The sequence below is a fragment of the Fodinibius saliphilus genome (assembly GCF_005869845.1).
Classification (GTDB): Bacteria; Bacteroidota; Rhodothermia; order Balneolales; family Balneolaceae; genus Fodinibius; species Fodinibius saliphilus.
Genome location: NZ_VAWF01000002.1, coordinates 57,672 through 115,342, shown reverse-complemented (window position 1 = coordinate 115,342; position 57,671 = coordinate 57,672). Strand labels below are relative to the sequence as shown.

General features: G+C 40.7%; 54 protein-coding genes (2 of these 54 cut by a window edge). 35 read left to right on the top strand and 19 right to left on the bottom strand.

What is annotated here, in order from left to right; genetic code table 11:
• The 3 genes from FCN14_RS08505 to FCN14_RS08495 all read left to right on the top strand — a co-directional run.
• Positions 1 to 852, top strand: partial view of a type I restriction enzyme HsdR N-terminal domain-containing protein gene (locus FCN14_RS08505; protein ID WP_138430853.1) — the 3' portion only. 69 nt of this gene lie to the left of the window's left edge; only the last 852 of its 921 coding nucleotides appear in the window; the start codon falls outside the window, past its left edge; its stop codon occupies positions 850 to 852.
• 75 nt (positions 853 to 927) lie between these two features.
• A complete protein-coding gene (locus FCN14_RS08500; protein ID WP_138430852.1) occupies positions 928 to 2,262 on the top strand; it encodes an aminopeptidase P family protein in 1,335 nt (444 codons plus the stop codon).
• A 249-nt stretch (positions 2,263 to 2,511) separates the two neighbouring features.
• Positions 2,512 to 2,943: a hypothetical protein gene (locus FCN14_RS08495; RefSeq protein ID WP_138430851.1), complete on the top strand. Its 432-nt coding sequence runs from the start codon at positions 2,512 to 2,514 to the stop codon at positions 2,941 to 2,943.
• Between the two features lie 79 nt (positions 2,944 to 3,022).
• Here FCN14_RS08495 and FCN14_RS08490 read toward each other — a convergent pair whose 3' ends face one another.
• Complete coding sequence (locus FCN14_RS08490; RefSeq protein ID WP_138430850.1) at positions 3,023 to 4,696, bottom strand: UDP-N-acetylmuramoyl-tripeptide--D-alanyl-D-alanine ligase; 1,674 nt, start codon at positions 4,694 to 4,696, stop codon at positions 3,023 to 3,025.
• A 119-nt stretch (positions 4,697 to 4,815) separates the two neighbouring features.
• Here FCN14_RS08490 and FCN14_RS08485 point away from each other — a divergent pair, with 119 nt between their 5' ends.
• Complete coding sequence (locus FCN14_RS08485; RefSeq protein ID WP_246043138.1) at positions 4,816 to 5,823, top strand: sugar phosphate nucleotidyltransferase; 1,008 nt, start codon at positions 4,816 to 4,818, stop codon at positions 5,821 to 5,823.
• 87 nt (positions 5,824 to 5,910) lie between these two features.
• On the opposite strand, the gene FCN14_RS08480 is transcribed toward FCN14_RS08485, so the two are convergent.
• Positions 5,911 to 6,843: a cation diffusion facilitator family transporter gene (locus FCN14_RS08480; protein ID WP_171032858.1), complete on the bottom strand. Its 933-nt coding sequence runs from the start codon at positions 6,841 to 6,843 to the stop codon at positions 5,911 to 5,913.
• Between the two features lie 121 nt (positions 6,844 to 6,964).
• On the opposite strand from FCN14_RS08480, the gene FCN14_RS08475 reads away from it, so the two are divergent.
• From FCN14_RS08475 to FCN14_RS08460, 4 genes are all read left to right on the top strand, one after another.
• The gene (locus tag FCN14_RS08475; protein WP_138430848.1) at positions 6,965 to 8,383 is read left to right on the top strand and encodes a CCA tRNA nucleotidyltransferase; all 1,419 of its coding nucleotides are present in this window, start codon (positions 6,965 to 6,967) and stop codon (positions 8,381 to 8,383) included.
• Between the two features lie 65 nt (positions 8,384 to 8,448).
• Positions 8,449 to 9,324 carry a 4-(cytidine 5'-diphospho)-2-C-methyl-D-erythritol kinase gene (gene ispE / locus FCN14_RS08470; RefSeq protein WP_138430847.1) on the top strand — a complete coding sequence of 292 codons (876 nt, stop codon included), beginning with the start codon at positions 8,449 to 8,451 and terminating at the stop codon, positions 9,322 to 9,324.
• Positions 9,325 to 9,959: 635 nt separating this feature from the next.
• Positions 9,960 to 12,425 (top strand): glycogen/starch/alpha-glucan phosphorylase, encoded by a 2,466-nt coding sequence (locus FCN14_RS08465; protein ID WP_138430846.1) that lies wholly within the window; start codon positions 9,960 to 9,962, stop codon positions 12,423 to 12,425.
• Positions 12,426 to 12,542: 117 nt separating this feature from the next.
• The gene (locus FCN14_RS08460; protein ID WP_138430845.1) at positions 12,543 to 12,971 is read left to right on the top strand and encodes a MarR family winged helix-turn-helix transcriptional regulator; all 429 of its coding nucleotides are present in this window, start codon (positions 12,543 to 12,545) and stop codon (positions 12,969 to 12,971) included.
• Positions 12,972 to 13,031: 60 nt separating this feature from the next.
• On the opposite strand, the gene FCN14_RS08455 is transcribed toward FCN14_RS08460, so the two are convergent.
• The 3 genes from FCN14_RS08455 to FCN14_RS08445 all read right to left on the bottom strand — a co-directional run bounded on the left by FCN14_RS08455 (position 13,032) and on the right by FCN14_RS08445 (position 15,663).
• Positions 13,032 to 13,700 (bottom strand): alpha/beta hydrolase, encoded by a 669-nt coding sequence (locus tag FCN14_RS08455; RefSeq protein ID WP_138430844.1) that lies wholly within the window; start codon positions 13,698 to 13,700, stop codon positions 13,032 to 13,034.
• Positions 13,701 to 13,791: 91 nt separating this feature from the next.
• Positions 13,792 to 14,724 carry a VOC family protein gene (locus FCN14_RS08450; RefSeq protein WP_138430843.1) on the bottom strand — a complete coding sequence of 311 codons (933 nt, stop codon included), beginning with the start codon at positions 14,722 to 14,724 and terminating at the stop codon, positions 13,792 to 13,794.
• Positions 14,725 to 14,736: 12 nt separating this feature from the next.
• Entirely contained in the window at positions 14,737 to 15,663 is a 927-nt protein-coding gene (locus FCN14_RS08445; protein WP_138430842.1) for a VOC family protein, read from the bottom strand.
• Positions 15,664 to 15,830: 167 nt separating this feature from the next.
• Here FCN14_RS08445 and FCN14_RS08440 point away from each other — a divergent pair, with 167 nt between their 5' ends.
• Positions 15,831 to 16,604 (top strand): patatin-like phospholipase family protein, encoded by a 774-nt coding sequence (locus FCN14_RS08440; RefSeq protein ID WP_138430841.1) that lies wholly within the window; start codon positions 15,831 to 15,833, stop codon positions 16,602 to 16,604.
• Here the strand turns inward: FCN14_RS08440 and FCN14_RS08435 are convergent.
• A complete protein-coding gene (locus tag FCN14_RS08435) occupies positions 16,601 to 17,323 on the bottom strand; it encodes an SDR family NAD(P)-dependent oxidoreductase (RefSeq protein ID WP_138430840.1) in 723 nt (240 codons plus the stop codon). The genes FCN14_RS08440 and FCN14_RS08435 overlap by 4 nt on opposite strands.
• Positions 17,324 to 17,483: 160 nt before the next feature.
• On the opposite strand from FCN14_RS08435, the gene FCN14_RS08430 reads away from it, so the two are divergent.
• The 9 genes from FCN14_RS08430 to FCN14_RS08390 all read left to right on the top strand — a co-directional run bounded on the left by FCN14_RS08430 (position 17,484) and on the right by FCN14_RS08390 (position 27,996).
• Complete coding sequence (locus FCN14_RS08430) at positions 17,484 to 18,716, top strand: M48 family metallopeptidase (protein WP_138430839.1); 1,233 nt, start codon at positions 17,484 to 17,486, stop codon at positions 18,714 to 18,716.
• Positions 18,717 to 19,025: 309 nt separating this feature from the next.
• Positions 19,026 to 19,640 (top strand): RNA polymerase sigma factor SigZ, encoded by a 615-nt coding sequence (gene sigZ, locus FCN14_RS08425; protein WP_281280655.1) that lies wholly within the window; start codon positions 19,026 to 19,028, stop codon positions 19,638 to 19,640.
• Positions 19,641 to 20,088: 448 nt separating this feature from the next.
• Positions 20,089 to 20,484, top strand: coding sequence for an ArsI/CadI family heavy metal resistance metalloenzyme (locus tag FCN14_RS08420; protein WP_138430837.1), 396 nt, complete (start codon positions 20,089 to 20,091; stop codon positions 20,482 to 20,484).
• Positions 20,485 to 20,628: 144 nt separating this feature from the next.
• Positions 20,629 to 21,747, top strand: coding sequence for a trans-sulfuration enzyme family protein (locus FCN14_RS08415; RefSeq protein WP_138430836.1), 1,119 nt, complete (start codon positions 20,629 to 20,631; stop codon positions 21,745 to 21,747).
• A 40-nt stretch (positions 21,748 to 21,787) separates the two neighbouring features.
• On the top strand, positions 21,788 to 22,120 hold the full coding sequence (locus FCN14_RS08410) for a hypothetical protein (RefSeq protein ID WP_138430835.1): 333 nt from the start codon (positions 21,788 to 21,790) through the stop codon (positions 22,118 to 22,120).
• 194 nt (positions 22,121 to 22,314) lie between these two features.
• Positions 22,315 to 24,048, top strand: a complete 1,734-nt coding sequence (sucB, locus tag FCN14_RS08405; RefSeq protein ID WP_138430834.1) for a 2-oxoglutarate dehydrogenase, E2 component, dihydrolipoamide succinyltransferase — start codon at positions 22,315 to 22,317, stop codon at positions 24,046 to 24,048.
• Between the two features lie 73 nt (positions 24,049 to 24,121).
• Entirely contained in the window at positions 24,122 to 24,970 is an 849-nt protein-coding gene (gene panC / locus FCN14_RS08400) for a pantoate--beta-alanine ligase (protein WP_138430833.1), read from the top strand.
• An 8-nt stretch (positions 24,971 to 24,978) separates the two neighbouring features.
• A complete protein-coding gene (gene panD / locus FCN14_RS08395; RefSeq protein ID WP_138430832.1) occupies positions 24,979 to 25,416 on the top strand; it encodes an aspartate 1-decarboxylase in 438 nt (145 codons plus the stop codon).
• Between the two features lie 333 nt (positions 25,417 to 25,749).
• Positions 25,750 to 27,996, top strand: coding sequence for an APC family permease (locus tag FCN14_RS08390; protein WP_138430831.1), 2,247 nt, complete (start codon positions 25,750 to 25,752; stop codon positions 27,994 to 27,996).
• Between the two features lie 62 nt (positions 27,997 to 28,058).
• Here the strand turns inward: FCN14_RS08390 and FCN14_RS08385 are convergent, their stop codons facing one another.
• The 5 genes from FCN14_RS08385 to FCN14_RS08365 form a co-directional block, all read right to left on the bottom strand.
• Positions 28,059 to 29,432 (bottom strand): dipeptidase, encoded by a 1,374-nt coding sequence (locus FCN14_RS08385; protein ID WP_138430830.1) that lies wholly within the window; start codon positions 29,430 to 29,432, stop codon positions 28,059 to 28,061.
• Between the two features lie 93 nt (positions 29,433 to 29,525).
• Positions 29,526 to 30,308 carry a hypothetical protein gene (locus tag FCN14_RS08380; RefSeq protein WP_138430829.1) on the bottom strand — a complete coding sequence of 261 codons (783 nt, stop codon included), beginning with the start codon at positions 30,306 to 30,308 and terminating at the stop codon, positions 29,526 to 29,528.
• 2 nt (positions 30,309 to 30,310) lie between these two features.
• The gene (locus FCN14_RS08375; protein ID WP_138430828.1) at positions 30,311 to 32,089 is read right to left on the bottom strand and encodes a BatD family protein; all 1,779 of its coding nucleotides are present in this window, start codon (positions 32,087 to 32,089) and stop codon (positions 30,311 to 30,313) included.
• A complete protein-coding gene (locus FCN14_RS08370; RefSeq protein WP_138430827.1) occupies positions 32,073 to 32,795 on the bottom strand; it encodes a tetratricopeptide repeat protein in 723 nt (240 codons plus the stop codon). The genes FCN14_RS08375 and FCN14_RS08370 overlap by 17 nt, the downstream gene beginning before the upstream one ends.
• 63 nt (positions 32,796 to 32,858) lie before the next feature.
• Complete coding sequence (locus tag FCN14_RS08365) at positions 32,859 to 33,626, bottom strand: YebC/PmpR family DNA-binding transcriptional regulator (protein WP_138430826.1); 768 nt, start codon at positions 33,624 to 33,626, stop codon at positions 32,859 to 32,861.
• A gap of 216 nt (positions 33,627 to 33,842) precedes the next feature.
• On the opposite strand from FCN14_RS08365, the gene bshA reads away from it, so the two are divergent.
• Together bshA and FCN14_RS08355 are read left to right on the top strand one after the other, a co-directional pair.
• Positions 33,843 to 34,988 carry an N-acetyl-alpha-D-glucosaminyl L-malate synthase BshA gene (gene bshA / locus FCN14_RS08360; protein WP_138430825.1) on the top strand — a complete coding sequence of 382 codons (1,146 nt, stop codon included), beginning with the start codon at positions 33,843 to 33,845 and terminating at the stop codon, positions 34,986 to 34,988.
• A 36-nt stretch (positions 34,989 to 35,024) separates the two neighbouring features.
• On the top strand, positions 35,025 to 35,921 hold the full coding sequence (locus FCN14_RS08355; RefSeq protein ID WP_138430824.1) for a DMT family transporter: 897 nt from the start codon (positions 35,025 to 35,027) through the stop codon (positions 35,919 to 35,921).
• A gap of 84 nt (positions 35,922 to 36,005) precedes the next feature.
• Here the strand turns inward: FCN14_RS08355 and sucC are convergent, their stop codons facing one another.
• Complete coding sequence (gene sucC / locus FCN14_RS08350; protein ID WP_138430823.1) at positions 36,006 to 37,211, bottom strand: ADP-forming succinate--CoA ligase subunit beta; 1,206 nt, start codon at positions 37,209 to 37,211, stop codon at positions 36,006 to 36,008.
• Positions 37,212 to 37,567: 356 nt separating this feature from the next.
• On the opposite strand from sucC, the gene FCN14_RS15725 reads away from it, so the two are divergent.
• The gene (locus FCN14_RS15725; RefSeq protein ID WP_171032857.1) at positions 37,568 to 37,714 is read left to right on the top strand and encodes a hypothetical protein; all 147 of its coding nucleotides are present in this window, start codon (positions 37,568 to 37,570) and stop codon (positions 37,712 to 37,714) included.
• A 69-nt stretch (positions 37,715 to 37,783) separates the two neighbouring features.
• Here FCN14_RS15725 and FCN14_RS08345 read toward each other — a convergent pair whose 3' ends face one another.
• From FCN14_RS08345 to FCN14_RS08320, 6 genes are all read right to left on the bottom strand, one after another.
• On the bottom strand, positions 37,784 to 38,374 hold the full coding sequence (locus tag FCN14_RS08345) for a hypothetical protein (RefSeq protein WP_138430822.1): 591 nt from the start codon (positions 38,372 to 38,374) through the stop codon (positions 37,784 to 37,786).
• On the bottom strand, positions 38,364 to 38,876 hold the full coding sequence (locus FCN14_RS08340; protein ID WP_138430821.1) for an RNA polymerase sigma factor: 513 nt from the start codon (positions 38,874 to 38,876) through the stop codon (positions 38,364 to 38,366). The genes FCN14_RS08345 and FCN14_RS08340 overlap by 11 nt, the downstream gene beginning before the upstream one ends.
• A 109-nt stretch (positions 38,877 to 38,985) precedes the next feature.
• Entirely contained in the window at positions 38,986 to 39,999 is a 1,014-nt protein-coding gene (locus FCN14_RS08335; protein ID WP_138430820.1) for a TolB family protein, read from the bottom strand.
• A gap of 93 nt (positions 40,000 to 40,092) precedes the next feature.
• Positions 40,093 to 40,806 carry an HAD family hydrolase gene (locus tag FCN14_RS08330; protein WP_138430819.1) on the bottom strand — a complete coding sequence of 238 codons (714 nt, stop codon included), beginning with the start codon at positions 40,804 to 40,806 and terminating at the stop codon, positions 40,093 to 40,095.
• 10 nt (positions 40,807 to 40,816) lie between these two features.
• Complete coding sequence (locus FCN14_RS08325) at positions 40,817 to 41,365, bottom strand: D-glycero-alpha-D-manno-heptose-1,7-bisphosphate 7-phosphatase (protein WP_171032856.1); 549 nt, start codon at positions 41,363 to 41,365, stop codon at positions 40,817 to 40,819.
• A 197-nt stretch (positions 41,366 to 41,562) separates the two neighbouring features.
• Positions 41,563 to 43,578, bottom strand: a complete 2,016-nt coding sequence (locus FCN14_RS08320; protein ID WP_138430817.1) for a hybrid sensor histidine kinase/response regulator — start codon at positions 43,576 to 43,578, stop codon at positions 41,563 to 41,565.
• Positions 43,579 to 43,913: 335 nt separating this feature from the next.
• Between FCN14_RS08320 and FCN14_RS08315 the strand changes: the two genes are divergently transcribed.
• Complete coding sequence (locus FCN14_RS08315) at positions 43,914 to 44,336, top strand: hypothetical protein (RefSeq protein WP_138430816.1); 423 nt, start codon at positions 43,914 to 43,916, stop codon at positions 44,334 to 44,336.
• A 30-nt stretch (positions 44,337 to 44,366) separates the two neighbouring features.
• Here the strand turns inward: FCN14_RS08315 and FCN14_RS08310 are convergent, their stop codons facing one another.
• The gene (locus FCN14_RS08310) at positions 44,367 to 44,822 is read right to left on the bottom strand and encodes a hypothetical protein (protein WP_138430815.1); all 456 of its coding nucleotides are present in this window, start codon (positions 44,820 to 44,822) and stop codon (positions 44,367 to 44,369) included.
• A 489-nt stretch (positions 44,823 to 45,311) separates the two neighbouring features.
• On the opposite strand from FCN14_RS08310, the gene FCN14_RS08305 reads away from it, so the two are divergent.
• From FCN14_RS08305 to FCN14_RS08245, 13 genes are all read left to right on the top strand, one after another.
• The gene (locus FCN14_RS08305; protein WP_138430814.1) at positions 45,312 to 45,761 is read left to right on the top strand and encodes a response regulator; all 450 of its coding nucleotides are present in this window, start codon (positions 45,312 to 45,314) and stop codon (positions 45,759 to 45,761) included.
• Positions 45,762 to 45,772: 11 nt separating this feature from the next.
• Positions 45,773 to 46,279, top strand: a complete 507-nt coding sequence (locus tag FCN14_RS08300; protein ID WP_138430813.1) for a chemotaxis protein CheX — start codon at positions 45,773 to 45,775, stop codon at positions 46,277 to 46,279.
• Between the two features lie 12 nt (positions 46,280 to 46,291).
• Positions 46,292 to 48,739 (top strand): chemotaxis protein CheA, encoded by a 2,448-nt coding sequence (locus tag FCN14_RS08295; protein WP_138430812.1) that lies wholly within the window; start codon positions 46,292 to 46,294, stop codon positions 48,737 to 48,739.
• A gap of 97 nt (positions 48,740 to 48,836) precedes the next feature.
• Entirely contained in the window at positions 48,837 to 49,625 is a 789-nt protein-coding gene (locus tag FCN14_RS08290; protein ID WP_138430811.1) for a CheR family methyltransferase, read from the top strand.
• Between the two features lie 14 nt (positions 49,626 to 49,639).
• Positions 49,640 to 50,113 carry a chemotaxis protein CheD gene (locus FCN14_RS08285; RefSeq protein WP_138430810.1) on the top strand — a complete coding sequence of 158 codons (474 nt, stop codon included), beginning with the start codon at positions 49,640 to 49,642 and terminating at the stop codon, positions 50,111 to 50,113.
• A gap of 144 nt (positions 50,114 to 50,257) precedes the next feature.
• Positions 50,258 to 50,731, top strand: coding sequence for a chemotaxis protein CheX (locus FCN14_RS08280; protein WP_171032855.1), 474 nt, complete (start codon positions 50,258 to 50,260; stop codon positions 50,729 to 50,731).
• Positions 50,724 to 51,776 carry a protein-glutamate methylesterase/protein-glutamine glutaminase gene (locus tag FCN14_RS08275; RefSeq protein WP_138430808.1) on the top strand — a complete coding sequence of 351 codons (1,053 nt, stop codon included), beginning with the start codon at positions 50,724 to 50,726 and terminating at the stop codon, positions 51,774 to 51,776. Before FCN14_RS08280 ends, FCN14_RS08275 begins: the two co-directional genes overlap by 8 nt.
• Positions 51,777 to 51,811: 35 nt before the next feature.
• A complete protein-coding gene (locus FCN14_RS08270) occupies positions 51,812 to 52,198 on the top strand; it encodes a response regulator (protein ID WP_138430807.1) in 387 nt (128 codons plus the stop codon).
• Between the two features lie 67 nt (positions 52,199 to 52,265).
• Complete coding sequence (locus FCN14_RS08265; RefSeq protein WP_138430806.1) at positions 52,266 to 52,640, top strand: response regulator; 375 nt, start codon at positions 52,266 to 52,268, stop codon at positions 52,638 to 52,640.
• Positions 52,641 to 52,816: 176 nt separating this feature from the next.
• Positions 52,817 to 53,350, top strand: a complete 534-nt coding sequence (locus tag FCN14_RS08260; protein WP_138430805.1) for a chemotaxis protein CheW — start codon at positions 52,817 to 52,819, stop codon at positions 53,348 to 53,350.
• 84 nt (positions 53,351 to 53,434) lie between these two features.
• Positions 53,435 to 55,138 (top strand): methyl-accepting chemotaxis protein, encoded by a 1,704-nt coding sequence (locus FCN14_RS08255; RefSeq protein WP_138430804.1) that lies wholly within the window; start codon positions 53,435 to 53,437, stop codon positions 55,136 to 55,138.
• Between the two features lie 280 nt (positions 55,139 to 55,418).
• Entirely contained in the window at positions 55,419 to 57,452 is a 2,034-nt protein-coding gene (locus FCN14_RS08250; protein ID WP_138430803.1) for a methyl-accepting chemotaxis protein, read from the top strand.
• Between the two features lie 122 nt (positions 57,453 to 57,574).
• Positions 57,575 to 57,671 carry the beginning of an energy transducer TonB gene (locus FCN14_RS08245; protein ID WP_138430802.1) on the top strand. Its footprint extends 323 nt past the window's final position, so 97 of the gene's 420 nt are visible here — the first part of the coding sequence; its start codon is at positions 57,575 to 57,577; the stop codon falls past the right edge of the window.

The following is a 57,671-nucleotide window of genomic DNA, read 5'->3' as shown; positions in this document are numbered from 1 at the left end:
CCTATCCATAAAAAAGTATTGAAAAACCTGCCTGAAGAACGAGTACGCCTGCGTGTAATTGAGGCTCTTATGAAGTTTGGTTGGTCAAAAAATCGCATCTCTACAGAAGAAGCTATTGGAAAAATCGGTGATAAAGCAATGCGAACTGATATTATATGTTATGATCAGCAATTTGAACCAAAGTTATTGGTAGAATGTAAAGCTGAGTATATCCCGATTTCTGAAAAAACAGCAGCGCAAGTGGGCCGCTATAACCGGAAGGTGAAGGCTCCGTATTTGCTACTTACAAATGGGGTGAATGACTTCTGGTATGCTATTGATAGGAAATCGGAAAATGTTGAGTCTCTTACTCAGACACCGCCATTTATAACGGATAAAGAAAAAGAGTGGGCAGTCAATTTTGATCACTGGAAAAGTCGTGGGTTTGCAGGGAGTAATACCTCGCCGAAACTCAAAGAGTGGATAACAACGAGGTATCCAGGATTTTGGCTTTCGGGAGATCAGAACATTCAATATTTGAGTTTTGGAGAAGGGCCTTCAGATATAGATTTAAGTCATTATTATCAAATTCACGCGATTACTGAAGAGCGACGTATAGCTTTCACAACTCTTAATACGGCATATGGAGGCAATAGGATGATCATTATTCTAAATGTAGAAGATGATAATAAGGCGGTCCTGGAGATTAATATTGATCTTCTGAATGAAGAGCGAGAAGGAAACAGTGCATTATATTCGAAAGCCGGTATTAGCACCTTTAATATTGGTGATTACTGGAATCTTTGGCAGCAAGATGAGTTGGCAGAAATTGTTGCACAAGCAGACCATATTTTTGCTGAACACCTACCCTAAATATAAGCTGTTGTAGTTTCTTAGATACTATTTTTCTCGTAAGTTCCAGATTCCATTTTCATTAAACAATTTCTTATGCATCATTTACACCGCGAAAAACTATTTTCTCTACTCGACGATGAAGAATCTTCTATTGTTTATATGAAGGGGGCTGATCTTATGTACCGGTATGATACCGATTACGAGTTCCCTTTTCGTCAAGAATCCAATTTTTGGTATCTGACGGGAGTAAATGAGCCTGACTTTCACCTTGTCTTGGATCTTCAAAAGCAGGAATATCACCTTTTTGCTCCAAAGCGAGATGCGCAATATGCGGTTTGGCATGGGCGTGTAAAATCCAAAGAGCAGCTGCAAGAGGAGTATCAGCCTGATTACTTGCATTTTGAGAATAAGTTGCCACAGGTGCTTAAAGAAATTAATCCCGATAAGATATACTGCGTCGACGAAGAACAGGCAGAGTTTATTGAGGAGTTTGAGCGTGAATTACCTATCGATCTGGATGCTTTGGATGATGCCATAACCCACTGCAGGGTATTTAAAACTGATTGGGAACTCGACCAGATGCGAGAGGCAGCACGCGTAAATAATATTTCACACCGGGCAGTACTTGACGCCCTGGAGCCCGGTAAATATGAGCACGAGCTCAAAGCTGTTTTTGACTACCATCAGATTAAGAATGGGTTGATGCAGGATGCTTACAACGGTATTTTTGCTGCGGGAGAAAACAGCGCTATTTTGCATTATGTGGAGAATGACCGGGAAGTAAAAGATGGAGATCTTTTCTTGATAGATGCTGGTTACGAGTGTAATGGCTATGCATCGGACTATACGCGAACTTATCCGGCCAACGGCAAATTTAGCAGCACGCAGGCAGAAATTTATGAAGCGGTACTGGAAGCCCAGAAGCAGGTTATTGAAGCTTCAAAACCGGATGTGAAGATGGAAGACCTGCATATTTTAGCAGCACGAGTAATGATGCAGGGACTGAAGGATGCGGATATTGTTAGTGGTTCTATTGATGACCTGATGGAAGAGGATATTTTTGCTCTTTTCTTTCCCCACGGACTGGGACATTTTCTGGGCCTAGATACACATGACGTGGGAGGGTATCCGAAAGGAGTTGATCGTATTGAGCGGCCGGGTATTAAATACCTTCGGATGCGCCGAACATTGCAGTCTGGCATGGTGTTGACTATTGAGCCCGGTCTCTACTTTGTGCCGGCTCTGCTTAAGCCTGCCCTGGAAGATGATAAGGCATCTAAATTTCTGAATGCATCTAAGCTTAATGATATGATGGACTTTGGTGGTGTGCGCATTGAAGATAATCTTATTATTACTGAGGATGGCTTTGAAAATATGACTGATGTACCCAAAGAGCGAGATGAAATTGAAAAAATAATGGCTGAGTAATGGTTCTTTTTTTAAGACTTGCAGTCTTCAGTAAATGGGGCTGCAACTTAAAAAATTAAATTATTATTAGAGTAGTATTCGGTAAAACATTTACCTCGTTTTATCCGTCTAGTTTATATCGAATGGAGAGATCAGCTTGGTTTTTCCATCTAAACCATTATTCAATAACTATATTTCATGATGAATAAAGATAAAAACATATCTATAAGTAAACTATTAATACATTCTGCTTTTCTTATTTGTGTATTAATGATAGCTCCAACAGCATATGCTCAGCAAACCGATGATATAGATATTTCTGGTGTTATGAAGGTAAGCGGAGTCTCTCCTATGGTTGGGACCAACTTCAATTTTGGAGGTGGTAATACCATCCGAACACTTGGTTTCTTCTCGGCTAACTCTTCCGGAATAAACGATAGCTTTGTGTTGGATTTAAGTTATCTCAGAAATTTTAACTTGTCGGATGTAGAAAGTTTAGACACCTATTGGGGCATAAATCTGCATCTCCAATTTGATGATACGGTTATTGGTCCCGGGGCACTTTTTGGGACATCGTACAGCATGAGCAAGCATTTCGCTATTTTTGGTGAAGCAGGGCTGAATGTTTTTATTGTTGATGACAGTAGCTTTAGAAGTTTTGGGATGATTAACTCAGGGTTGGGAATAGAAGTGAGTTGGTAATATTATTATTTGCAAATAATATGGGTTCCATTGCTTCGAGCAAAGGAACCCTTTTCTATTTTACTTTTGCTAAACCAACCTATTCATTAAAACTATCTGGAAGGTCGTTTTCATAAAGCACGACATCTCCATTTTGGGCAAAACGTTGCATTTTATTGTTTGCTTCGTATAGGCTGCCTACAGTTACTACCTTTTGCATATCGAAGTCAGTGCTTGCAATGCCCTTTTTAATTGGCTGAGTTTGTTGCGCTCCCACAAGGATGACCAGATCTAAATCTGCTTTACCAATTTGGATTCCGAATTGATAGTTTTTTTCATCTTGAAGATCACCCAGTTCTATCATGCCCGGTGTGATAATAATACGTCTGCCGGTGTTAAATTCAGAGAGGGTTTCAACAGCGTTGCGAGCTCCTACGGGATTGGAATTGAAAGCGTCATCAATGATAGTAAGATCTGCCTGTTTTTTGAGTTCCAAACGATGCTCAACCGGCTCCATCCTGGTTGCTGCGATTGCCATGGTTGTTAGGCGAAGGCCCAAAAGGTGAGATACCCCAACAGCCAGCAGCATATTTTGGACATTGTGTGCCCCCAGTAATTTCATTTTGAAAGTTTCGCTATCTTCATCAACAGTGACAGTAAACTGCATTCCATCCGAACCGTATTGAATATTGTCGCCTCGAACATCTCCTTGTGTTAATCCAGCTTTGATGACTTTTAAATCATCTCGGAGCTCAGCCATAACACTCACGCGTTTATCATCTGCGTTAAGTACGGTCTTTCCGTTGGGTTTGGTTCTGCTTACTATAGTAGATTTCGTGCGCGCAATAGCATCTTGAGACCCAAACGTTTCTAGGTGTGCGACCCCTACATTCGTAACAACCGAAATATCCGGTTCGGCGATATCGCAGAGTTCATCGATATTACCTTCATAGCGTGCTCCCATTTCAAGTATCAATACTTGGTGATGGGCTTCTAAATCATTATTGATAACCTTGCATATGCCCATGGGGGTATTATAGCTGCCCGGGGTAGAGCAGACAGCAAAGCGTTCGCTTAGCAGGTCACGAATCATAAACTTAGTACTCGTTTTGCCATAGCTGCCTGTAATGGCAATAACGGTAAGGTCGGGCATCTGCTTAAGCTTTTTACGGGCCAGCTTTATAAAATGCCGGTGTATATATGCTTCTATTGGTTTTGTTAATGTGCCGGCAATAAAAATAAAAAAGGGAATTAATGCGTTGGCCAAGATCCAACCAAATCCCAAAAGATACATGTCGGCAGCATAAAGCCCTTGGTTTTTGAGTCCATATCCGGTAAAGGGGATAAAACCACTATATGAAATATAGGTGACTGCTATTGGCAGCAGTGATGAAAGAAGTACAAAAGGGATGGTTAAGCGAACCATCCGTGCGGTAAAAACAAGCGGTTTCTTGGGTTCTTTATTTCCATAGTATTTGAAGGGGGTAAACCAGAAAATGCCAAACAAACTTAATATAACAATTGCCGTACTTCCTGTTACCGTGTTCGACATAAAAAACAGCAAAACAACGATAACAATGTTGTACAGTATATGTTCCGGTGTTACTACACGCCTATTCCAGTTTTCAAAAAGCCAGTGCCAATACTCATTAAATTTATAGCCGTGCTGTTGAAAGATATGTAAGAAATAGCGTCCCCTTAGAAAGGTATGCCGGGTTAATACAATAACGAAGGCCAATATAAGGAGATCAAGAAAATGTAAATACCAATTCAAATTGAAGCCGTTTGTTAAAGAATTAATAAGTGATGAACGGTCGCTAAAGTATGGAACTTCCGTTATATTAACGCGCTAAACAAATTAGATAATCTTTCATCTAAAATTCGTTGAAATATATGAAATTAATAATCCCAATGGCAGGTCGAGGAACAAGAGTCCGGCCCCATTCACATACTGTTCCAAAACCACTCTTACCTGTGGCTGGAAAAATGATTGTAGAACGTATTGTGGAGACGTTTGCGCGAACATTAGATCGTGATATTAATGAAATTGTGTTTATTCTGGGTCCTGACTTTGGACAAGAGATTAAGGATGCATTGAAGGCGATGAGCGACCGCCAAGGGGCGAAGGCAACCTTTCGTGTCCAGGAGACTGCCCAGGGCACAGCCCATGCTGTCTATTGCGCCGAGGAAGATCTGAGCGGGGAGTGTATCATCGTTTTTGCTGATACTATTTTCGATATGGAAGGTTCTGTATCTATTGAGGATGCTGACAGCGTTATTTGGCTTAAAGAGGTAGAAGATCCCTCCCGTTTTGGTGTTGCAGTAGAACAAGATGGTAAGATTACTGATTTTGTAGAGAAACCCGACGAGCCTATTTCTAATTTGGCTATTATTGGGGTGTATTATTTCAAAGAAGGCAAGCAGCTTAAAAAAGAAATTGAGTACTTGCTTGAACATGATGTGCGTGGTCATGGTGGGGAGTTCCAGCTTACCGATGCACTGGATCGCCTGCTTAAGGATGATAAAATTTTCCGTAAAGCGACGGTCGATCAATGGTTAGATTGCGGGACCTTGCCGGCATGGCGCGAGACTTCGGGAATTCTCGTGGAGAAGGAATACGAGGAGATCGATGAAGATCGTTTCCCTGATACCAAGATTATTCCTCCGGTGTATATTGGGGATGATGTGGATCTCAATAATTGTATCATCGGGCCCAAGGCCAGTATTGCTGAAGGATCTACACTTAAAAAGTGTACTGTTAAAAATAGTCTTATCCAGGAACATGCTTCCCTCGAAGATTGTACCATCGAAGACTCAACCATAGGTCGGTATACTGAGTTAAAAGATGTGGATCAGGAAGTACATCTGGGTGACCATACAAAGATTGGAATAGAGGTTTAACTACTGAGTAGTAAGATCTGGGATATGAGTATTTGCTGGCATTTTATTGGAATACTCATATCTCAATACTATTCTTAGAGGTCTCTCTTAAATAAAGTCTTCGAGTGGTCGCTGTTGATCTGCATCTCGTAGCGTATCGTGCACCTCTTCATGATGTCCTTCCGGTTCTAAGTGTATTGTTACGATCACATCGCTATTTATGGCATTGATCAGCTTTTTTTCAAGTATCGTAGCATCATCGTGAGCTTGTTTAAGGCTCACTTTTTCCTTGAATATGGCATGAAGCTCAATCCATGTGGTATTTCCGGTAGTACGGTGTCGCAGGTTATGCACATCAATCATGGAACCGGGCAGATCATTTGCCAACTCGTTTCTAATAGCAGTATCAGTAGCAGGATTACGGGAATCCATCAGGCCGTCTATCGAATATTTAAGTAATTTCCCGCCCTCATACATGATGTATAGCGCCAACAGAATAGCTACCAGCGAATCTAGTATAGTGAAGTTTGTGAATTTGATAATGAGAAGTGTAGCTACTGCCCCGGCGCTGGTCCAAACATCAGTAAGGGTATGTTTGCCATTACTGATCACCATCATATTATCTTCCCGCCGGCCTACTTTTACCAAGTAGGTTCCGAGCACAAGATTGATAATCCCAGCACCTCCAATAAGGTATATTCCACTCATTAATTCTTTGAGTTCATATCCATGGAGATAATTTTCTACTGATTGGTAGATAATGGTGATACCTGCTAAAGTAATGACTGTTCCTTCCACTCCCACAGATAGAAACTCAACACGTTCGTGTCCATATAAGTGCTTTTCATCGGCTGGCTTATTGCTCAATAGCAGCCCATAAAAGACGAAAGAGACGGCAAGAACATGTATGATAGATTCAGCAGCATCAGAAAGGGCAGTGGTAGAACCGGTGATCCAGAAGCCACTGATCTTTAACCCCAGCGACACAACAGATACCACTAAACTAATTAGTAATGCTTTTTTGGCCGGTGAACTTTTCACGATAATATGTTGATGATTGGTTGCTTAAAAGATTAAGCAAAGAATACCTGAAAGCAAGCGTTTTTGTTCTTATTTTTACGCTCGTTTTCAGATTGGTAATTTTTGAACAAAGAAAGGGCACGTGGAAGATATCCCTAAGCAACACAAAGAAGTATTTGAAGTTATATCCGAGGCCGGAGAAGCTGTAGGGCAGGATGTATATGTGGTAGGTGGTTATGTGCGTGATTTTTATCTGAACAGAACCAAAGATGCTGATGAGCAGGATATCGATTTTGTGACGATAGGTTCGGGTATTAAGCTGGCAAAAGAAATTTCTAAACAGCTGGGCGTTGATAACCTTTCTGTTTTTAAGCAGTTCGGGACGGCGCATATTAAATATGAGAATATGGATCTGGAGTTTGTTGGTGCGCGCAAGGAAAGTTATAGCCGCGACTCCCGAAAACCAATTGTGGAAGATGGCACGCTAAAAGATGATCAACTGCGTCGCGATTTTACAATTAATGCTCTGTCATGGTCGCTCAACAAAGATAATTACGGGCAGCTTATTGATCCTTTTGAAGGAATACAGGATTTAAAAAAGCAGCTTGTTCGAACGCCGGTAGATCCACTCAAAACGTTTGACGATGATCCGTTGCGCATGATGCGGGCGATTCGTTTTGCTACCGAGCTACAATTCGATATTGAACCTCAGACGTATGAGGGTATCGAAGAGATGGCTGAACGAATTGAGATTATTTCGAAGGAGCGAATCATTGAAGAGCTCAACAAGGTTGTGATGGCTCCCAAACCTTCTATCGGTTTTGCGCATCTTTTTAAGACAGGCTTGTTGCATCATTTTTTCCCTGAGCTGGTTAAGCTGCATGGCGTAAAAGAGGTGCGGGGTGTGCGTCACAAAGATAATTTCTGGCACACTCTTAAAGTGCTTGATAATGTTGCCAAAAAGGGAGGTGACCTATGGTTGCGTTGGGCAGCTATAATGCACGATATTGCTAAGCCGGCTACTCAAAAGTTTGAACCCGGAACCGGATGGACCTTCCACGGACACGATGCGTTGGGTGCCAATTGGGTAAAGGGAATCTTCCGAAGATTGGGGCTGCCTTTGGATGAGCGTATGCGTTACGTTCGAAAATTAGTACGTTTGCACCTGAGACCTATAGCGTTGGTTTCTGATGAAGTAACAGATAGTGCCGTTCGACGCCTGATCTATGAGGCCGGGGATGACATTGAGGATTTAATGCTTCTTTGTCGTGCAGATATAACCAGTAAAAATGATTACAAGGTAAAACGCTATAACCAGAACTTTGACCGTGTTGAAGAAAAAATTAAACGGGTTGAAGCTAAAGATCGTATGCGTAACTGGACCAACCCTATAAGCGGTGATGAAATTATGGACGCATTGGATATCTCTCCAGGGCCAGTTATCGGGGATATTAAAGATGCGATTAAAGAGGCAATTTTAGACGGGGAGATCCCAAATGAACATGATGCGGCCTATGACTTCATGCTAGAGATTAAGGATGAGTTTGTGAATGATGAATAGCTTTTCTGATTGTGGGTGCTAAGAACTATTAGATAAATTATTATTTAGAATAAAGAGTTAACAATATGTCCAACGATACTTGGATTGCAGATTCATACGCCAAAATTAATTTGGGTCTGCATGTGCTGGATCGCTTGCCAACAGGATATCATGCAATTGAAACAGGTTTCTGTTTCTTGGAATGGCGCGATCGTTTTGAAGTTCGCCAGGCACGAGAGATGAAGCTGGAGCTCAGTGATGAAGAGATACCAACCGATGGAAGTAATCTTATAAATAAAGCTATAGCAGCATTAGATCGGTATGTGGGGCTTAAAAATAATTATCTGATCCGGGTTGATAAACGTATCCCGACGGGGGCAGGTCTCGGTGGTGGAAGCAGTAATGCTGCTTTAACTCTGCGGATGCTTAACAAAATTGAGGAAATGGGGCTCAGCGATGATGAGCTTATTGACTTAAGCCGAAATATTGGGGCAGATGTACCCTTTTTTATTAAAGGTAAGACAGGTATCGGAAAAGGTATTGGGCATGAAATTGAAGAACTGGATATTCAGCCTGATCACTGGATTGTGGCATGTTATCCCAATAAACAGAGCAGTACAGCTGAGGCCTACAAATATTGCGTGCCGAACCCGGATCCCGATTTTGACCTAAAAAAGACGCTTACCAAAGAACCCATCGATGAATGGCAGTATACGCTGTTTAATGACTTGGAGCAGGCTGTTTTTCCCCGGATCCATGTATCTGGAAACCTCAAGGACCAAATGTATGAGTTTGGTGCTTTATATGCTTCCATGACGGGCAGTGGTTCTGCAGTCTATGGGATCTTTGAACAAGATTTTGTTGCAACCAATGCCTATCAAGGTTTCTTGGAACTTGATCTGCCTAGTAGTCTTACTCGTCCCGGGTTTGAGCCCGACTATGGGATCTATAGGAAAGGGTAAAAGCATTTATTTGAGCTTTAATTTATATACTCTTTTTTGAAAGGATGAAAGAGTTTAAGTTATCATACTTTTTCCTTGACCCTACCTTTTTAGTCACATTATCGGTTTTATATTTCCCCTACCGATTAGTATTTCGCAATACACCATTTGTGTACTTTTCATACTAGGTTGGAATTCGAATAATATCATCAATAGTGTGTTATAAAAAACTATTACTCCTATTTTTATCGGATTTAACTCAAGTAGCGATTCCAGCACCGGGCCCGATAATGTTTTCGGTGATGGCGATAATGGAGGGGGCAATTGATCTATCGGAACTGTAGAAGGAACAACTTCAACCAGCGCCGATGACCAAGATTCTGATGGTTATACAATTACAATTGCCGGTCGAGGTAGCAGTATTGCTATTAATGAGACTTTTACGTGTTGACGATTTTGTGGTATTAAGCAGGTCTCCTGATGGAATTCTTTATTGTATCTTATGCAAGATCAAAGGGAGTTGGGCATGCGTTATAATCACCTTGAGATATCATTTGACGGAATGAAAGCAAAAAAATGGGGTCTTGGTTTTTAATTCTTCTATTTTCGCATTTAATTATCCAATTAACACAAAAGAATAATTGGGTTTACAGATAATGCCTTCAGACACCTCGCATAATCCCCGCACGGGTATGGATGTGGATGCATTTCGCGAAGATATTCATCAGCATCTGCATTATACACTGGCAAAAGATAAGTTTTCATCCACAGAGTGGGATCATTACAGGAGTGTAGTAATGGCTGTAATGGATCGCCTGCATGACCGCTGGATCAATACCCAGCAAAGCTATTATGCTCAAAAGTCGAAACGGGTGTACTACTTATCGATGGAGTATCTTATTGGACGATTAATGGATAATATGCTTATCAATTTGGGAGTGCAAGATGTGGTGGCAGATGCTATTGAAGAGCTTGGCCTTGATTATCATAAGGTGCGTGAGGCTGAAGCGGATGCGGGTCTCGGCAATGGAGGTCTTGGCCGATTAGCTGCTTGTTTCTTGGATTCAATGGCTACTCTGGGAGTACCTGCATTAGGATATGGTATTCGGTACGACTATGGGATTTTTGATCAGGATATTGAAGACGGTTGGCAGGTTGAGAAACCTGATTTATGGCTACAGTATGGATACCCGTGGAGTGTAGTACGTCCCAAGAAAAAATATTCAGTACGCTTTTACGGAAAAACTACAGTCAACGAAGATAGGAACGGGCGCCTGCACTTTGATTGGGTGGATACACACAATGTGACGGCTCTGGCCTATGATACTCCTATCCCCGGTTATGAAAATGATGTGGTTAATCACCTTCGCCTTTGGAAAGCAACTTCTGATGAGGGTTTTGATCTAAAAAGTTTTAACCAAGGAGATTATATTGATGCGGTACGGAATAACCTGCTGGAGGAGAACATTTCACGGGTGTTATATCCGAATGATAAGGTGTTTAAGGGGCAGGAATTGCGTTTGAAGCAGGAATACTTTTTAGTATCAGCCTCGCTACAGGATGCGATGAATCGTTTTAAGAAGCAGTTTGATGATTTGAACAAGATCCCCAACCAGATGGCGATTCAGTGTAACGATACGCACCCGAATTTGGCAATTCCGGAGTTAATGCGGATGCTGATGGATGAGGAAGGCTTAGAGTGGATGCCGGCTTGGGATATAACAACTAAGACAATCAACTATACCAATCATACCTTAATGCCGGAGGCCCTGGAGAAGTGGCCGCTTTCGCTGATGTCACATCTATTGCCACGACATACACAGATTATTCGAGAAATTGATCGCCGTTTCTTAAATACTATTTCGGTAAAAGGTGAGCGCAATATCACCAGTAAAAAGAATGATATGCGTATCATCAGTAATGAGATGGAATCACGTGTGCGAATGGGGCACCTGGGTATTGTTGGAGCCAAAAAGGTAAACGGGGTATCGAAGCTACACAGTAAGCTGATGAAGCAGACCATATTCAGTGAATTTAGTGACCATTTCCCGGAAAAGTTTACCAACGTAACAAATGGTATTACGCCCCGGCGGTGGCTACGCCAGTGTAATCGAACGTTGTCAGAGCTTATTTCTGATCATATAGGCAGTGATTGGGTGACAAATTTAGAGCAGCTGCAGCAGCTTGAGCAGTTTGCCAAAGATGAATATTTCCAAGAGCAGTTTAAAGAAATTAAGCTTCATAATAAGAAGCAGCTAGCAGTATACATTAAAAAGACGATGGGTGTGCAGGTAGATCCTCATTCAATATTTGATATTCAAATCAAGAGAATTCATGAGTACAAGCGTCAGTTAATGGCTATTATGCATGCTATGACCTTGTATAATCGTTTGAAAGAAAATCCCAAAGCTGATATAGAACCTCGTACGCTCCTATTTGCAGGTAAGGCAGCTCCGGGGTATACGATGGCAAAATTGCAAATTAAGTTGATTAATAGTGTCGCAGAGGTCATTAATAATGATCCGGAGGTGGCCCCCAAGCTAAAAGTTTTATTTCTTCCGGATTACAGCGTATCGCTGGCCGAAAAGATGATTCCGGCTGCTAACTTGTCTGAGCAGATCTCAACTGCAGGAATGGAAGCTTCGGGCACGGGTAATATGAAATTTGCACTAAATGGTGCACTGACAATAGGAACCTTGGACGGGGCTAATATTGAAATTCGGGAGCAGGTAGGGGATGAGAATATATTTATTTTTGGTCATACGGTAGATGAGATCGAAGAGGTACGGAATAAAGGCTATCATCCGAAAGAGATTTGTGAGAATGATAAAGAACTGAAGAAAGTAATAGACCAGATACATTCAGGATATTTCAATCCTGATGCCCCGGATCTTTTTCATCCTATTACTAATGCTTTACTTAACCAGGGAGATTACTTTATGGTACTGGCTGATTTTCGACGATATATTGACAAGCAGAAAGAGGTCGAAGAGAATTATCGCAATACCTTTGATTGGAATAGGAAGGCCATTCTCAATGTCGCTAATATGGGGCATTTCTCTTCTGATCGTTCAATACGAGACTATTGTGAACGAATTTGGGATATTGATATCGACAGATAGCAGTGAGAATTTTGGAGATATAATTATTTTTAATAGAAATCTGCTTGTATTGAGATTTGTTTTTTAAATTCGCTTTGATCACTATATTGGTTTGCATGCACAGCCAAAATAAATACTATGGCAGAAAATAACGATGATGTTCTTGAAGGGAATCTTTTTTTCTTAGCAGCAGCTTTTTCCCGAAAACTCTCTCGGCAGGCTGATGAGGTTTTTGCGTCGGTAGGTTTATCCTCATCGCACGCCCTGCTCTTGTTACTGGTTCAAAATGATCCGGGTATCCAGCCCAGTGTGTTGGCAGAACGCCTCTATCTAAAGCCCTCTACTATTACACGATTAGTGCAGAAACTAGAGCGGCGTGAACTTGTCGAACGAGAGTCAGAGGGACGAACAACATCCGTTGTCTCTACTGCAAAAGGGGCACGGGTTGCCAAGCAGATCAGAAGTAAATGGCAAGAGCTCAATAGTCTTGGAAGTGAGCAATTGGGCGATCGCTATGTGACGGTGCTTTCAGAGATGATTGCCAAAGCGCTGGATGCAATGGATTAGACTTTTCGATACTCTTTGTAAAAGAAGTATGCGTTACAAAAGCCTGCATGTTTTCCTGCGTTAGATAGTCTCTAATATTTTGTTGACTTCACTGATTTCATCCTCATTAACCGTATGGCCCATTCCTTTGTAGATCTTCTTTGTTACATCCGCGTTTAGCTGTTGTAAAATACGAGCAGTACACTCTACTCTTTCTTGGGGAATATGTGGATCTCTGTTGCTGCACCCCAAGAATACAGGTGTTTTGTCTAAGTCTCCCTCATAAGCACTCTCGTCAATCATGTCTCCAATGAGTCCGCCACTAAATCCAACAACCGCACCATAGCGTTGGGGATGTCGAGCTGCAAATTCAGTAGTAAGGCAAGCCCCTTGGGAAAAACCAAGTAGAGCGATATGATCTGTGGCTATTCCGCTCTTATTGAGTTCTGAAATTTGGTTATAGATAGCTTGTAAGCCACTGGAGATTCCAGGCTGATTATTTTCTCTAGGAGCCAGAAAAGACCGCGGGTACCAAGTGTGTCGCCTTGCTTGTATGGCTCGATAGTGAATATCATCCCGTTCAAATTCATCAGCAAAGAGCATCATGCTTTGAGCTGATGCTCCACGGCCGTGGGTCAGTATCATGGCCAGGGAAGCCTTTTCGGTTGATACTCCACCCGTTACCACCTGCATGTTTTGTTGGTGAGGACCATCAAATGGTTTATCGGGATCTATGCGGAAAAGGGACATAATTAAAAATAGTTAGTTCGTAAATTCTGGAAGCCGACCTGCTTAAAATTATTCTTGTAAAGGGGGCAGGACGGTTGAAGGTGTTCCCGTTTTAGGTATTAAGTGTTGGCAGTGCTGTTTCTATCTCATCTCGCCGAGAACGATACCATGGGGGGAGCTCCAGTTCTTTGGCTTGGTCTTCGGCAGAATCAGAATTAACAAAGTAGCCCGGACCATTTGTAGCTATTTCAAAGAGCAGTCCGCTAGGCAGACGAAAATAGACCGATTTGAAGTAGTGGCGATCAATGATTTCTGTTGGTTGGAGTCCATACCGTAATACTTCATGCCGTAATTTTTTTAAGTCTTTTTTATCATTGGCTTGAAATGCCACGTGGTGCACGATACCTGCTCCGTTTTGCCCCTGCTTTACAGGTTTTTGTTTGATAACGATGGTATTACCAATGGTACTATCGGACCTATAAAGCGTTGTATTAGCATTTGTGCTATGCTTTTCAAATCCTAGAATGGAAGTTAAAATATTTTCAGCATGTTCAGAATCGTACAGTTCCAAAGTGGTACTCCAAAATCCCTGAATTTGATGTTCCGCAGGTACCAGGGATTGTTTCCAGCTTTGAGGCTCAGAAAACAGATTATCAAAAACCAGGTGAAGCTGTAAGTCATCAGGATCTTTAAAAGAAAGATGTTGTTTATTATAGCGTGTTATAGGTCCACTATAAGGAATTTTCTGTTCCTTAAGACGCTCTTGCCAATAGGATAAAGAGTGTTGGGGTACAGCCAGTGACACAGCGGTAGCTTCACCGGTGCCGGAAACACCTTCACGGGCATTTGGCCATGGGAAGAAGGTGAGGCTCGAGCCCGGGCTTCCCTCGGCATTGGCATAGAATAAGTGATACTTTGTGGGGTCATCTTGGTTTACTGTTTTTTTAACCATCCGCATCCCCAGCTTTTTTACATAGAAGTCATAGTTATCTTGGGGATTACTTGCCGTTACAGAAATATGATGAATTCCTCGGTGTTCAGTCATAATAAAAAAACCTTAAGCAGTTAAAGAGGGTAGGTTTTGCTCAATATCATATCGCTCATGTTCCAGCCAATCGGGTAGCTGGAGTGATTGCCCCAGCTTGGCAATATCTTCATCGCGGTTAAAGCCAGGTGGATCTGTGGCAATTTCAAAAAGGATACCACCGGGCTCATGGAAATAGACCGACTTAAAGTAATCGCGGTCTTTTACTTCCGTAAGATAGTATCCTTTGTTCAATAACTTTTGGCGATACATCTCTTGTTCTTCTTCGTCCTTGGAACGAAAGGCGATATGATGAACGGTTCCTTTGCCCGGCTTGCCGTTGAGAGGAAACTGATCAATAATTTCAATTGTTGATCCAAATTCAGCTTTTGATTCATACAGATATCGGTTTTCAAACTGGTTGGTAAGTTCAAAACCAAGATCTTCTTCCAGCAACCTGCCGGTCCCGGCATAGTTCTCTTCGGCAAGGGTAGCGCCATGGATGCCCCGAATAGCATGGCGTGCCGGTAAAGGACCATCGCCCCAACCTTTGGCTTTGTCTGCTACTGGATCGAATACTAGTTCCAAGTGGAGGCCGTGCGGATCTTGTAGCCCGATGACCTCCTTTCCAAATCGTTCAAATGGATCTTCAAAATCGATTTTCTGTTCGTTGAGATGATGTAGCCAAAATGATTTTGAAGCGGTAGGTACAGAAAATGATACCGCTACGACCTGCCCTACATCCGGTTCTCCTTCTTTAAGGTGCTCCCAGGGAAAAAACGATAGGATGGTACCGGGTTCGCCCAGTTCATTGCCATAGTACAGGTGATAAACTGAGGGGTCATCAAAGTTTACCGTTTTTTTTACCATGCGCAGTCCGAGCACCTGAGTATAAAATTCATAGTTTTCTTTGGGATCGCCGGCAACGGCAGTAATGTGATGGATGCCTTGGTGAGACATAGAGAAAGGTCAATTTATCTTTAGTTTTAAAACGAAAATTAGAGTATTTCAGCTTAGTTGTACTCCTGAAATTATATACCTTAAAGTAAGTGTAATATTGAAAGTTATCATCTTGAATTAGCAACAGTATTACGACTAAAAATATTTCAAAATAAGAGAATAACTTTATGGTTGAGAAGGATGTATCGATTGGGCTGGCTCTGGGAGGAGGGGCGGCCTTGGGAGCTGCACATGTTGGAGTGCTACGAGCGTTGGAAGAGTATGAGATACCTATTGATTACTTGGCAGGTACAAGTATAGGGGCTATGGTTGGTGCTTTTTATGCGTTTGGTATGTCGGTAGATGAGATTGAAAGCATTGCGCTGGATTTGGATTGGCCCGATATTTCAGCTATTGCACTATCAAAAAGAGGGTTGTTGACCAACCATGAGTTGGGAATGCTGCTTGATAACAATTTGGGAGATGTTACTTTTGAAGAGGCTACTATTCCCCTTGCTGTTGTTGCTACAGATATAGCAACAGGAGAAAAGGTAATTATTGATAAAGGAGACGTTTCAGATGCTGTAAAGGCAAGTACCTGTATTCCGGTACTGTTCGAACCGGTTCAGTATCAAGGGCGGCTGTTGGTTGATGGGGGTTTAAAAGAGAGTGTGCCGGTATCTGCTATACAAGATTTTGAAGCCGATAAGATTATCGGGGTAGATTTAGGTGCTAGCCGTGAATATGAAGAACCAGATAATATTTTAGCAATACTGAATAACACGCTTGAGATTGCTCTTACGCACCTGGCACATGTAAACCCCTTGGATATTGACCTTCTGATTCAGCCTCAGTTGGGAAAGTTTAGCCGGACTAATACCGAGCGTATAGCAGATATGATTGAAATTGGGTATCAATCTGCAAAAAAAGCTATGAGTAAAGTAAACGATAATGTGCGTTAGCTCTTACCGTAAACTGGGATAATCCCTCCGCGTGTAACTTCATTTTCTGGCGACACCAGGTAAAGAATCTGTTCGGCTAGCTGGTGTGGCTTAGGCCATTTTTCATAATTTGCATTAGTCATGCTATTGCGATTTTGTGGAGTATCAATAATCGAAGGTGCAATGGCATTTACCAAAATGTCATCTTCTATTACTTCGGCGGCCAGCGATTCGGTAAGTGCAGCAACACCGGCTTTAGAGACGGTATAGGCGGTCATCCCTTTTCCTTGTCGTGGTTCGAGGGCAGGACGGGCAGCAATGTTGACAATGCGTCCTCCTTCGAAATCTGATCCTCTCATCCATTGCACTGCGGCGCGGCATGAGTTATAGCAGGTGGCTGTGTTTAGTTGAAGTTGCTTATTAAAATCAGCTATCGGGGTATTTTCAATATTCCCCATTCCAAAGCCTCCTGCAATATGAATAGACGCCCAAAGGGGGCCTTGTTGATCTATGGCATTTTCATAAAAAGCCTGAGTTTGTTCTTCGCTGGTAAGATCGACTCCTGCCTTTGTAAAGACATTGGTATGATTACCTAACTCAAAAGTTTTTTCTTCTGTCTCGTTGTAGTAGGGGACGCTACACTTTGCTCCTGCATCAATGAGTAGTTCTACCACAGCAGAACCCAATGCGCCTGCTCCGCCTGTAATAATTGTGTGTAGTTTATTTAAATTAGTATTCATAGCAAGGCAGATGGTTTAGGGTTAAAAGGACCATTAGTTATAGACGAACATAACTAGAAGAAAATCAGTTATTCGTTAATCTTACATAGCCTAATAATAATTTGTACTTTTGTTAATTGTAAATACACAGAATTTTTGATCAGACCATATTATATCTAAGATGAACATTTTTGCAATCATCATATTAGTAACGTTACTGCTAGATTTTATACTTAAACTTGCAGCGGACTTTTATAACCTGAAATCACTGGAAAAAAGTTTGCCTGAAGAGTTCAGTGACGTATATGATGAGGAGACGTATGAGAAGTCACAGAAGTATACGAAGGTGAAAACAAAATTTGGGATATTGATCTCAGCTTTTAACCTGCTTTTATTACTGGGGTTCTGGTTCGCGGGCGGTTTTAATTGGTTAGACCAAATTGTTCGCAGTTGGGAATTAGGCACTATATGGACGGGGTTAGCTTATGTCGGGATTTTGCTGTTGGCTAAAAGCATTTTGTCACTCCCCTTTAGTTTGTATTCAACGTTTGTGATTGAAGAGCGTTTCGGTTTTAACAAAACAACACCTAAAACGTTTGTGTTGGATCTTTTAAAAGGACTGGGCTTAGGTGTTCTTCTTGGCGGTCCGCTGCTTGCCGGTATTTTAGCATTCTTTACTTTCATAGAACATTTTGCCTGGCTTTATGCATGGGGTGCTGTTACGGTTTTTACCCTGTTTATTCAGTTTGTAGCTCCAACTTGGATTATGCCGCTGTTTAATGATTTTGAACCTCTTGAAGAGGGCGAGCTACGTAAGAAGATTCGGGAGTATGCAGACAAAGTGAATTTTGCACTCGAGGGTGTATATGTCATGGATGGCTCAAAGCGCAGCAGTAAATCCAATGCATTTTTTACGGGCTTTGGCAAAAACAAGCGTATTGCACTCTATGATACTCTCATTGAGAATCATACTGATGAGGAGTTAGTTGCGGTCTTGGCTCATGAGATTGGACACTACAAGAAAAAGCATATTATTAAGAATATGATAATTAGCATTGCCCAAACAGGAATTATGTTCTTCCTGCTTTCTGTCTTTCTTAACTCACAGGGATTGTATGATGCATTTTATATGGAGCAGATATCGGTGTATACGGGGCTTATTTTCTTTGGGATGTTGTATGCCCCTATCGATATGATTGTGTCGATATTTATGCAGGTTCTTTCTCGTAAATATGAATTTGAAGCTGATGCTTTTGCGGCAAATACTTTTCAAAAAGAGCCGATGGTAGCAGCCCTGAAGAAGCTGTCGAAAGATAATCTTTCTAATCTGACGCCCCATTCTTTTTATGTTTTCCTAAACTATTCGCATCCTCCTGTGCTGGAGCGTATTAAAACGATCAAGGATACAAACTGAAAAGCCATCTCTGCTTTTTAAGATTTTAGCACTCGATTTTAACAATTAGTCCTTCGTTAGAGAAGGGGGGAGTTTTAATGCACATATAATCAATCTCCCTAAATCTCGATTACGGACGGCAGTCGGTCACGGCTTCAAGAGGTAGTTTAGGTTAAGTAACTTGTGCAAACAGTTCTGAATTTGCTACTTTGTGAAATGCAGTTTGTTAATTAATGACCTATTTTTTTTGTAGTAATTCCAAGTCTTATTTTATTTAAAATATCATTTCGTAGTTCTGTTATATGAACGGACGAATCCATAATAAATGTTGTGATGCCTCAAGATAATATTGATACTAAAATGCTTTGGCAGAAGTTTAGTGATCAGCTTCGAGGCTTTATTCGCTCTCGTGTATCGGACAAACAAGAGGCCGAAGATGTACTGCAGGATATTTTTATCCGTATCCACAAAGGGATTGATGGACTAAGGCATAAAGGTAGGGTGCAATCTTGGGTGTTTGGGATTGCTCGCCGGGCTTTGGTCGATTACTACAGGAAAAGTGGAAGAGATAGAGAGCACTCTTCACATGAGGATATAGCTGGAGAGTATGTGGAAGATCCTGTAATGGATCTCAATGATTTTGAAGGTCCTCATGATGTACATGAAGAAGTGATGTCTTGGCTCATTCCGATGATTGATGAGTTGCCACAAAAATATGCGGTTCCTTTGAGAATGGCTGATATAAAAGGTGTAAGGCAGAAAGAGATAGCGGATGAATTAGGGCTCTCTTTGTCAGGAGCTAAATCCAGAGTGCAACGAGCACGTCAAAAGCTGGGAGAGGTATTGGCAGCTTGTTGCCAGGTAGAGTTCGGAGAAGAGGGACGTGCAGTTGCTTATCATAAAATTAAAGATGAGAATGGAGAAAGCAACTGTGAAGATTGTTAAAATGGATTAAAAGGAGATTATGCCCCTTTCTTCGGCTGTGGCCGAATTCATTTTCGCTGCTTTAAGGGGGGGGTAACAGGATCAACATATAGTTTATAGCATCAGTGATTTTGTCAGCCGATTTCCCTTAGATGGTTATTGTTACTGCATTTATTTTTTGTAACCAATCTTATGGAGTGTCCCTTTTGTATCTATAGAAGAGGGTAAAAAGGTTTTAAAACTTTGAATACGTATCGTTCTCTGTTCGCCATATACAGTTCATAAGGTTCTAAGGGTTGGAAATATTACAGCTGCAAGTTGCTAAATAGTATTGCGCATTCTCTGTAAGTTCATCAAGATGATGAGATAAAAATCTAAATTAATTTTGCGTCTTTTTGAGTTGGGGCACGACTACATAGGTGAACGGTTGACAAAAACCACTAATTAAGACCTAAAAAGGTGACCTATTATGAAACGTATGCACGTAATGTTAAAAGTAAATGACCTCGAGGAATCTGTTGAGTTTTACAGCACACTCTTTGGAGTAGCTCCTACCAAGCAAAAAGATGATTATGCCAAATGGATGCTGGATGATCCGCGAGTTAACTTCTCAATTGCACAGCGTGAGGGCGATAAAGGCATTGAACACTTGGGTATTCAAGCAGAGAACGAAAAGGAGTTGGGGGAGTTACGGACAAAAATAGATCGTACTCATGGACTAGCACGTAACGAAGGTGATACTACCTGTTGCTATGCCAATTCTGACAAAAGCTGGATCACTGATCCGCAAGGGGTTGAGTGGGAAGCATTCTACACCTTTGGCGAAAGTGAAGACTACAGCACGCAAGAAACAGCTTGTTGCTAACATGCAAAGCCCGGTTCCGGTGTAGCTGGAATTGGGCTTTTCTAATTTGCCAGAACTTTACGACTTTGTTTCTTGATTGACAATATTTAACGTTATAGCAGTACGACTTTCAACCTATCCCAAATAAAAAGGATTAAGATTATTATGCGGACAGAAACAAAAGCAATTCATGCAGCAATGGATGTAGAAGATAGTTCGGTGGATATTGTACCGCCTGTCCATCGTTCTACTGTTTATGAACTTGATAAAAAGGGGCGGTCTGAGGGCGATTGGCATTATACTCGGCTCGAAAATCCCAATAGGGTGCAGTGGGAGCATGTATTAAAAATAATGGAAGATGGCGAAGCGGCAGCGGCATTTTCATCAGGTGTAGCTGCAGCATCGGCAGTATTTCAATCCCTTGAACCGGGCAATCATATTATTATTCCCGAAGATGTATATGCCGGCAATCGGAAGCTGGTCAAAGAATTGATGCAGCCGTGGGGACTAAAAGCAGACTTTATTGATATGACGGATCTGCAAAATATAGAAGATCATATTACTGATGATACATCACTCATTTGGGTAGAAACGCCCTCAAATCCGTTGATGAATATTATGGATATCAGTGCTATAGCCAGCCTGGGGGATGCAAATGGAGTATTAGTTTGTGTTGATAATACCTGGCCCACGCCTATCAATCAGAAACCGATCGATCTGGGTGCCGACCTTGTATTACATTCCACGACAAAATATTTTGGCGGTCATAGTGATATTCTGGGAGGTGCTATTGTGAGTGCGAAGGAAGACGGTATTTTTGAAAAAATAAGAATGGTTCAACGGATAGGTGGTGCAGTACCGTCCCCGGACGATTGCTGGATGCTGGCCCGCAGTACGCGAACGCTTCCTTACCGTATGCGCGGACATAATGAAAATGCAGAATTATTAGTTCGATTCCTGCAAAATCATCCGAAGGTTGAAAAGGTGTTTTATCCGGGACTTGCGACCCACGCAGGACATGAAGTCGCTGAGAAGCAGATGTCAGGATATGGTGGCATGATTTCATTTCTGATTGATGGTGATGCTGAAGATGCTATTGGTATTGTCGGGCAATCAAAGCTTATCGGTCGTGCTACAAGTTTGGGAGGTGTGGAAAGTACCTGGGAGCATCGGCACAGCAGTGAAGGTGAAGGTTCTATTACGCCGCAAAATCTAATTCGTATTAGTGTTGGGTTGGAACACGCTGATGATCTGCTGGAAGATTTGGAACGGGCATTGGGATAGGTGTAAGTGTTATTAAAAATAAATAGCTGGTAATTCCATAATGTCAAAGTCAGTGTTCTACATAAAATTTATTCACTCTTTGCTCTTCTTCCTGATTGCCATCAGCACTATTTATGTGTTAATGACTGCAATACTGGATCGCATTAATATGCTGACATGGATTGCATCTGGTGTTGCAGTTATTGAGATTCTGATACTTATCTTTAATAACTGGCGCTGCCCCTTAACGGTACTGGCAGAGAATCAGGGAGCGGAGGTTGGTTCTGTTGCTGATATGTTTTTGCCGGATCGGTTGGCAGATCATATTTTTCAAATTTTCAGCATTCTGTTTGGCATCGCATCTATCCTGTTAGCTTGGCGAATTTTGTTCTAAGCCCTTCTCTTTTATATCAAGAAGTAAAATATATTAACTAACTGGTTATTTAAATTGTCATTTAGGTCTGCTAATCATTTTGATCTAATCCCATTTATTGTGATCTTTGAGGGCTGTTTTATGCAGCTAAAAAGCGCTTTACCTTGATAAGGATATAAGATCCTACAAATTTTAATGATTTAATCTGAGTAACGATGGCCAGAGTTGAAGTAGAAATGCCCCAAATGGGTGAATCGGTAATGGAAGGAACTGTCATCGAATGGTCGAAAGATATCGGTGATAATGTAGAGGAAGATGAGACCCTTCTGGAAATTTCAACCGACAAGGTTGATTCTGAAGTGCCTTCGCCCCAAGCTGGTACGCTTGTAGAAAAGTTAGCCGAAGAAGGTGACACTATTGAAGTAGGACAAACAATTGCAATTATTGAAACTGATGCTGAGGCTGCCGATACATCAGGGGCAGGTGATTCGGAGCAAACCAATGATGAGCCTATCGAAGAAACCACTGGTGACGATAGTTCTGAAGAAGATGGCGAACGTATCGAGGTAGAGATGCCACAGATGGGCGAGTCGGTCATGGAAGGTACCATTATTGAATGGGCCAAGGAAATTGGCGATGAGGTAGAAGAGGATGAAACCCTTCTTGAAATTTCTACTGATAAAGTGGACTCTGAAGTGCCCTCACCCCAAGCCGGAACACTTGTAGAGAAATTGGCTGATGAAGGTGATACTATTGAAGTGGGACAGGCGATTGCTGTTATTGCAACAGGTAAGGCCGCGTCTGGTTCTTCGGCTTCTGTATCAACAGAAGATACGAGCAAGGAAGACAAGCAAGAAACGCCTGAAACGACCTCTCAACCTGAACCTGTTTCTACTTCTTCAGATGGTGTCCCATCGGGAGGAACTGAACCGCAACGTATTGGCAGTGACGGTCGATTCTACTCACCGCTAGTTCGTTCTATTGCTAAAGAGGAAGGTATCACTCAGGAAGAGCTTGAAAGTATTGATGGGTCTGGACAAGGCGGCCGCGTATCCAAAGAAGATGTGATGAGCTATCTGGAAGATCGCAAAGCCGGTAAAGCACAACCTGCTGCATCTCAGAAAGCAACAACTGGTCTTAGTAAGCCAAGTACAAAGAAAACGCCTTCTCAAGGCGAACAGCGTTCAATCTCTGCCGGGGAGCTCGATATTCAGCGTCCAGCAGAAAATGTGGAACGTATCAAGATGGATCGTATGCGTAAGATGATTGCTGAGCATATGGTTCGATCTAAGCAGACTTCGGCACACGTAACAACCTTCTCTGAAGTTGATGTAACAAACTTAGTTCGCTGGAGAGAAGCCAATAAGCATAAGTTCCAGGATCGAGCCGGTGTAAAGTTGACCTATACACCGCTCTTTATTGAGAAGATAATCCAGGCAATTCGGGAATTCCCGCTCATCAACAGTTCTGTTGATGATGAGAATGATGAGATTATATTGAAGCGAGATATCAACTTTGGACTGGCAGTAGCGCTGGGCGAAGGTGGCAAGGGTGGACTTATTGTTCCTGTGATTAAGCATGCCCAAGAAAAGAATCTGGTAGGTTTGGCTAGATCTGTAAATGACTTGGCTCTTAAGGCTCGTAATAAGAATCTAAGTCCAGATGACTTGGTTGGTGGTACTATTACACTAACAAATTACGGTAGTGTAGGTAACCTTATGGGTACACCTATTATTAACCAACCACAGGTTGCTATTATGGGAACAGGAGCCATCGAAAAACGCCCTGTTGTCCGCGAAACGGAAGAAGGTGATGTTATCGCAATTCGCCATATGATGTATCTCTCTATGAGTTATGATCACCGTATTGTTGATGGCGCCCACGGTGGTGCATTCCTGAATCGCGTCAAAGAACTGCTCGAAAACTTTGATCCTAACAGGGCAGTATAGTACAGCCGAGATATAATTATGAATGATTATGAATAAGGGTTTAGTTCGCTAAACCCTTATTTTTTGGGCTATTATGAAAGCAATAAAAAGTATTGATGACATACGAAAGAGGGTGAAATCCCTAAGAGAAGATGGTAAAACTATAGGTTTTGTCCCCACTATGGGAGCCCTGCATGAGGGGCATCTTTCGCTGTTTCGTCTTGCACAACAACATGCCGATGAGGTTGTTGCTTCTATCTATGTGAATCCTGAACAGTTTGCCCCTGGCGAGGATTTTGAAGAGTATCCCCGCGAATTGGATGATGATCTCGCCAAGTGTAAAGAGGAGGGAGTTGCAGCTGTCTTTGCTCCCTCTGATAATATTATGTATTCAGGCCGGCAATATTTGAGCATAGAAGTTGATGAGCTTAATAAATATATGGATGGGGGATCACGTCCCGGTTTTTTTGAAGGAATTTTACTTATCGTAAATAAGTTATTCAACATTATAGAGCCAGATATAGCCGTTTTTGGGCAAAAAGATATACAGCAATTCCGTATTTTACAGCAGATGGTTAAAGAGTTTAATCATGATGTGCAACTGGTAATGGGCCCTATAAAAAGGGCGAATGATGGGCTGGCACTAAGTAGTAGAAATGCGTATCTGGATGCGGAGCAGCGTAAGTTGGCTCCCGGCCTGTACCGTTCTCTGCAGTATGTAAGTAAACAGATTGAGGAAGGGGCAAAAAACATCCAGCTGCTGCTAGACCACCAGAAAAGTGAATTAGAAGAAAAAGGGTTTAAAATTGATTATCTTAACCTGTTTTCATTCGGTACAATGGCACCCGTCGAAGAGATAGAATACGATAATAAATATTTATTAGCCGGAGCCGTTTACCTGGGCGAGACACGTTTAATAGATAACTGCATTATTGAAAAATAGATACGACCATGAAGCTAACGATGTTCAAGTCAAAACTACACCAGATGAAGGTAACAGAGGCAAACCTTCATTATGAGGGAAGTATAACCATTGATACAGAGCTGTTAGATAAGGCCAATCTGCTTCCCTACGAGAAAGTTCAGGTCGTTAATATTACCAATGGAGAGCGTCTCGAAACCTATACTATTCCTGGTGAAGCGGGATCTCGCGTTTGCTGTTTAAATGGGGCAGCTGCACGTAAAACTGAGATCGGCGATCGCGTAATTATTATCTCTTATGCAGAGATGGCTCCTGAAGAAGCTGAAGATTTTAAGCCGACCGTTGTTATTGTGGATGAAAATAATGATCCTAAAACGGTGGTTGATGAGACAGGATATGCCACTAAGTATGATCTAGAAACTGGGATAGTGGACAATACAGTGATCAAGGAGACAGATAGCGATTAAATACTGTTGGCTATTTGTTAAAAGCATTTCAAAAAAAGTTTGCAATAAAACATCAAGAAAATTATTTGACAGTTAATATGCCTACAATTTATTAGCTGGGTAATACTACTATATTAATACGATGAAGTGGGATGGCTTTATAGCTGGGGAGAAGTTGATTTAAAATGTATTTAACTAATTTATCTCATCTCTAATTTTTTTATCAAAATGAACTGATCAGCTATTAGATTATAAAATCTAAGTTGTTTCTAAATAAATAAACTGTTTAGTTTGGCTGTATTTTCTAGACTAACTATGTTTTTATAATAGAACGATCGGTTTTTAGCCTTTCAAATGAAATTTAGTTTTAAAAACAGATCTCCTGAGGAAGAACAGGTTATTCCTTCATCCCCAGAAGGCTTAAGTGCCTTTGGCGGAGTTTTTACTCCTTCTATTCTCACGATTCTAGGTGTTATCATGTATTTGCGCTTTGGATGGGTCGTAGGTAATGTAGGACTGCTTGGTACCCTGTTGATTGTTACCCTATCAGTAGCTATTACCTTTTTAACAGCTCTTTCAATTGCTGCTATTGCAACAGACCAGCGTGTTCGTATTGGAGGAGCTTACTATATGATTAGCCGGTCTCTGGGGATTGAATCGGGTGGTGCTATTGGTATTCCTCTATATATTGCCCAAGCTCTTTCAGTAGCCCTTTATACGGTCGGCTTTGCAGAAAGTGTAGTAGGAGTTTTTCCGGGTGCTGATTTTAAGGTAGTTGGAATTGTAACAACTATTATTGTAGCCATACTTGCTCTTATTTCAGCCAAAGCAGCAATAAGAGCTCAGTATTTTATTATGTTTGGGATCGCTTTATCATTGCTTTCTCTGATTTTCGGTAGTCCCATTGAACAATCCAGCATAGAAATGTGGGGGGCTGCAAGTGAACACTCTGCTGGATTTTGGACCGTTTTTGCCGTTTTTTTTCCCGCTGTAACGGGTATAATGGCAGGTGTAAATATGTCGGGCGATTTAAAAGATCCGGGTACTGCCATTCCAAAAGGAACGTTTTGGGCTATTGGGGTGGGGTATGTGATTTATATGGGGTTGCCAATTTTGTTGGCAACCCGGGCTGATGCTATTACTCTTATCGAAGATCCCTTGATTATGCGAAAATTATCATACTGGGGGGATGCAATTTTGATTGGTGTTTGGGGAGCTACTTTATCAAGTGCGATGGGTAGTATTTTGGGAGCACCTCGTGTATTGCAGGCTTTGGCACGTGATGGGGTATTGCCGCGCTGGCTTCGTTGGCTTGGCAAAGGAGAGGGCGAAGAAGATACGCCTCGTATTGGGACAATGGTAACGCTGGGAGTAGCCCTTATTGCTGTTTGGATGGGGGACTTGAATATCATTGCGCCCATTCTAACAATGTTCTTCTTAACAACCTATGGTGTGCTAAATGTAACTGCCGGTATCGAAAATATGCTTGGTAGCCCATCATTCAGACCAAAATTTAAAGTCCATTGGATACTTTCATTATTAGGGGCCATAGGCTGTATTGCAGTAATGTTTTTGATTAATACATTGGCCACAATCATTGCAGCTGTTTTTGTATTGGTTATTTTTATTTGGTTGGAGCGTCGCGAACTTGAGTCGGCGTGGGGCGATGTGCGCCGGGGTATTTGGATGGCTTTGACCCGTGCGGGCTTAATGCGGTTGGGTTCTTCAGTAGAAGAGAAAACATGGCGGCCGCACCCGCTGGTTTTGTCAGGGGCTCCTACAAAGCGTTGGCATCTTATCGATTTAGCCTCTTCCCTAACCCACAATCGGGGAATTTTAACGATTGCAACCGTGATGACCAGTGATAATGTAACAACGGATCGGAAACAGGTACTGGAGCAAAATATTCGTGATTTTCTTGCTAAGAGAAGTATTCAGGGATTGGTAAGAGTTACGACTGGTGAGGATCCTTTTCAGGGAGCCAAGGATATGGTTCAGGCTTATGGTTTGGGAGCGCTGGTACCTAATACAATTATTTTGGGCGATAGTGAAAACGAGGGAATGCGAGATAAATACTGCAATATGATCAATAGCTTTCACGCCCAAAAGAGAAATATTGTTATTGTCCATGATAACGAAGAGATTGGATTTGGAGAGCGGAAACGTATTGATGTTTGGTGGGGAGGATTGCGCGGCAATGGAGGGTTGATGATGATATTGGCTTACCTGTTGCAAAGCAGCCGAAAGTGGTGGGATGCCAAAGTTAATATCAAGATGGTTGTCGAAGGAGAGAAGGGGGCCGAAGATGCCCAGCGCAACTTGACACGTATTATGAATAAAATCCGCATTGACGCAAATGCAGAAGTACTTTTATCTAATGGTAAGTCATTTGATGATATACTTCATGAGTCATCTGAAGGGGCAGACTTAATTCTGATGGGATTGGCAGAACCCAATGAAATGGAAAATGATTTTAAACAATACTATGAAAATCTGCATGACCGTCTTAGTGGTCTCCCAACTACTGTTATGGTATTGGCGGCTGAAGAAATTTCATTTGGAGAGGTACTTCTACAGCAAGATGAGTTTCAAGAGGATTAATAAAAAAGTGCCGAAGAGCATTTGCTCTGCGACACTTTTAAAAGCTTTTTTCGAAAAGTATTTTATGAAGTATGTTTCGGCAGTAATTCGAAGAATTTAGCGGAGGTGTGAATGCCTCGGTAGAAATCTTTGAGGGCAAATTTTTCATTAGGAGAGTGAATAGCATCACTGTTGAGCCCAAAGCCCATCAAAATAGACTGTGCCCCCAACACTTTCTGGAAATCTGCTACAATTGGGATAGATCCACCTTCACGGGTAAAAAGTGGTTCCTTATCATAAACAGCCTCAAAAGCATCAGCCGCAGCTTGTAGCCCATAAAATGATAAATCGGTAATGGCAGGATGCCCCCCATGATGTTCTGCGACTTCGACGGTAACGGTGTCGGGAGCAAGTGATTTCACTTGCTCTTTAAAGAGTTTAGCAATTTTTTTTGGATCTTGATCCGGAACTAATCTCATACTTACTTTGGCACCGGCTTTAGCAGGTAGTACCGTTTTAGCACCTTCACCTTGGTAGCCACTCCATAGGCCGTTAACGTCTAGGGTGGGGCGGGCTGAAGTGCGTTCTAATGTATTATATCCTTTTTCACCTTTTAAGGCTTTAAGACCTAGTTTCTCTTTGTAATCTTCTTTGTCAAAAGGAAGTTTTTGGTAGGTGTCACGCTCCTCTTCAGTTAGTTCAATAACATCATCATAGAAGCCGTCAATTTGAATTACCCCGTCATCATCTTTCAGCTGTGCGATAATTTCGGCTAAAACATTGGCAGGATTATCAACTGCACCACCATAAACCCCTGAATGAAGGTCACGGTTAGGGCCTTGAACAAGAATTTCCATGTAGGCAAGCCCGCGAAGGCCATACGTTATTGAAGGAGTATCTTCAGCAAACATGGCTGTATCAGAAATGAGAACCATATCACACTCCAGCAAATCTTTGTGCTCCTCAATAAATGGCACCAAATGTGGAGAACCGATCTCTTCTTCACCTTCGAAAATGAATTTAATGTTTACAGGGAAATCAGTATCGGTTTGCTGATATGCCTCTAATGCTTTAACATGCGTAAAGGATTGCCCCTTGTCATCACTTGCTCCACGGGCATAGATATCACCATCTCTTACGGTTGGTTCAAAAGGTGGAGTTTCCCACAAATCCATTGGGTCTGGCGGTTGTACATCATAGTGGCCATAGACCAATACCGTTGGTTTTGATTCATCGGTAGTCAGCTCTCCATATACAATGGGATTGCCCTCTGTTTCAAAGATCTCTGTACGATCAAGCTCCAATGAGCTTAATTTATTGTGAATATAGTTTGCTGCATCCTCGACGTCATTTTTGTATTCAGTATCAGTACTGATACTCGGTATGCGAAGAAAATCGAATAATTCTGATTTAAACTGTTCTTTATTGTAATCAATGTAATCAGCTACGTTAGACATAGATGTATATCAATTTTTAAATGTTAGCATATTAATGTTATGCCTACTGAAAACTCTTCCTCCTTGTAATCGATGAACTATTTTTATTCTAGGTTAGAGTATACGTATCTCACTGTTGGGAATCCATCCATAGAGGCCGTTACTCATGCGTACATATGACCAATATTCATTTTTTCGGCTGCGATAGTGATCAACAGTGAAAGTATATCCTTCAAAGGCTTGGCTTACCAAAGGTGCTTCTTTTTTGGGTCGTTCAACAACCGGTACTTCTTCGGTTACCATAACTGCTTTGCTATAGCGATTACTTACATAATCAGTATAGAAGCCACAGGCAATAAGCAGTAGTGAAATAATGATTGTTGACAGGCCGGAAATACGCAGGTAATGAGGGTACCAATTAATGAACCATCGGCTTACAAAGGTTAGCATCCCCAGGTTTAATAAAATGATTCCGATGAGTAGAATGTTTGATGCGCCAATATTATGGCGTAGCCAATCGGTTGCAACATCCCAAGGGAATTTTGGAAGTACTGCAGATTGTCGGCTGAATTGTGATTCTACATATTTGAGGGCTTTGCTGGCTTGGTTTTCCGTTTCCTCAAATCGTAAAGCTTTAAGTAAATAAAATTTAGACATGCCCAATGAATCGATGCGCTGATATGCTATACCCATGTTTAAGAAAAGTGCGCCCGAATGATTTTTTTGATCTTCCAGGCTTTTATAAAGTGAGAGGGCTTCAGAGTAGTTCCCACTTTTTAATTCAGTATTAGCTTGGTCAAAAGTTGCTTGTGGACTTTGTTGCCCATAGGCTGCTAGCAAGGTACAGCATAATAAAAAAGTAAGCAGTATATATATTCGATGATTTCCAGTGAGCACAATTATAATACTTTTTTCAATTTTTCCAGGGTACTTTCGGCGAGCCCTACGTGTGATTTTAGATAGTCATGCGTAGTGTCGGGAGCATAGCTGATAGATGCGCATTTTTCGAGCAACATTCGTACATTTTTAACCAGATTTTCTTCGATATCTTCATCTCGTAATGCTTGAACATAGTCGGCATTTGAAAGTCCGGCTTCAGGCAGTGTAAGTCGATCACTAATAAAACCAGTTAGCGCTTTTTGAAGCATGTTATAGGCTTGTTTTATATTACCCTCTTCCGATAGCTCAATTGTTTTATCAAGGCGCTCCATTGCTTTGTGGGTGGCTTTTTGGGAGCGGGCAAAAGCCTGATCATTATTCATTTTGTCCAAGTATGATTTTTGTTGATATGCAATGCCCAATATGATAATTGGCAAAAAGATACCAACCCAAAACCACCAGTAAGATATCAATGAGGAAGATGCCGGGGTTACCCATGAGGTGAGGCCTGTAATAGGACGTACGGGGAAGGATTGAACGTTTGTTGCTGAGGTTATTTGGTTAGGGTTCTCTTTTACATTAATGCTGAGAGCCGGCAGTGTTTCAGTTACATAATCATTGTTAGAAGGATTAAAATAGGATACTGTTTTTGCGGGAATGGTGTAATTGCCCGGAGAACGTGCCACAAAGATGTCTGTAAACGTTTTACTACCGCTGATACGGCTGTTTTTACGATTCAGAGAAGAGTTCTGTTGAGGATCATATACTTCCAATCCGTCGGGAAGCTCATATTCCGGTTTTGTAATCAGTGGTACATTACCGGTTCCTTCTATTTGTGTTGTTAATTCAATTGATTCCCCAACAGTAGCCTCTTTAGTTTTAATAGTGCGCGATATATTAAAAGAGCCTACAGCACCAAGGTAATCGCTATTGCTAACTGTAGGCAGTGATTCTACTTCAATAGCCAAGGGGTCACTGGTAAGTTCTATTTGTCGCTGGTTATTCCCAAACCCACTAAAGAAACTGCTAAAAGGATCATTGCGCGATTTCGTGGACCGGACAGAGACAATAATTTTATAGGGACTGATTTCAAGTTCCCCTGCTTTTGTAGGAAATAGGGAAAACTGCAATAATCGAGCTTTACGGTACCGGATGCCATCGATAATTGTTGAAGTCGCTTTGGGGCGACGAGTGTTTTGAAGTTGTTCTTTCCAGAACCCTTCCGCTTTCCAACCAGGAACTTGTTGGTATGAGTTCACTTCCAAACCATCCTTAAAGAAAAGTACTACATCCGCTATTATCTGTTGTCCGGTAACAGGTTTTAGATCAGATACCTCCAGCTTTAAAAAGATTTCGGCTTTTTCAGATTCCGAAGAATCACCTGAAGTATTTCGATCTACAATTTTCACATTGATAGGATCCGTTTTATACTCTTCGCTATCAATAGTAATAGTAGCAGAAGGGATTTGATGTTCCCCTTTTTGTTGCGCAATTAAATAATAGTTATAAGTATATGTGGTACTGCTTTTGCCGTTGACAAAACTGTAGCTGCGAGAAGTAGATGGGTTGTTGCTGAGTAGACGAAATCCTTCAAACTCTGGTAGTTTCGGTCGGGATACATTATTAAAGCTGCCGCTTATCTCAACAGAGTAGCTAACACGCTCTCCGGTGTAAATTGTTGTTTCCGAAACGCTTGCATCAACAGAAACATCAGATTGAGCGAAGGCCCGAATAGCAGAAAGGCCCAGCAGTGGAAGCAGAAATACAATTACAGCGATTTGCTTACCAATCTTTTTCATTCTTACTCTTACTGGACTCTGTTTTCTTTTTCTTGAATTTCTTTAGCAGGTCTTTCTCTTTTTGTTCCAAAGCCTTAAGGATCTTTTCGGCCTCGGCTTTACTGACTTTCTGGGGCCGTTGCTGTTTCTTTTTTTGCTGATCTTGGTTTTGCTTCTGCTTATTCTGTTGCTGTTGATTTTGTTTATTCTTTTGATCGTTATTCTTCTTCTGTTGATCCTGTTGCTTTTTGTTCTCGTCTTGGTTCTTTTTGTTATTATTCTGCTTCTTTTTTTGCTGTTCCTTCTTTTTGTCTTGTTCTTTTTTCTTCTTTTTTGCCAGCTCGTAATTATGTTTAGCATCAGAATCATCGCTCATGTGGCGAAGCGACTTTTTATAATAATCAACAGCTTTATCCCACTTCTTCATATTAGAGAGTACATTGCCGATATTGTAATTTGCTTTAGCTCTTTCTTTGGGAGTATCAGTCATGCTTTTGTACTGCTCAAATGTACGAATAGCTTCTTTCGTTTTACCGGCTTTGGCTTGGGCATTAGCCAGGTTAAAGTAGAGCTTTGAATTTTCAGGACTGGCATCAATAGCCTTTTTATAAAGAGTTATAGCCTCTTCATAATTTTCCTTCTCATAGGCTTCATTTGCTTTACGGGCATCTTCAACAGAAGCTCCAATAAGAAATAGTGTCAGCACAAATGTGATAAAATACTTCATAAAACCATTATCTAATTTCGACTAGATAGCATAACGAAAAAAAGACAATTAAAATTATAAAACTTAGTCCATATTTTCAGCAATAGCCAACGTTTCTTTATCCATCTTCATATTAGTGAAGACATTTGAGACATCATCGTCATCTTCAAACTTATTCATAAGTTTAAAGTTAGATTTAGCCACTTCCGGTTCAACTTTGACTTCGGTCATCGGGATACGAATAAGTTCTGCTGACTCAATTTCGTAGTTCAGATTTTCTAACGCATCACGAACCTCATACATTGACTCACGGCCTGTTGTTACATTGAAGAAATCGCCATCAGTATCGATATCTTCTGCACCGGCATCAATGGCTTCTAGCATAAACTCTTCTTCTTCCACATTGTTTTCATCTTTTTTTATGCGGATCATCCCTTTTTGTTCAAATAGATAGTCTACAGAACCATCCGTACCAAGGTTTCCTCCGTGAGAAGTGAAAATATGACGAATGCTGCCAACCGTACGGTTGTAGTTGTTTGTTGTAACTTCAATAAAATATGCTATCCCCCCGGGACCATAGCCTTCATAGGTAGCATCTTCATATGCACCATCGCCTTCATCAAGCTCGCCAGTACCCTTTTTAATTGCGCGTTCGATATTGTCCTTAGGGACGTTGTCACTTTTTGCATTTTCGATGGCAGTATCCAGACGTGGGTTCATTTCTGGATCGCCGCCACCTTCACGTGCAGCAACAGAGATTTCACGCAGATGCTTATTAAAAAGTTTGTTTCGTTTTTTGTCTTCTTTGGCCTTCTTATGCTTTATATTTGACCATTTGGAATGACCTGCCATAGTAGATTGCTATTTTTAGGTTATGCTAACTAAGCTGATATAGGTACACTTTAAAGCAAATACTTAAAAGTCTATAATATAATAGATAACTCCCTTTGCACCTAATTATAGCATGGTCCGAAATGAGAGAATCTTTATTTTTGTTGGTCATTACATCTAGCAATATACACAGCTGTATAGTGTTATAGAATTTAACGATCTAAATACATAGAAAGCATGAATATAGGAATTGTATGTTACCCCACCTTTGGTGGTAGTGGTGTGGTTGCCACGGAATTAGCTAAAGGGTTAGCACAGCGCGAGCATAATGTTCACATTCTAAGTTATGACAGGCCGGCTCGGCTTGATACGTTTCGTACTAATATTTCGTATCACGAAGTGAACATGAATACCTATCCATTGTTCGAATATCCTCCCTATGATCTGGCACTGGCCAACCAGATGGCAAATCTTATCGAATATGAAAAGATCGATGTGTTGCATGTTCACTATGCTATTCCTCATGCCACAAGTGCATACTTGGCAAAGCAAATTTTAGGTGAGAAAGCTGCTGATGTGCCTTTAATTACCACTTTGCACGGAACTGACATCACTATTGTAGGAAGTGATCCCAGTTATAAAAGTGTGGTCGATTTTTCTATCAATCAAAGTGACGGGGTAACGGCAGTCTCTGAGTATTTGCGTGATGAAACTTATGATCGGTTTGATATCAAAAAGGATATAGAAGTGATTCCCAACTTTATTGATCTTGAGCGGTTCAAGAAATCTGATAAAAACCATTTTAAGAAAGCGATCTGTCCCAATGGTGAAAAGGTAGTTGTACATGTTTCAAACTTCCGAGAAGTAAAACGTGTGCCAGAAGTAGTCAGTGTTTTTGAACGAGTGTTAAAAAATGGTATTGAGGCTAAATTACTTCTTGTTGGGGATGGCCCTGACCGCCAGCGTGCGGAGCAACGTTGCAGGGAGTTGGGTATTTGCGGACATGTCCGTTTTTTGGGTAAGCAAGACCAGGTTGAAGATATTCTTTCTATTGCTGATCTGTTTTTAATTCCTTCAGGTTCGGAAACGTTTGGCTTAGCTGCACTGGAGGCGATGAGCTGTAGTGTGCCGGTGATCAGTTCTAATATTGGAGGTTTACCAGAGGTGAATACGCACGGTGAAACAGGCTACCTATGTGATCTGGATGATATTGACTGCATGGGTAGTTATGCGGTTGATATTCTATCTGATGAGGAATTGCACCAAGAGATGTCGCTGAAGGCACGAAAACAAGCTGAGAAGTTTGAGATGAGTAAAATTATTACGGAGTATGAGAAATATTATCAACAGTGTAAAAAAGAGATGCGTAAACAAATAGCATAAACAACTATATCTTTTATGCTTATTAACTCATACTAAATGGCCTTACCTAACTCTCCATCTTTGTCTGCCCTCGGTTATATTATATTTGGTGCAGCAATGGTCAGTTTTACATCTGTGTTGGTAGAATTGGCTCATGTAGGGCCTACCGTTTCTGCATTCTACCGCATGCTTTTTGGCGGTGTTATTTTGTTGGGAATCTCCCTTATCCGTAAAGAACGTTTATGGTATGGGGTGAAAAGCCTTGCCATCCCGCTTATTTGTGCTTTCCTGTTCAGTTTGGACCTGTTTTTTTGGCATCGGAGTATTCTTTTTGTTGGGCCTGGCCTGGCTACCATTTTGGGTAATATGCAGGTGTTTTTTGTTGCACTGCTGGCGGTATGGTTGCTGAAAGAGCATATAGGTTGGCGGCTGATGGTAGCAATACCCTTTGCAGTTGTCGGTCTGTTTTTGATTGTAAGAACTGGATGGGGAGAGCAGGGGGGAGCTGTGAAGCTGGGGGTGCTATATGGATTACTCACAGCTCTTTGTTATGCTTTATATATCTTAACACTCAGAAGATCTCAGTCTGAGGAACAGAAACTACGCTATTCTTTATTTGCCAATATGACCTGGATCTGTTTGTTGGCATCAGTGTTTTTGGGAATTACAGTGCTCATAGAACCAGGTGCTCATTTTAATATTCCAGATCTGCAAACGTGGGGTGCATTATTGGCATTGGGTATTATGGGACAGGTACTCGGATGGGTATTTATTTCAAAGGGGTTACCCAAGGTTAATGCCTCGGTAGCAGGATTGGCTTTATTGCTACAGCCGGCATTGGCTTTTATGTGGGATATCCTCATCTTTGATAGACCAACCACAGCCCTGGAGTATGTAGGTGCTGCTATTGTTCTGGGGGCTATCTATCTTGGTTCATCCCAAAAGAAGAAATAAGAAAGGCTTCCCAAGTTTATGAAACTTGGGAAGCCTGAGTATCAAAGTTGCTTTGAGGGAGTTGTTCTCCCGGATAGCCAAAGTTTAAGCTAGTACTTTAGAAACTTCATCAGCTGCTTCTTTGAGTAGCACAGCAGAGATCACATTAAGATTCGAGTTATCAATAATCTCTTTTGCTTCTTCAGCATTGGTACCTTGTAGTCGGACAATAATAGGTACATTCTCAACTTTCTCAGCAATTTCAGGATCTTTAACAGCTTCAATAACACCATTGGCAACGCGATCACAACGGACAATGCCGCCGAAGATGTTAATGAGAATGGCTTTTACGTTTTCATCTTCCAAGATAATGCGGAAGCCGTTTTTAACCGTTTCGACATTTGCACTACCGCCTACGTCGAGGAAATTGGCAGGTTCACCGCCAGAAAGCTTAATGATATCCATTGTGGCCATGGCTAATCCGGCGCCATTGACCATACAACCCACATTGCCGTCGAGCTTAATGTAATTAAGTCCATACTCCGAAGCTTCCAGTTCAACAGGGTTTTCTTCGGACTTATCGCGCAGTTCTTCAATTTCACTGTGGCGATAAAGTGCGTTATCATCAAAAGTCATTTTCGCATCAAGCGCCATTACATCACCTCCGGGGGTGAGCACCAGTGGGTTGATTTCTACCATATTGGCGTCAGTTTCCATATAGCAGTTGTAGAGCGCCATGATGAATTTAACAGCTTTCTTGAAGGCATCACCTTCAAGGCCTAAAGCAAAAGCCAGATGACGTGCTTGGTTGTGTTGCAGGTCCATGCCTGGTTCAACCCATTCTTTAACAATTTTTTCGGGTGTTTCTTCTGCTACTTTTTCAATTTCAACTCCACCTTCCGTGGATACCATAATTACGTTCTGGCTTCGAGAGCGATCGAGCAGAATACCGAGATAAAATTCCTGTTCAATGTCCACACCGTCGGTTACGTAGATGCGCTGAACTTTTTGACCTTCTTCACCGGTTTGCACTGTAACAAGTGTATCACCGAGCAGCGATTCAGCCGCTTCGCGAACTTCCTCAATAGTATCACAGAGGATAACACCGCTAACGCCACTTTCTTTTGTTTTGCCTTTACCGCGTCCACCGGCGTGGATTTGGGCTTTCACTACAAAAAGGCTGGCACCGTTATCTTTCATCTCTTCAGCCGCTTCTACAGCTTCATCAACTTCTGTTGCTGCAACGCCGGCCGGTACGGCTACGTTATACTCTTTTAAAATTTCTTTCGCTTGAAACTCGTGGATTTTCATAACAACAATCTGTGTGGTTAATAATTACAACAGTTAAGCTCGTAAAACTCAGGGCGTTACAAAATGTGGCCCGGAAAAAGTTCTGAAGTACTTCCTAATTTGAGCGCTTAATATAACAAATCAATGGCAACAAATTCAGTCTATTGCCTGAATTATTTATAAGCCTATTATGGCCTTAGATAACCACTATGGTTTTTAATTTATAAAAGGATTAAGTGTATTGATTGTATGAGGTGTTTTGGGTGCTTCGGTTGCCCATGGTTTCGGGGATTTTATATAGGGAGGATCTATTTGGGAATTTTGTTATCTAGTTGGCATCATTTGCAATGATCCGGGGCAATCATTTGCTCAATATTATGAAATTCATTGACGGAGCCAGTTCCATTTTTTGGAAACTTCTTGATGAGCCCTGGTATTATATTAACTTCAAAGCCGGGGCTGTTACTTTGTTCTGGTTCACGAATAGGGGGCAATATATGGTAGAGATAAATCTTACCCATTAACAAAGTATGAGGTTTAAAAAAGCAAGAAGAAAGACGAAATAAGGGGCCTGACCTGTTTTTTTGGTGTAGTTAGTTTTGGGGTGAGGTATCGTTTTTTTTCAGAGTATCCATTAGATTTTTAAGTTCATCACGACGATTTACATAGTAGCGATGTTCCCACTGGGAGAACCAATATATAGCAGCAAAGAAGATTATAGCTAATGAGAGGAAAAGAATGCTGGAACTATCATCAAGACCAAGTCCCCCAAGCACAAGAATGCTAATAGGAAGAAGGTACCATCGCAAAAGTTGCGATAAATAAACCTGGAACTGGCTGTCGGCCAAGGCTTCTTTCAAGTCGCCAACTATTGTTTGGTCGTAGTTGTGCGGTTGGCTATATCTTTTAAGTCTGCCGATAAATACGAATAGCCCCACTCCGATCATAAGGCCTCCAAGAATAAAAAAAGAGATATTAAGTTGTTGGGCTGTGAGCGTGGAATATAGCAAGAATCCACCAGCTGTCAGGTTAGCTATTACATTAGCCCATTCACTAAAATTTAAAATATGTCGTCCTTTATTTTTTTTCGAAATTATTATGTCGTGTAGGGCTTCTTGGTTGATGGTGTACATAGGTTCCTCGTTTTGTTGGTCCCAGATCTGTTGTAATTTTTTAAATTTCATGGTGTTCAAATTCCTCCGATAGACTAGTTAAATGCTTTTTGATTCGATGGATTTTAACGCCGATGTTGGAAACAGTTAATCCCAGAATATTACTGATTTCTTTGTAACTAAAGCCATCGAGCATCAGTAATGTTATTGAACGGTCGACTTTATCAAGTTTTGAAATCTGTTTATACAGCCAGTCGAGCCGGGGATCGTTAGAGGTTTCTTTTTCGTAGAGTAAATGGTCTAAATCTTCGAATGAAGAATGGCCGTTTTGATGTTTTGTCTCTTTTCGTGTCCATTTTATAGCCGTATTTAGGGATACGCGATATAGCCAGGTAGTGACAGCAGATTCTTCTCTAAAGTTGGGGATCGATCTCCAAACCTGGATGGCGATTTCTTGAAAAAGATCATCATGATCTTTTGGACTAAAAGCATATGTCCGTACTACTTTAAAGAGCAGGGCTTTATGCTTGTGCAGCCAGCAGTTAAATATTTCTTCCTGTTTTTGTTCAGTCATTGTATGGGTTGTTTACCCTATTAGTACCAATGTATCCCCATTTTATTACAAGCGAAGAAATATTTGTTAAAAAGATAGTTAAAATGGCTCAGAGAGATGCTGAGAGCCGTTATTGTTGTCGTATTATCTGTAGCTGCCGCATATTTTTCCCATTTTTATCCATGATATAGACTTTACTGGTGCCAGATCGATCAGAGCAAAAGGCAATTTTATTTCCATCGGGTGACCAGGTGGGATAAAAATCTTTGCCCGAATGGTAAGTTAACTGAGTTAATTCTGTGCCGTCTTTTTTAATGGTGTATATATTAAAGTCTGCTTCACGATCAGACGTAAAAACCAACCATTCACCATCGGGAGACCATTGAGGGCCAAGGTCGAAATGTGGATCGGTAGTTAGCCGACGTTGGTTTGTTCCGTCTGCATTCATTATGTAAAGGTCGAAGTTTCTGTATCGATCAGAAGAAAAAGCAATTTTATTACCATCTGGAGACCAGATGGGGTCTACTTCATAAGAATGAGGAGAATAGGTAAGTCGTTTTTGATTTCGTCCATCAGGGGCCATCGCATATATCTCCATATTTCCATCACGATCAGAAAGAAATAGAATCTTGTCTCCATTAGGCGAAAAAAAAGGATAGACATCTGTTGAATCATTGAAGGTGAGTTTGCGCATCTCATTACTAAAATGATGGCGTAAGTAAATATCCATATCACCATCCTCACTTGAATGGTAAAGAATATTTTGGCCATCTGGAGACCAAGAAGGAAGGTCGCTGCTGCGGGCAGAACTGAGAGGGAACTCTTTCCCATCTTTGCCAGTATACCTCATATCATAGTGGTGTTGGCGTTCTCGCTCCGAGTAAAAAGCAACATATCTTCCGCGGGGTGACCAAGCTGGGTAATAGTCATTAGCCGGATGTTGGCTCATATTTTCAATCTCAAAGGTGTTGAGATTAAAAGCGTAAATATCAAAATTGCCGTTAAGAGAAGAAGCAAAAGCAATATAGTCGCCGTCTGGAGACCAGTAAGGGTGAAGGTATGTTGCTGTATCTGTTTTAGCAGATTGGGCATGGGCTATACCATAAAAACATACCGACAGGAATACTGCTAAAGTCCATCTCATAATGTCCTCCCTTTCTTATGATTACATTTTAAGAGTAATCAATTTTTGGGATTATCGCATACCTATAATAAGGGTTGGTCTTTAACCGGGTTTTTATAAAAGGGTTTGGGCTACATCCTCCCAGTTTTCGCAAATATAATCCGGTTGGGGTTGAAAAGAGGTATCCTCATATTTCTTGAAGCTGGTGAAAAGAATAGCTTGCATACCTACTTCTTTGGCTCCCGTTATATCTGTTTCTAACAAGTCGCCAATGTGCCAAGATTTAGAAGGTGTGCTTTTTGTTGTTTCGAGAGCTTGAATAAAGGCTTTTGGATTAGGTTTGCTAAATCCTGTTTCATCGCTAAAGACAAAGTGATCGAAATAGGAGAAGAGGCCCTGCTCTTTTAAGTAGGTGCGCAGAACCCGGCCGGGTGAATACATTGTATCTGAAATAAGAGTTAAGGGGTATCGTTTGGCAAGGCTCGGAATAATATCTTGAGCCCCCCTAGCCAGATTGGGCGGACCTTGCCACAGAGATTCTTCAAATTTTCTTGTTAGATACTGGTGTTCCTTTTCAGTCGCAGGAATTTCAAGGTATTTGAGAATGTTAGCAACCAGCTCATCGGTTGTTGGGGTGCGTTGTTGGTTAAGCCAAATGCGATCAAACTCTTTTGTAGCCGCCCTTTTTGCTTCATCAAAAGATTTAGGGTTAAGCCTATCAGTATATTTTTGAGCAACTTCTCGAAGAGCGTTAATGCGTACTTTGTTCCGCTTAGTGCCACCCGTTTCAGCTTGTACCAATGTATTCCAAAAATCAATTGAGATCATAATAATCTAATTATTCCAGCGAATTAATAATTTCACCAACATTGTTCAATGTAGGAATATTATGTTGGGCTAGCCATTTTTTGTCTTGGTCGGCTTCATGCCGCGACCGAATAAAAAAGGGAGTAATTCCAAGTTTAACAGCAGGCTTAAGGTCGCTGATTTTATCCCCCGCCATATAAGATTTATTGAAATCGATATTGTGTTTTTCAGCAGCTTTTTCAAACATTCCCGTAGCCGGTTTTCGGTCGCGAGGGTTAAATTCATGCTCCAGATCATATTCAGGATGGTGCGGAGCATAATACCAATCATCAATATGAATATTTTTATCTGCGAGGTTAGAATCTACCCAGCTATGGAGCTTTTGTACTTGAGATTCACTATATCGTTGGCGAGCAATACCTGATTGGTTGGTAACAACAATAATTTTAAAATTATGTTTATTCATCCATGTAAGTGCTTGAAGGGCACCGTCACACCAGGTCCATTCTTCTGGTTTGTGCACAAAATTGTAATCAACATTTAGTGTACCGTCGCGATCAAGAAAGAAAGCTTTGTTCATAGTGGGCATTCATAGTAAATAATTGTAATGCCCTTAAAGAAAAAGATTACCAACATCGGGCGCAATAATTAGCATGAATAGGATAAATGTAAAAACGCTTTTTTAAATAAAGAGGTGTTTATTAAGTAAAAATATATTTGTAGAAGCAAGTTGAAGGGGGGGGTAAATATTAAATAGTAACACTACTAGCAGAAGGGTTAGCTAATTGAGGTATTAGATCTAAGGCAGGAATGAATGGTAGTAATAAGTTTTTTATGGCTTTCAGTATTCTTTTTGACTACGGCATCGGTATACTGTTGTATTCTCTCGAGTTCTTTGCCCCGTAATATTTTTCCGGTATAGATAATAATGGGGATATGAGAGTATAACTTATGGTTTTTAAGATATTTAGCCATTTTGATGCTATCGGAATCAACGAGTATATAATCGAGTATGATACAGTCGATAGATTCACGTTTTAATATTTGATAGCCCTTGGTTTTTGAAGTTGTTGTAATGCAATTATTAAAGGTAAAGCTTAATAGCTCTTTAATGGCAAGGTTATGCACCATACTATCGTCAATAATGAGTATGGTCTTATCAGACTTTTTCCCATTAGTGAAAAAGTCGGGTGTTTCCGAAGGAGGACTTTTCTTGCCCGGATAATCAACAATTTTGTCTTTGAATAATGACTTCTCAACAGGCAGATAGAGTGTGAAAGTACTTCCGATGCCCACTTTACTCTCTATATGTATGTTTCCATCGAGGGCCTCGGTAAGTTCTTTACAGATATTTAACCCCAGCCCGGAGCCATCCGATATCTCGGGCGCATTTGGATGATCTACTCTATTATGACGTTCAAAAATTTGATCTTGCTGTGATTTTGGAATGCCAATACCGGTATCCTTTATTTGAAAAGCGATGGCATTTTCAGATCCAAAATCTATTTCTTCAAGCTCTTGTGGTTTTGGAGCATATACTTTGAAGCTTACACTACCTTTTTGGGTATATTTAAATGCATTTGATAGTAAATTTTTTATGATTCTTTTTAGATAAGTAGGATTGGTATGGAGCTTTTCATGATTAAAATCTGAAACCTGATAGTTAAAGTTTATTTCTTTTTTGTCCGCAATAGCAGCAAAAGTCTGATATACATTATTACTGAATGAGGGAATATTAATCGGTTCTTTTTTTACTTCGCTGTCATCTGATTCTTCATTAGGTGAGTCAAAAAACTCATCAATATAATTTAGCAGGTGGCTGCCTGAGTGATATATAGCGTTAATAAATCTATCAATTCCCTTGTCGGGGTATTCATTACTATGTTTCGCCAGTAACTTATTGGAGAGAATTATTGAATTAATACTGGTTCGCATATCATGGGCTGCATCGGCAAGGAAGTTCGCTTTTCGAGTATTTTTTCTGATATATTTTTCAGTGAGATTTCGTTGTCGCTTTAATTTTTGAATTTTATACCATAACCCACTGATATCTTTATTGGTTGAGAGTATAAACTTGGTTTCTGCTTTTTCTATAAGTCTCAAATGAATTTCTGCAGGATATACAACACCCGTTTTTCGTTTTATATTTGTGCAAATTGAAATAGATTCTTGCCGTTTTTCCAGTAGGGGTAATACCAGTTCTTTAAAATGATTTAAAGAGTACTCTGCGTATAGGTCAGCAGGAGTGAGTCTGTAAATATCCTGTTCAGAATAGCCACTTTTTTGTATTGCCCTGCTATTGGCGTAATAACACAGCAAGGTCTCATAATTAAAAAGGAATACTTCTTCTGTACTCGATTCGGTGATAGAAGAGAGAATTTCTTTCTTCTCTATAGCATGATTATAGTTTTCATGCATTCTTCTCCTGGTGATTTCTCGTTTAATAATAGGTGCTAGTCGCCCGATATCTCTGGGAGACACACAATCTGTCGCTCCCTGAACCATAACTGTTTTGGCTACTTCCGCAATATCTTCCTTCGTGAAAAATATAATTGGAATTCTAGGGAACTTGTCTGCAATTGATGTTAGCGTGGGATAATTGTTCTTGGCGTCAAAGTCTGAAAGAATGATGAGATCCCAGGAGTATTCCGAGTTTAATGCTTGGTTTATATCCTCCTCCTCATAAACTGTGTGGTAAACAGGATTGAATTCTGCACTGCTGAGTACCTCCGCAATTGAAGCGAGGTACTGATCTTCGATATTAATGTTAAGCAGTTGAAGTGTCCCACACATAGAAGAAGATCCCCTACTTAGCTATCTAATTTGTCCCGTTTGTACAATACAGAAAAATAAGCGTTGGTATAACAATAAATTAGCCACAGGCATTTCTCGCCCTAAATACAGTCAACCTAAAAAATAACTTAATAAAGTCTTTCATTTTAGAGAAGAATAAGGTGTGAGTCTGAAGGAGTCAATATAAATATTAAGATTTTTTAATATTATAGATATTTAATATATTGGTTTTGACGGCTCGGGGATCAAAAAGCTAGTGAAAGTAAAAAGCTTACTCATTATCATTTTAATCCAGGGATAGGAATTGTTCATTTATTTTAAAGAAGGTTGGACTCATGGGAAGTACAAACAGCGATTCAGTTATAGCGATAGAGGAGAAGATTGACATATATAAAAAGGGCTTAGGAGATAAGGGTAGTAATATGTATCCGGTTCTTTCACCCGAGGAAAATAAGGGGGGGAAGAAAAAGCTTGAAGCAGTTTATAAATTGCAAAAACGACTAGTTCAAAAGAATATGCATAAAGCAATGTCGCCAATAAGTGCAATTTCTGGGTATTTAGAGCTTATGAAGCTTTTTCTGGAAAAGGGAGGTGAGGTTGAGAAACTTGAAAAATATCGATCAAAGATCGAAGAAGGGGTAGGTGAGTTAAGTGAAATTATTGAAGATCTGTATGAAGCATTTGAAGAGGATCCTGCGCAAAGTGATCTCGATGAACACCTCTTGGAAGAAGTAAAAGAAAGCCGTCGTGCAAGCTAACAGGCCAATAGTGTAACGGTTTTTTAAAATCTAAAGAACCATATCATATTGTTCACCTTTTGGTGTGGTATGAAAAACCACTTGGAGTTGATAGTGGTGTTTACGCAGAGATTGTATTTTATCAGTATTGGCCTTTGTTAATGCAGTTGTAGAATGCTTGGTTTCTTCCCTACTGTTTCGGATTTCATGTTGAGTTCCAAAAAGTTGTTTGTGGCCTGCTACAAATAGTTCGCCCAGTATTTCATCAAATTCACTTTTGGGAAGTAAGGCAGTAAAGGCGGAACTATTGTTGTCCCCCCCCTCAATTGATTGGTAGTCAGTCCTTTTTGTTTGATCCTCTTCTTTGTTACCAGCTCCATCCTTATCAATATCGGGAAACTTAGTGTTTTCCGAAGAAGCTTCTGGCCCATACTCCTGGATATGACGTATACTTTCAGCAGGAGTAACGCCGGTTTCGATATTTGTTTGCGATGAACGCGGTAACATATTGTTATGAGCTATGGCATGATGCCATGAAAATTATCTGCTATAATATTTATCGGTTTTAACAAGGTAAACTTTAGTGCCTATTCGTTTCTCTGTATATATGCTTCTCTTTACTTGAACTTAGATATTATCTGCTAGTAAACGGAAAAAATATCGGTTGCCCTTAAGATTATATAATACCATTCTTTATTTGTTTGAGTCATGGCAAGATGTGTAAACAGCCCATATGCTAATGGGTAGAGAGTGTTTGATAGGCAGCTATTCTCGTTACAACGTAGATACAATCTAAAAAATTGATTCAGGGGTTTAAGAAATAGTTATTCGTGACGATAAGTAAATCGGTCAGGCGCATCATGACAAGATAGTTCGTGATAATGGAACTAATGGTGAGTTGTTTTAGGCTTTTTAAAGTTTTGCAGTAAAAATGATGTGGTGCGCTCCACCATTGTTCACATTTCATCACATAAATAAAGAAGATCGGAGTAAGTAATGGCTAAAATAAAAGCGCTGGTTGTTGATGATTCAAAAATAATGAGAAGTGCCGTTAAGCGGGCTCTAAATCAACTAATGATAGCTGAATTTGAATATGTAGAGGCTAAGGACGGCGAGGATGCTTTAGGTAAGTACAATGAAGAGATCCAAATCATGTTTGTTGATTGGAATATGCCCAACATGACAGGGGTGGAGTTTTCTCAGGCAGTACGTGCCGAGGGGAATGAAAGTATCCCTATTATTATGGTAACTGCCGAAAAATCTATGGGTAAAGTTGATAAGGCCCTAAACGAAGGAGGGGCAAACGAATATATCACAAAGCCTTTTACTGCAGATAAAATGCATAAAGCAATCAGCGATTATTTTGATGATGATGGCAATATTGCAACGGAAGGTGAAGACGAGGAAGAAGACAAAAGTTTTTTCCAAGGAATTCTCAACTCTTAAATAAAAGATAAATGAGTATAAAAACTATAGATAGGATAGAGAATCTAGATGAAATTCCTGTTGAAATAGCAGAAAAAGTACAGGAGTCCGTAATTAATACATTTGGTTCCATTATTGGGGAAGAGCTCTCCTATATAGATGAAGCAAATGGTGACGGTGCTCTAAATGGTATTATAGGTAATGTTACAGTTTTTAATTCGGAGCATACGCTTTCACTGATGTTGGCTATTCCGAAAGAAACAGCTGTATATTTTTCTGAGGTGTTTATTGGAATGCCTCTGCCATTTGAAAGTGATGATATGGGAGATCTTATAGGTGAAATTTCGAATATTTTAGCAGGTGATGTCGCTGCGAATGTAGAAAAAGTTGGTTTTCGGGGTCAGTCTTCACTTCCTACTGCAACCAGAGGTAGTGATTTAACCCTTTTTATGCCTAATAAGCCGCCGACAAAAAAGATGAAGTTTGCAAGTGCAAACTCAGAGTTCTGGCTAACAATGGTATTGAGTGAATCTAAATAAAAGCAGATAACGATGAGTAGCATAAAAGAGGAAAGAATAGAGGATCTGGAAAAAATTATTCGTGCTCTGGCAGATGTTTGGCCTGCTGACAGGGAAAATGTAGCAGTAGCTGGAGCCCAATTTGAAGAATTTATTTCTACATTTGATGATGATCCTGGACAACTACAAAAGCTAATAGATATTGCTTGGAAGGGGTTACGATATCTTTATGAAGAAGATGAATTCTTCATGAGTGTTAAAACCTCAACGATGCAAGCGGTAAACACCATTCGTGAATATTTGGTTGAGAATGGTGATATCGAAGTTGCAGTTTTTGAACAGGCTTATAACGATCTTGAGAAAGCTTTGTCCGGCGGAAAAGAGTCGGCAGATACTCTTATAGAAATCGATGAGGAGGAGGTTGCAGAGCATACAAGAGAAGCTAAGCAGAAAGAAGATGAGGGAACCAAGCCCCGTACGCTCAACGATTTGGCCTCATATATATTGGGACTCAACGAGGAGAACATTTCTGGGGAATATCTAGAGAGTTTGGATAACCTGTTAGGGGGAGTCATAGCCAATACTCCTGAAGAAGTGACGTCTATCTTGAAAGAGGCTCAAGGCATTGTTGATCAGCTGCAGTCTGGAGATGTTGAAGAGGGATGGCTTGCGGAATTGGCTGACCTTACTGAAAAGGCTATTGAGATTGAATCTGATGAACAATGGAATGAGTCTACAAAAGAGGTTGAACAAGAGCCTGAGGCCGAAGAAACTTCTGAAATGTTTACCATTCCGGAAAATATTGATGAAGCGATGGTTGGTGAATTTATCACCGAATGTACTGAGTTGTTGGAGATGGCTGAAGGGGCTCTGCTCGATCTTGAGGAATCACCCAATGATGCTGAACTCGTCAATAAGGTATTTCGAGCGTTCCATACTATTAAGGGAACATCCGCATTCATGGGTTTGCAGCCTATTTCGGAGTTTACTCACCATCTGGAAACGGTGCTGAGTATGGTTCGCGATGGGGATATCGATTTTGATACGGCTTGTGCTGACATCTCATTAGAAGCTATTGATATTATTAATAGCATGCTCGATGTGATTGAAGTTTCTGAAGGCGGTGAGACATTCCCCAAACCTCTGAATTATGAGCGATTAACAAATGTACTAGAGCATATTGCGGAGGCAGAAGTTGCCCCTGAAAAAGCACTGGAAGATGCAGGCGGAATACAGTATGAAGTTCCTACAGAAGTTGAAACGGAAGGCGATATAGACGCTGCTGAAAATGGATCGGGTGCAAAAATGGCGCCTAACTCTTCAGAAGAATCGCAAACAGAATCTTCTGTACGAGTCAATGTAAGCCGCTTGGATCAACTTATTGATATGATTGGTGAGTTGGTTATTGCACATTCAGTAGTGGCCCAAGATGAAAGTATTCCTGACCATTCTAATCTTCAGAAAAAGATTAATCATACCAGTAAAATTTTACGTGAGCTACAAGATACAAGTCTTACGTTGAGGATGGTCCCTCTCAAGGCGACATTCCATAAGATGAATCGGTTGGTTCGGGATTTAGCTCGTAAAGCGAGTAAGGATGTAAAGTTGAAAACCTTCGGTGAAGATACCGAGATTGATCGTAATATGGTTGATATTATTAATGAGCCGTTGGTGCATATGGTTCGTAATGCTATTGATCATGGTATTGAAACACCAGAAGAACGTGCTAAAACAGATAAGCCGGAGCAGGCTACTGTTTGGTTGCGTGCATCTCAAGAAGGCGGAAAGGTTGTTATTGAGATTGAAGATGATGGAAAGGGTATTAATAAAGAAAAGGTTCTGGAGAAAGCAATTAATAAAGGATTGGTAGAGCCTGATCAGAATCTGACAGATAAAGAGATTTATAATCTTATTTTCTTGCCTGGTTTTTCTTCAACTGATGAGGTGACTGATTTATCAGGACGAGGGGTAGGAATGGATGTTGTTCGTAAATCGATTGAAGAGCTCAAAGGTAAGGTTGATGTCGCTTCAGAAATTGGGGAAGGCACCAAAATTACCATTGAACTGCCGTTTACGCTTGCCATTACTGATGGAATGTTAGTTCGTGTGGGTGAACAACGATTTATCGTACCTACGCTTAATATTGATCGGGCTTTCAGGGCACAAAAAGATGATGTGTTTACTGTGATGGGGAACTCCGAAAAAGTTTCTATTCGAGGTGAAACAGTACCTGTTATTAGGTTGCATGATCACTTTAACATTGATGAGGGTAAAAAATCATTAACGGATGGCACATTATTGGCGATCAGAAATGCCAATAAGAAGTATGCCCTTTTAGTCGATGAAGTGATTGGGCAGCAGCAGCTTGTGGGTAAGTCGATTAATATGGTTGAAGATATGAATCACATTTCTGGCGGGGCAATCCTGGGAGATGGTACTGTGGGATTGATTCTGGATACCGCTGCATTGATGATGAATTAACGCAAGGATTTTTAATAAACAAACAGCTCTTTAAAAGAATGGGATGGCTTTGGTATATCTTATTGCTGATAAATTGGCTGGATAATAGTGTTGGAAAATGAAGCTAAAGGAATCAGAATTTACCACAATACGTGACAAGATTTATCAGTATTGTGGTATTAATTTACATGAAGGAAAACAGGCTTTAGTAAGGTCTCGGGTGTTGAAAAGAATAAGAAAGCTGGGGATGTCAAACTTTGCTCAGTACATCAACTACCTGGAGAAGGATGGGACTGGTAATGAATTCCTAGCTCTAGTAGATGTACTTACGACAAATAAAACAAGTTTTTTCAGAGAAGATCAGCATTTTGAATTTATCAGGAAAGAAGTAATACCTCAGATTAATGGTCGAAATGTAAAGTGGTGGTCTGCCGGATGCTCTACAGGAGAAGAACCCGTTACATGTTCAATGGTATTGCAAGAAGAAGGGGTGCCGCCCGGGAAAGTAAAAATATTAGCAACTGACTTATCCAGAGAGGTACTGCAAATTGGGAAAAGGGGAGTATATACGGCTAAAAAAGTGGCTGATATTCCTCCAAAAGTACGTAAGAAATACTTTCAGCGCATTAGTGAAAATCAATTTCAGGTTTCTGGTGAAATACGAAAAATGATTACCTACGGGCGACTAAATCTAAAGAAGAAATGGCCGATGAATGGACCGTTCCATATTATCATGTGCCGCAATGTAATGATCTATTTTAACAGGGAAACGCAGCAAAAGTTGGTTTCTAGATTTCGAGATATGCTTAAACCCGGCGGTTACCTGTTTATTGGGCACTCTGAAAGTGTATCTTCTGAGAATAAAGGACTCAAAAATGTGTGCCCGGCTGTTTATAAAAAGATATAGGAGGATAATTTTTCATGAAAAAAGTAGTAGGTGTAAGTGATCTTAAGGTTTCTTCCAATGCTAATGAAGTAATTATTACCTATGCACTCGGAAGCTGCTTGGGGATAGCACTTTATGATCCGGTTGCAAGCGTGGGAGGTATATTGCATGCGATGCTTCCCTTATCAAAGGCTGATCCTGATAAGGCAAAGTCGAAACCGGCTATGTATGTTGATACTGGTCTGAAGCTGATACTTGACCGACTTTATGATCTCGGTGCTCAAAAGCAGAATCTGAAAATTTCTGTTGCCGGTGGAGCAAGCATGAAGAAGAAAGGAGATAAAGACTTTTTTAAAATTGGGAAACGTAACTTCACAGTGTTTCGAAAACTACTTTGGAAAAATGGATTTATGATAGAAAGGAAAGATGTAGGAGGCGGGAAAGCGCGAACTATGGCTCTAAATCTTGCTGATGGTTCTATTACTATCAATAAGAAGCTATTGAAATAGAGGCGTTTTCTAGTGAAAATTTAATGATGAACCATAATAGGAAATTAGTATTAAACATCTGGTTAGGCTTAGCCGATAACTAAATAGAATGACGTTTATAGGTTTATGCCTGGTTTTAAATGTTCATATAGATCGGAGTTCACAATGAGCGAAAACTATAAAGATAAAATTTACGATATAGCCGTTAACACCTTTGAGGTGACCTGTTACATGTTCCCTCTTGAAGAATGGGAGATGGAAGATGACCCTATAACAGAAGTTCCCAAGGATGGGATTCGGTCTGTAGTTGGATTTAATGGAGCTGCAGAAGGAGAAATGGTTATTACACCCACTCAGGAGTTGTTAACAGGCATTGCTGCAAATATGTTGGGAGAAGATTCTCCCACTGAGGAGCAGGAGTCTGGGGCACTAGGTGAGATTGCAAATATTATTTGTGGAAATCTGGTTCCTCTGTTTGCCAATAATGATAAGATTTGCTACCTCGATCCGCCAGAAATTATAGAAGGAGAGGTTGAGAATGGGAAACCTAAGCTCCACGAAGAAACGGTATTGGTTTACTTAGATGAAGGGACTGCTGAAATTACCGTTCACTATTCAAAAGAGGGGGAAGATGATTAAAGTATTAGTTGTCGATGATTCTGCTTTTGTACGGAAATTGTTGAAAAAGGAGCTTAATAAACAGAAAGATATTGAAGTCGTTGGTACGGCTCTTAACCCGTATATAGCTCGTGAGCAAATTGCAAAACTCAAGCCAGATGTTATTACACTGGATCTTGAAATGCCGCGGATGGATGGGCTTTCATTCTTATCAAAGTTGATGAAACATCATCCTATTCCGGTTGTAGTGGTGAGTTCGCTTACTCCTAAGAATAGTGAAAATGCCTTAACGGCATTGCGCTTGGGAGCGGTAGATGTTATTTGTAAACCGGGGTCCGCTTATTCTACGCAAAATATTTCACGGGAAATTATCCAAGCAGTACGAGCAGCTTCGGTTGCAAGTTTTGATAATAATTTTAGTGTTTCTAAGACTAAACCTAAAGCAACCGGTGGACAAAATGTACCTAAAGCCCGGCTTAAGAAAACAACCAAAAAAATTATTGCCGTTGGGGCTTCGACCGGCGGGACCAAAGCACTGGAAGCTGTACTTCCGCATTTGCCTGCTAATTTGCCGGGGATGGTTATTGTTCAACATATGCCCCCGGTATTCACAAAAAGTTTTGCAGAACGATTAAATTCAGTTTGTACAGTAGATGTAAAAGAGGCTGAAGACGGTGATTGGGTTCGGCCGGGCCAGGTACTTATAGCTCCCGGAAACTATCATATGCTTATCAGAAAAAAAGGAGCAAAGTATTATACCCAGATTAAGCAAGGCCCTCCGGTACATCACCACCGCCCGAGTGTAGATGTGTTATTTAATTCTGTGGCAGAAGCTGCAGGAATAAATGCTACAGGTGTCATATTAACGGGTATGGGATCGGATGGAGCCAAAGGATTATTAGCTATGAAGGAAGAAGGAGCCCATACAATTGGGCAGGATGAAAAAAGTTCGGTGGTGTATGGTATGCCCAAGGTAGCACATGAGGTGGGGGCGGTTTCAGAAACATTGCCACTGTCGGAGATATCAGATGCTATTGTATCGCGAACCAAAGAAAAAGCAGTTTAACCTCACAGACCACTAATTAAATAAGACTTAGAAAAATGTCACTAAATGTACTGATTGTAGATGATAGTGCAGTAATGAGGAAGATGATCACAAAGACAATAAATCTATGTGGTCTTGATGTTTCGGATTTTTATGAGGCCGGAGATGGAAAGGAGGGACTCAAAAAGCTGGATGAACATCTGGTAGATTTACTGTTTATCGATATTAATATGCCCGTTATGGATGGGATGGAGATGCTTAGTGAAGTAAGAAAGCGTGACTGTTCTCAGAATCTACCTGTTCTCATTGTCTCAACGGAAAGTAATGAAGGTCGCATAAAAGAGATAGGCAGACAGGGGGCCGCTTTTATTCATAAGCCTTTTACTCCAGAAGTTTTACGAGAAAAAATTATGGGGATTATCCAAAATCGGAAAATAAAATAATAAAGCTGCATAGTGGTTTTTGAATGCACAGTAATAATCGGTTTCTAATTCAAAATCTTTAGACATAATGGCAACTCATATTCTGATTGTTGATGATAGCGCAATGATGCGCAAGGTTATTGAAAAAACTATCAATATTTGTGAAATCGAGGATGTGCAAATCTATGAGGCTGGTAATGGTAAAGAAGGGCTTGATATGATGGAAAAGCATCCGGTGGATTTGCTCATTATAGATATTAGTATGCCTGTGATGGATGGTGAAGAAATGCTAAAAGTAGTTAATCAAAATAAAGGTATTGATACATTTCCCATTCTCATTGTTTCAAATGAAAGTAATAAGAGTCGTATCGAGGAGTTTACCAGCCAGGGTGCAGTATTTGTTCATAAACCATTTACCCCCGAAGATTTAGGTGAAAATATATTAGAAGTTATAAGACAATAAATAGCACGCAAAATATCTTTAAAAGGCAGGAGCTAAAAATTTAAGAAAAAAACAATTCTACCGATAAGAAAAGCAGGTAGGTTGCCACTGAGAAAAAGGCAATGTAATAAATGCTGATTAACTGGGAGGCAGTAGAACCAGTTGCACAATAATTGAGAAAATTAAGTTCTGTAACTATGAGTGAAACAACGACTGAACAAGTTGAACAACAAGAATCTGATGCTAAGATCAAAGGAGGAAAGTTTTTAACCTTTTTCTTGGGAGAAGAAGAATATGCAATAGAAATTCTTAAGGTGCAGGAAATTATCGGGCTGATGTCTATTACTCCCGTTCCTAAAATGCCTTCATATATACGTGGAGTCTTAAACTTAAGAGGGAAAATTGTTCCTGTAATGAACCTGCGGACAAGATTTGGTTTAAACGAGATAGAAGACACTGATGAAACCTGTATTATTGTTATTCAGGATGAAGAGTACTTGATGGGAGTATTGGTTGATAAAGTATCGGAAGTGGTAGACATAGAAACCGGTAACATCGAAGATGTACCATCAGTAGGAGCAGGAGAGCAAAGCGAATACTTGGCTGGGATAGGTAAGGTCGATGAATCAGTTAAGATGATTATTGAAGTACGCAAAGTGTTATTTGATGTGCCTCAAGCCATTCTGGGATCATCGGGTGAACAGTCTGAAAATGCTGTAGAGCAAGGCTGACGTTAGGCTAATATTTATTAATTGAGTCAGAGAATATTTAGGTCAAAAGGGGCATGGAAATAATTAATATTTACAGGGGTTAATATGAGTATTAGGCAGAAGATGGGAACGGTCCAAGACTGGACAATAAAGAAGAAGCTTATCGTAATGACAGTATCGTTACTGGCGATAACGGGTCTTCTGTTAACTGTGGTTACTATTCTTACAGCAAATAGTAGTTTAAATACACTTACTGATAAGACTCTTCGCATGAAGTTGGACGGAGATATCAGTTCGTTACAGACATATTCTACAAGTCGTTTTGGCGACCTGAAGTTATCAGGGGGTAAACTTGTTGATGAAAATGAGAACCCCTTAGCAGACTATACTTCAGCGATTGATGAATTCGCTAATAAACATGGTGATGTTGCAGCTACTATTTTTAAACGACAAGGCAATGATTTTACCCGTGTTGTAACCAGTATTCGAAAAGGTGATGGAAGCAGGGCTGTTGGCACTGCTTTAGGTACTGATAGTGAGGCCTATAAAACTATCATGGATCGACAATTATATATTGGACAGTCAGAAATTTTAGACATTTCGTACCTAACAGCCTATGAGCCTATCTTAAATAAAAGTAATGATATAATAGGAATCTATTTTGTAGGTATACCCATGGATGAGGTGAATGCAGTTACATCCGAATCTCGTGCTCTTATAATTCGCAATTCAGCGATTGTGTTATTCTTAGTTATTGGGGGCGGGATATTTGTTGCTTTGTTGTTTAGTAATTCCATCAATAGAAGGTTAAAGGATATTATTAATAAGCTTGCGGGAGGGGCCAAGCAGGTACATGATTCATCAATGCAGCTTACAGGATCAAGTCAGCAATTGGCAGAGAGTGCCAGTGAACAGGCTGCAAGTCTGGAAGAAACAACTTCGTCTTTAGAAGAGATATCTTCACAGATTAAACAAACTGATGAAAATTCTGCAGAAGCAGAAACTACTATGAAAGAAACACAGCCCATGGTAGAAAAAGGAGTGGAGGCCATGGATCGAATGAAAGGAGCTATGGAAGATATTCGCGAATCATCAGATGAAACGTCAAAGATTATTAAAACAATTGATGATATTGCTTTTCAAACTAACCTGTTGGCATTAAATGCAGCAGTTGAAGCAGCACGTGCGGGTGAGGCTGGCAAAGGTTTTGCTGTAGTAGCGGAAGAGGTTCGAAATTTAGCGCAGCGTAGTGCTGAGGCAGCTCAAAACACTTCTGAATTAATTGAAAGCTCCCAACAAAGTTCGCGGCGGGGCCAGGAGGTGGTTCAAGAGGTATCAGAGTATTTGCAAAAGATTGATCAGAAGGTGTCGGATGTTAGTACATTAGTTGTTGAAATTTCCGCAGCTTCTCAAGAGCAGGCTACCGGGATACAGCAAATTAACTCGGTAATGTCTGAGATGGATAGCGTAGTGCAAGATAATGCATCTGCATCCGAAGAGTCTGCGAGTTCGGCCGAAGAACTTTCTACTCAAGCAGCTAAACTAGGTAATATTGTAGATGAGCTCTCAACCTTAGTGAGTGGGCTTGACCAATCAATTAAAAACAACGGGGTAAACCGAAATACTGCCCCCCAAAATGGTTTTAACGATAATGCTCTCAACAACGGTAAGCATACAAACGGGGATACAAACGGAAATGGAAGTTCTGCCGAACGTTCCGATTCCGTTCATTCCTCGTTTGATAATGACCTATCGGAAGGTAGTGAGTTAATTCCTTTTGATGATGAGGATGATTTTAGTGGATTTTGACAATATTCATTGAGTGAGATCGTCTATCCCTTATAGATGTAAAATCTTCTAAAGGTGTCTCTCTAGATTGAGAGACACCTTTTTATTTGCAATGAAGGCGGTTTTGGAGTGAGAGGCTTTCTTAAATTATTTCTTAAGAAATATCACAAATAACCGATAATAATAATTAGAACGTATGATCTACTTGATTGAAATCATTGAGACGTGATTTCTGGAAGTTGGCAGCAGTAAAACAGAAAGAATATTTAGTATCCTCTTTAAAATAGTTAAGGAAAATGGTATGAACTTTATAAAAAGCTTGATTCGAGATTTCGTAGCAAGATATGGAAATGAAGACCGGACGATTGGTAAGCGCATTCTGATTATTGTCGTAGGTGGTTCGTTAATGACCTTTTTGGTTGGGCTAGCTGCAGTTGTTTCTCTAAATCAGATAAACAACTATACCGACCAATTGACAAAAGTAAATTTAGCTGAATGGGATATATCAAGTTCCATCGAAAATGATATGCGGAAAGTAGGTAACAACCTTTCTCGCTATAGTGCTACATATGATGATACATTATATAAGACCGCTGTTAGCCAGCTAGATGGAGTAAATACCAAAATAAATAGAGGTAAAGAGCTGGCAAAGAAATATGAGGTTGAAGAGTTTAAAAAGGGGATTCAGAGTATAGAAAATGCATATAGCAGTTATCGTGAATCTATAACACTATTTAATAGTGCTATAGAAGAACTTTCCGGATATCGCATGAATACGGCTTCCGGTTCTCAGGAGTTTGTAACGAATATGGATGAATATGCGTCTATAGCATCTGCCAATATAAAGAATTTGACCGATGCCCAGGCAATACAGCAAGAGCAAAAGAAAATGGCGAGGGCTGATGAGATTACAAAACGCTTTTTAAATAACATGAATAAGCTTTGGCAGTCAGAAGCTTTGAATGATTCTGATGAGCTTTCCAGCCTCGCTGGTAATTTTGATCAGCTCCGTACGGATCTGGGAGAACTATATGAAGGAGTAACAGATCCGGAAGGGGATATGCTGCTTAGTATTGCCCTGGCTGTATTAAATGATAATGTAGGTACGGTTAAAGCGATGATCTCGGCGCGAAAAACGGTTGACCAACAAGAGAAAGTGCAACTAAAAGCATATGATGAGATCATTCATAATGCAGGGGTTCTGTCTGATAAGGCAAAGAAGTGGGCAGATGAGCAGGGTACATTGACCAAGGCTACTGTGAGCAGTTCAATCTGGTTCTTGGCTATTGGCGTTATTGTTGCAGTAGTAGGAGCTATCTTATTTGGGTTCTTTATGAGTGAATCGGTTGCGTATGCTCTCTCCGATATTATTGAACGATTGTCATCTGGGGCTACGCAAGTGAACGATTCGGCTGTGCAAATGAGTGAGGCCAGTCAATCGTTGGCAGAAAGCTCCAACCAACAGGCAGCAGGCTTGCAGGAAACTACTGCTTCACTTGAAGAGATGTCGGCACAGTCTAAGCAAACCGCACAGAATGCAAAGCAGGCTGAAGTGGCAATGAAAGAGGCTAAGCCTCGTGTACAAAGTGGAGTTGAGGCGATGGAACGTATGGACAAGGCAATGGAAGAAATTAAAGAGTCGTCCCTGGAGACTTCCAAGATTATTAAAACGATTGATGATATCGCTTTTCAAACTAATCTGTTGGCATTAAATGCAGCAGTTGAGGCGGCACGTGCTGGCGAGGCCGGTAAGGGTTTTGCCGTAGTAGCTGAAGAGGTTCGGAATTTGGCACAGCGCAGTGCTGAGGCTGCTAAAAACACCTCGGAGCTTATTGAAAGTTCTCAGGAAAGTTCTGAGCGAGGGGCTCAAGTTGCGAATGAGGTATCCGAAAATCTGGAAAAAATACAGGAAAGTGTTGACAACGTTAATACTTTCGTAACTGAGATTTCAGCGGCTTCTTCTGAACAACAGAAAGGTATTGAAGAGATGAATTCGGTGATGAATGAGTTGGATCAAAATGTGCAAAGTAATGCATCCAGCTCTGAAGAGTCAGCTAGTTCTGCCGAACAGCTTTCTTCTCAAGCGAATGAACTTACAAGTATTGTCGACGGTCTGATATCATTAGCTGGCCTCGAGGATGAGGCAGAAGAGGATATGAACCTAAAGAAAGATCTGGCAAATGGTGAATCTTCAGACGGAGCAGATAGTAATGGAAAGGGGTCATTTGCCGACTTTGATGCAGGATTTAGCAAGCCCCAAAAACAACACGCTAATGGAAACAATGGTGCAAATGGTGACTACTCGGATTTTGATAATAACTTCAACGGATTTTGATTAACAGTCCGTCCGACAGCTCATTATTAACGAAAGTACTATATAAGAATATATCAACTACACATTCCCATCCCTGGGAGAAATTAAACATGCTAATTTTAAACAAATAAAAAACCTCTATTATGATAGATAGATATAGAAATGTTAAAAGACAATTAGGAATTACGATAATATTAGTGATAGGTCTCTTTTTTGTAGGATCTTTGGCTACCCCTTCAA

Coding starts and splice junctions, on each gene's coding strand:
- FCN14_RS08500 (WP_138430852.1), top strand. CDS start 928: ATGCATCATTTACACCGCGAAAAACTATTTTCTCTACTCGACGATGAA.
- FCN14_RS08495 (WP_138430851.1), top strand. CDS start 2,512: ATGATAGCTCCAACAGCATATGCTCAGCAAACCGATGATATAGATATT.
- FCN14_RS08485 (WP_246043138.1), top strand. CDS start 4,816: ATGAAATTAATAATCCCAATGGCAGGTCGAGGAACAAGAGTCCGGCCC.
- ispE (WP_138430847.1), top strand. CDS start 8,449: ATGTCCAACGATACTTGGATTGCAGATTCATACGCCAAAATTAATTTG.
- FCN14_RS08465 (WP_138430846.1), top strand. CDS start 9,960: ATGCCTTCAGACACCTCGCATAATCCCCGCACGGGTATGGATGTGGAT.
- FCN14_RS08460 (WP_138430845.1), top strand. CDS start 12,543: ATGGCAGAAAATAACGATGATGTTCTTGAAGGGAATCTTTTTTTCTTA.
- FCN14_RS08455 (WP_138430844.1), bottom strand. CDS start 13,700: ATGTCCCTTTTCCGCATAGATCCCGATAAACCATTTGATGGTCCTCAC.
- FCN14_RS08450 (WP_138430843.1), bottom strand. CDS start 14,724: ATGACTGAACACCGAGGAATTCATCATATTTCTGTAACGGCAAGTAAT.
- FCN14_RS08445 (WP_138430842.1), bottom strand. CDS start 15,663: ATGTCTCACCAAGGCATCCATCACATTACTGCCGTTGCCGGCGATCCC.
- FCN14_RS08440 (WP_138430841.1), top strand. CDS start 15,831: ATGGTTGAGAAGGATGTATCGATTGGGCTGGCTCTGGGAGGAGGGGCG.
- FCN14_RS08435 (WP_138430840.1), bottom strand. CDS start 17,323: ATGAATACTAATTTAAATAAACTACACACAATTATTACAGGCGGAGCA.
- FCN14_RS08430 (WP_138430839.1), top strand. CDS start 17,484: ATGAACATTTTTGCAATCATCATATTAGTAACGTTACTGCTAGATTTT.
- FCN14_RS08420 (WP_138430837.1), top strand. CDS start 20,089: ATGAAACGTATGCACGTAATGTTAAAAGTAAATGACCTCGAGGAATCT.
- FCN14_RS08415 (WP_138430836.1), top strand. CDS start 20,629: ATGCGGACAGAAACAAAAGCAATTCATGCAGCAATGGATGTAGAAGAT.
- FCN14_RS08410 (WP_138430835.1), top strand. CDS start 21,788: ATGTCAAAGTCAGTGTTCTACATAAAATTTATTCACTCTTTGCTCTTC.
- sucB (WP_138430834.1), top strand. CDS start 22,315: ATGGCCAGAGTTGAAGTAGAAATGCCCCAAATGGGTGAATCGGTAATG.
- panC (WP_138430833.1), top strand. CDS start 24,122: ATGAAAGCAATAAAAAGTATTGATGACATACGAAAGAGGGTGAAATCC.
- panD (WP_138430832.1), top strand. CDS start 24,979: ATGAAGCTAACGATGTTCAAGTCAAAACTACACCAGATGAAGGTAACA.
- FCN14_RS08390 (WP_138430831.1), top strand. CDS start 25,750: ATGAAATTTAGTTTTAAAAACAGATCTCCTGAGGAAGAACAGGTTATT.
- FCN14_RS08385 (WP_138430830.1), bottom strand. CDS start 29,432: ATGTCTAACGTAGCTGATTACATTGATTACAATAAAGAACAGTTTAAA.
- FCN14_RS08375 (WP_138430828.1), bottom strand. CDS start 32,089: ATGAAAAAGATTGGTAAGCAAATCGCTGTAATTGTATTTCTGCTTCCA.
- FCN14_RS08370 (WP_138430827.1), bottom strand. CDS start 32,795: ATGAAGTATTTTATCACATTTGTGCTGACACTATTTCTTATTGGAGCT.
- FCN14_RS08365 (WP_138430826.1), bottom strand. CDS start 33,626: ATGGCAGGTCATTCCAAATGGTCAAATATAAAGCATAAGAAGGCCAAA.
- bshA (WP_138430825.1), top strand. CDS start 33,843: ATGAATATAGGAATTGTATGTTACCCCACCTTTGGTGGTAGTGGTGTG.
- FCN14_RS08355 (WP_138430824.1), top strand. CDS start 35,025: ATGGCCTTACCTAACTCTCCATCTTTGTCTGCCCTCGGTTATATTATA.
- sucC (WP_138430823.1), bottom strand. CDS start 37,211: ATGAAAATCCACGAGTTTCAAGCGAAAGAAATTTTAAAAGAGTATAAC.
- FCN14_RS15725 (WP_171032857.1), top strand. CDS start 37,568: ATGAAATTCATTGACGGAGCCAGTTCCATTTTTTGGAAACTTCTTGAT.
- FCN14_RS08345 (WP_138430822.1), bottom strand. CDS start 38,374: ATGAAATTTAAAAAATTACAACAGATCTGGGACCAACAAAACGAGGAA.
- FCN14_RS08340 (WP_138430821.1), bottom strand. CDS start 38,876: ATGACTGAACAAAAACAGGAAGAAATATTTAACTGCTGGCTGCACAAG.
- FCN14_RS08335 (WP_138430820.1), bottom strand. CDS start 39,999: ATGAGATGGACTTTAGCAGTATTCCTGTCGGTATGTTTTTATGGTATA.
- FCN14_RS08330 (WP_138430819.1), bottom strand. CDS start 40,806: ATGATCTCAATTGATTTTTGGAATACATTGGTACAAGCTGAAACGGGT.
- FCN14_RS08325 (WP_171032856.1), bottom strand. CDS start 41,365: ATGAACAAAGCTTTCTTTCTTGATCGCGACGGTACACTAAATGTTGAT.
- FCN14_RS08320 (WP_138430817.1), bottom strand. CDS start 43,578: ATGTGTGGGACACTTCAACTGCTTAACATTAATATCGAAGATCAGTAC.
- FCN14_RS08315 (WP_138430816.1), top strand. CDS start 43,914: ATGGGAAGTACAAACAGCGATTCAGTTATAGCGATAGAGGAGAAGATT.
- FCN14_RS08310 (WP_138430815.1), bottom strand. CDS start 44,822: ATGTTACCGCGTTCATCGCAAACAAATATCGAAACCGGCGTTACTCCT.
- FCN14_RS08305 (WP_138430814.1), top strand. CDS start 45,312: ATGGCTAAAATAAAAGCGCTGGTTGTTGATGATTCAAAAATAATGAGA.
- FCN14_RS08300 (WP_138430813.1), top strand. CDS start 45,773: ATGAGTATAAAAACTATAGATAGGATAGAGAATCTAGATGAAATTCCT.
- FCN14_RS08295 (WP_138430812.1), top strand. CDS start 46,292: ATGAGTAGCATAAAAGAGGAAAGAATAGAGGATCTGGAAAAAATTATT.
- FCN14_RS08290 (WP_138430811.1), top strand. CDS start 48,837: ATGAAGCTAAAGGAATCAGAATTTACCACAATACGTGACAAGATTTAT.
- FCN14_RS08285 (WP_138430810.1), top strand. CDS start 49,640: ATGAAAAAAGTAGTAGGTGTAAGTGATCTTAAGGTTTCTTCCAATGCT.
- FCN14_RS08280 (WP_171032855.1), top strand. CDS start 50,258: ATGAGCGAAAACTATAAAGATAAAATTTACGATATAGCCGTTAACACC.
- FCN14_RS08275 (WP_138430808.1), top strand. CDS start 50,724: ATGATTAAAGTATTAGTTGTCGATGATTCTGCTTTTGTACGGAAATTG.
- FCN14_RS08270 (WP_138430807.1), top strand. CDS start 51,812: ATGTCACTAAATGTACTGATTGTAGATGATAGTGCAGTAATGAGGAAG.
- FCN14_RS08265 (WP_138430806.1), top strand. CDS start 52,266: ATGGCAACTCATATTCTGATTGTTGATGATAGCGCAATGATGCGCAAG.
- FCN14_RS08260 (WP_138430805.1), top strand. CDS start 52,817: ATGAGTGAAACAACGACTGAACAAGTTGAACAACAAGAATCTGATGCT.
- FCN14_RS08255 (WP_138430804.1), top strand. CDS start 53,435: ATGAGTATTAGGCAGAAGATGGGAACGGTCCAAGACTGGACAATAAAG.
- FCN14_RS08250 (WP_138430803.1), top strand. CDS start 55,419: ATGAACTTTATAAAAAGCTTGATTCGAGATTTCGTAGCAAGATATGGA.